The organism is Marinobacterium lacunae, from assembly GCF_000705555.1.
Lineage (GTDB): Bacteria > Pseudomonadota > Gammaproteobacteria > Pseudomonadales > Balneatricaceae > Marinobacterium_D > Marinobacterium_D lacunae.
Genome location: NZ_JMQN01000018.1, coordinates 1 through 57,671, shown reverse-complemented (window position 1 = coordinate 57,671; position 57,671 = coordinate 1). Strand labels below are relative to the sequence as shown.

Annotated in this window: 49 protein-coding genes (1 of these 49 running past the window's edge); 31 read left to right on the top strand and 18 right to left on the bottom strand. The window is 59.3% G+C overall.

The window, feature by feature from the left end; all coding sequences use genetic code 11:
• Positions 1-978: the 5' portion of an ATP-binding protein gene (locus ADIMK_RS21280; RefSeq protein WP_197027497.1), read on the bottom strand. Its footprint begins 195 nt before the window's first position; the window shows 978 of its 1,173 coding nt (coding positions 1-978); the start codon lies at positions 976-978; its stop codon lies beyond the left edge, outside the window.
• 287 nt (positions 979-1,265) lie between these two features.
• Between ADIMK_RS21280 and ADIMK_RS07080 the strand changes: the two genes are divergently transcribed.
• Positions 1,266-3,614: a DUF1989 domain-containing protein gene (locus ADIMK_RS07080; RefSeq protein ID WP_036185617.1), complete on the top strand. Its 2,349-nt coding sequence runs from the start codon at positions 1,266-1,268 to the stop codon at positions 3,612-3,614.
• Here the strand turns inward: ADIMK_RS07080 and ADIMK_RS07075 are convergent.
• The gene (locus ADIMK_RS07075) at positions 3,611-4,639 is read right to left on the bottom strand and encodes a helix-turn-helix domain-containing protein (RefSeq protein WP_081849697.1); all 1,029 of its coding nucleotides are present in this window, start codon (positions 4,637-4,639) and stop codon (positions 3,611-3,613) included. The genes ADIMK_RS07080 and ADIMK_RS07075 overlap by 4 nt on opposite strands.
• Positions 4,640-4,755: 116 nt before the next feature.
• Here ADIMK_RS07075 and ADIMK_RS07070 point away from each other — a divergent pair, with 116 nt between their 5' ends.
• The 6 genes from ADIMK_RS07070 to ADIMK_RS07050 all read left to right on the top strand — a co-directional run bounded on the left by ADIMK_RS07070 (position 4,756) and on the right by ADIMK_RS07050 (position 10,786).
• Complete coding sequence (locus tag ADIMK_RS07070; RefSeq protein WP_036185616.1) at positions 4,756-5,757, top strand: phosphotransferase enzyme family protein; 1,002 nt, start codon at positions 4,756-4,758, stop codon at positions 5,755-5,757.
• Positions 5,750-7,093: an aspartate aminotransferase family protein gene (locus tag ADIMK_RS07065; RefSeq protein WP_036185613.1), complete on the top strand. Its 1,344-nt coding sequence runs from the start codon at positions 5,750-5,752 to the stop codon at positions 7,091-7,093. The genes ADIMK_RS07070 and ADIMK_RS07065 overlap by 8 nt, the downstream gene beginning before the upstream one ends.
• 4 nt (positions 7,094-7,097) lie before the next feature.
• Positions 7,098-7,868, top strand: coding sequence for a 3-oxoacyl-ACP reductase FabG (gene fabG, locus ADIMK_RS07060; protein ID WP_036185611.1), 771 nt, complete (start codon positions 7,098-7,100; stop codon positions 7,866-7,868).
• A gap of 412 nt (positions 7,869-8,280) precedes the next feature.
• Positions 8,281-9,609, top strand: coding sequence for an ammonium transporter (locus ADIMK_RS07055; RefSeq protein ID WP_036185610.1), 1,329 nt, complete (start codon positions 8,281-8,283; stop codon positions 9,607-9,609).
• Positions 9,610-9,705: 96 nt separating this feature from the next.
• Positions 9,706-9,870, top strand: a complete 165-nt coding sequence (locus ADIMK_RS22080) for a hypothetical protein (RefSeq protein WP_197027496.1) — start codon at positions 9,706-9,708, stop codon at positions 9,868-9,870.
• 229 nt (positions 9,871-10,099) lie between these two features.
• A complete protein-coding gene (locus ADIMK_RS07050) occupies positions 10,100-10,786 on the top strand; it encodes a TorF family putative porin (RefSeq protein ID WP_051692636.1) in 687 nt (228 codons plus the stop codon).
• Positions 10,787-10,919: 133 nt separating this feature from the next.
• Here the strand turns inward: ADIMK_RS07050 and ADIMK_RS07045 are convergent, their stop codons facing one another.
• Positions 10,920-12,059 carry an aminomethyl transferase family protein gene (locus ADIMK_RS07045; protein ID WP_036185606.1) on the bottom strand — a complete coding sequence of 380 codons (1,140 nt, stop codon included), beginning with the start codon at positions 12,057-12,059 and terminating at the stop codon, positions 10,920-10,922.
• A gap of 448 nt (positions 12,060-12,507) precedes the next feature.
• Here ADIMK_RS07045 and purU point away from each other — a divergent pair, with 448 nt between their 5' ends.
• The 18 genes from purU to ADIMK_RS06955 all read left to right on the top strand — a co-directional run bounded on the left by purU (position 12,508) and on the right by ADIMK_RS06955 (position 31,690).
• Positions 12,508-13,380: a formyltetrahydrofolate deformylase gene (gene purU / locus ADIMK_RS07040; RefSeq protein ID WP_036185603.1), complete on the top strand. Its 873-nt coding sequence runs from the start codon at positions 12,508-12,510 to the stop codon at positions 13,378-13,380.
• A gap of 17 nt (positions 13,381-13,397) precedes the next feature.
• Entirely contained in the window at positions 13,398-14,639 is a 1,242-nt protein-coding gene (locus ADIMK_RS07035) for an FAD-dependent oxidoreductase (protein WP_036185600.1), read from the top strand.
• Positions 14,640-14,650: 11 nt separating this feature from the next.
• A complete protein-coding gene (locus ADIMK_RS07030) occupies positions 14,651-14,932 on the top strand; it encodes a sarcosine oxidase subunit delta (protein ID WP_036185596.1) in 282 nt (93 codons plus the stop codon).
• Positions 14,916-17,825 (top strand): glycine cleavage T C-terminal barrel domain-containing protein, encoded by a 2,910-nt coding sequence (locus ADIMK_RS07025; protein ID WP_036185594.1) that lies wholly within the window; start codon positions 14,916-14,918, stop codon positions 17,823-17,825. The genes ADIMK_RS07030 and ADIMK_RS07025 overlap by 17 nt, the downstream gene beginning before the upstream one ends.
• Positions 17,825-18,310, top strand: coding sequence for a hypothetical protein (locus ADIMK_RS07020; RefSeq protein WP_036185591.1), 486 nt, complete (start codon positions 17,825-17,827; stop codon positions 18,308-18,310). Before ADIMK_RS07025 ends, ADIMK_RS07020 begins: the two co-directional genes overlap by 1 nt.
• Positions 18,307-19,641, top strand: coding sequence for a type III glutamate--ammonia ligase (gene glnT, locus ADIMK_RS07015; protein ID WP_036185588.1), 1,335 nt, complete (start codon positions 18,307-18,309; stop codon positions 19,639-19,641). The genes ADIMK_RS07020 and glnT (ADIMK_RS07015) overlap by 4 nt, the downstream gene beginning before the upstream one ends.
• Positions 19,642-19,682: 41 nt before the next feature.
• Positions 19,683-20,582 (top strand): class II glutamine amidotransferase, encoded by a 900-nt coding sequence (locus ADIMK_RS07010; protein ID WP_036185586.1) that lies wholly within the window; start codon positions 19,683-19,685, stop codon positions 20,580-20,582.
• 12 nt (positions 20,583-20,594) lie between these two features.
• Positions 20,595-21,278 (top strand): GltB/FmdC/FwdC-like GXGXG domain-containing protein, encoded by a 684-nt coding sequence (locus ADIMK_RS07005; protein ID WP_036185584.1) that lies wholly within the window; start codon positions 20,595-20,597, stop codon positions 21,276-21,278.
• A 14-nt stretch (positions 21,279-21,292) separates the two neighbouring features.
• Entirely contained in the window at positions 21,293-22,624 is a 1,332-nt protein-coding gene (locus tag ADIMK_RS07000; RefSeq protein WP_036185582.1) for an FMN-binding glutamate synthase family protein, read from the top strand.
• Between the two features lie 96 nt (positions 22,625-22,720).
• Positions 22,721-23,587, top strand: a complete 867-nt coding sequence (gene folD, locus ADIMK_RS06995; RefSeq protein ID WP_036185580.1) for a bifunctional methylenetetrahydrofolate dehydrogenase/methenyltetrahydrofolate cyclohydrolase FolD — start codon at positions 22,721-22,723, stop codon at positions 23,585-23,587.
• Between the two features lie 165 nt (positions 23,588-23,752).
• Positions 23,753-23,989, top strand: coding sequence for a helix-hairpin-helix domain-containing protein (locus ADIMK_RS06990; RefSeq protein WP_036185578.1), 237 nt, complete (start codon positions 23,753-23,755; stop codon positions 23,987-23,989).
• 87 nt (positions 23,990-24,076) lie between these two features.
• Positions 24,077-24,694 (top strand): LysE family translocator, encoded by a 618-nt coding sequence (locus ADIMK_RS06985; RefSeq protein WP_036185576.1) that lies wholly within the window; start codon positions 24,077-24,079, stop codon positions 24,692-24,694.
• A gap of 165 nt (positions 24,695-24,859) precedes the next feature.
• Entirely contained in the window at positions 24,860-25,894 is a 1,035-nt protein-coding gene (gene qhpR, locus ADIMK_RS06980; protein ID WP_036185572.1) for an AraC-like transcriptional regulator QhpR, read from the top strand.
• 128 nt (positions 25,895-26,022) lie between these two features.
• Entirely contained in the window at positions 26,023-27,405 is a 1,383-nt protein-coding gene (gene glnT / locus ADIMK_RS06975; protein ID WP_231517013.1) for a type III glutamate--ammonia ligase, read from the top strand.
• Between the two features lie 15 nt (positions 27,406-27,420).
• Positions 27,421-28,284: a phytanoyl-CoA dioxygenase family protein gene (locus ADIMK_RS06970; RefSeq protein WP_051692633.1), complete on the top strand. Its 864-nt coding sequence runs from the start codon at positions 27,421-27,423 to the stop codon at positions 28,282-28,284.
• The gene (locus ADIMK_RS06965; RefSeq protein ID WP_051692632.1) at positions 28,284-29,003 is read left to right on the top strand and encodes a type 1 glutamine amidotransferase; all 720 of its coding nucleotides are present in this window, start codon (positions 28,284-28,286) and stop codon (positions 29,001-29,003) included. Before ADIMK_RS06970 ends, ADIMK_RS06965 begins: the two co-directional genes overlap by 1 nt.
• 316 nt (positions 29,004-29,319) lie before the next feature.
• Positions 29,320-30,582 carry an ammonium transporter gene (locus ADIMK_RS06960; protein ID WP_036185567.1) on the top strand — a complete coding sequence of 421 codons (1,263 nt, stop codon included), beginning with the start codon at positions 29,320-29,322 and terminating at the stop codon, positions 30,580-30,582.
• Positions 30,583-31,036: 454 nt separating this feature from the next.
• Positions 31,037-31,690 (top strand): hypothetical protein, encoded by a 654-nt coding sequence (locus tag ADIMK_RS06955; protein WP_036185565.1) that lies wholly within the window; start codon positions 31,037-31,039, stop codon positions 31,688-31,690.
• Positions 31,691-31,817: 127 nt separating this feature from the next.
• Here the strand turns inward: ADIMK_RS06955 and ADIMK_RS06950 are convergent, their stop codons facing one another.
• The 4 genes from ADIMK_RS06950 to ADIMK_RS06935 all read right to left on the bottom strand — a co-directional run bounded on the left by ADIMK_RS06950 (position 31,818) and on the right by ADIMK_RS06935 (position 35,708).
• On the bottom strand, positions 31,818-32,717 hold the full coding sequence (locus ADIMK_RS06950) for a DMT family transporter (RefSeq protein WP_036185564.1): 900 nt from the start codon (positions 32,715-32,717) through the stop codon (positions 31,818-31,820).
• Between the two features lie 97 nt (positions 32,718-32,814).
• On the bottom strand, positions 32,815-34,119 hold the full coding sequence (locus ADIMK_RS06945) for a TRAP transporter large permease (protein ID WP_036185562.1): 1,305 nt from the start codon (positions 34,117-34,119) through the stop codon (positions 32,815-32,817).
• Positions 34,109-34,606: a TRAP transporter small permease gene (locus ADIMK_RS06940; protein WP_036185560.1), complete on the bottom strand. Its 498-nt coding sequence runs from the start codon at positions 34,604-34,606 to the stop codon at positions 34,109-34,111. The genes ADIMK_RS06945 and ADIMK_RS06940 overlap by 11 nt, the downstream gene beginning before the upstream one ends.
• A 91-nt stretch (positions 34,607-34,697) precedes the next feature.
• Positions 34,698-35,708, bottom strand: coding sequence for a DctP family TRAP transporter solute-binding subunit (locus tag ADIMK_RS06935; protein ID WP_036185556.1), 1,011 nt, complete (start codon positions 35,706-35,708; stop codon positions 34,698-34,700).
• A gap of 352 nt (positions 35,709-36,060) precedes the next feature.
• On the opposite strand from ADIMK_RS06935, the gene ADIMK_RS21275 reads away from it, so the two are divergent.
• Positions 36,061-38,217, top strand: coding sequence for a methyl-accepting chemotaxis protein (locus ADIMK_RS21275; RefSeq protein ID WP_051692630.1), 2,157 nt, complete (start codon positions 36,061-36,063; stop codon positions 38,215-38,217).
• Between the two features lie 166 nt (positions 38,218-38,383).
• Positions 38,384-39,406 (top strand): TRAP transporter substrate-binding protein, encoded by a 1,023-nt coding sequence (locus ADIMK_RS06925; RefSeq protein ID WP_036185554.1) that lies wholly within the window; start codon positions 38,384-38,386, stop codon positions 39,404-39,406.
• Positions 39,407-39,466: 60 nt separating this feature from the next.
• Here ADIMK_RS06925 and ADIMK_RS06920 read toward each other — a convergent pair whose 3' ends face one another.
• Both ADIMK_RS06920 and ADIMK_RS06915 read right to left on the bottom strand, forming a co-directional pair.
• Positions 39,467-40,363 (bottom strand): LysR family transcriptional regulator, encoded by an 897-nt coding sequence (locus ADIMK_RS06920; RefSeq protein ID WP_036185552.1) that lies wholly within the window; start codon positions 40,361-40,363, stop codon positions 39,467-39,469.
• Between the two features lie 171 nt (positions 40,364-40,534).
• Positions 40,535-41,308 (bottom strand): ABC transporter ATP-binding protein, encoded by a 774-nt coding sequence (locus ADIMK_RS06915; RefSeq protein WP_036185549.1) that lies wholly within the window; start codon positions 41,306-41,308, stop codon positions 40,535-40,537.
• A gap of 206 nt (positions 41,309-41,514) precedes the next feature.
• Between ADIMK_RS06915 and ADIMK_RS06910 the strand changes: the two genes are divergently transcribed.
• Positions 41,515-43,662 (top strand): PepSY domain-containing protein, encoded by a 2,148-nt coding sequence (locus ADIMK_RS06910; protein WP_197027495.1) that lies wholly within the window; start codon positions 41,515-41,517, stop codon positions 43,660-43,662.
• Positions 43,663-43,672: 10 nt separating this feature from the next.
• On the opposite strand, the gene folM is transcribed toward ADIMK_RS06910, so the two are convergent.
• From folM to ADIMK_RS06865, 9 genes are all read right to left on the bottom strand, one after another.
• Positions 43,673-44,368 carry a dihydromonapterin reductase gene (folM, locus tag ADIMK_RS06905; protein WP_036185546.1) on the bottom strand — a complete coding sequence of 232 codons (696 nt, stop codon included), beginning with the start codon at positions 44,366-44,368 and terminating at the stop codon, positions 43,673-43,675.
• The gene (locus ADIMK_RS21270) at positions 44,361-45,452 is read right to left on the bottom strand and encodes a CYTH domain-containing protein (RefSeq protein ID WP_051692626.1); all 1,092 of its coding nucleotides are present in this window, start codon (positions 45,450-45,452) and stop codon (positions 44,361-44,363) included. Before ADIMK_RS21270 ends, folM begins: the two co-directional genes overlap by 8 nt.
• A 12-nt stretch (positions 45,453-45,464) precedes the next feature.
• Positions 45,465-45,839, bottom strand: coding sequence for a dihydroneopterin triphosphate 2'-epimerase (folX, locus tag ADIMK_RS06895; protein WP_036185543.1), 375 nt, complete (start codon positions 45,837-45,839; stop codon positions 45,465-45,467).
• Between the two features lie 305 nt (positions 45,840-46,144).
• Positions 46,145-47,071 (bottom strand): 3,4-dihydroxyphenylacetate 2,3-dioxygenase, encoded by a 927-nt coding sequence (gene hpaD / locus ADIMK_RS06890; RefSeq protein ID WP_036185540.1) that lies wholly within the window; start codon positions 47,069-47,071, stop codon positions 46,145-46,147.
• A 36-nt stretch (positions 47,072-47,107) separates the two neighbouring features.
• Entirely contained in the window at positions 47,108-48,046 is a 939-nt protein-coding gene (locus tag ADIMK_RS06885; RefSeq protein WP_036185538.1) for a p-hydroxyphenylacetate 3-hydroxylase reductase component, read from the bottom strand.
• Between the two features lie 83 nt (positions 48,047-48,129).
• Positions 48,130-49,296: a p-hydroxyphenylacetate 3-hydroxylase oxygenase component gene (locus tag ADIMK_RS06880; RefSeq protein WP_036185536.1), complete on the bottom strand. Its 1,167-nt coding sequence runs from the start codon at positions 49,294-49,296 to the stop codon at positions 48,130-48,132.
• A gap of 174 nt (positions 49,297-49,470) precedes the next feature.
• A complete protein-coding gene (locus ADIMK_RS06875) occupies positions 49,471-50,652 on the bottom strand; it encodes a Bcr/CflA family multidrug efflux MFS transporter (RefSeq protein ID WP_036185535.1) in 1,182 nt (393 codons plus the stop codon).
• A 12-nt stretch (positions 50,653-50,664) separates the two neighbouring features.
• Entirely contained in the window at positions 50,665-51,885 is a 1,221-nt protein-coding gene (locus ADIMK_RS06870) for a multidrug effflux MFS transporter (protein WP_036185532.1), read from the bottom strand.
• 13 nt (positions 51,886-51,898) lie between these two features.
• Positions 51,899-53,329, bottom strand: a complete 1,431-nt coding sequence (locus tag ADIMK_RS06865) for an aldehyde dehydrogenase family protein (RefSeq protein ID WP_036185529.1) — start codon at positions 53,327-53,329, stop codon at positions 51,899-51,901.
• A 166-nt stretch (positions 53,330-53,495) separates the two neighbouring features.
• On the opposite strand from ADIMK_RS06865, the gene ADIMK_RS06860 reads away from it, so the two are divergent.
• The 3 genes from ADIMK_RS06860 to ADIMK_RS06850 form a co-directional block, all read left to right on the top strand.
• A complete protein-coding gene (locus ADIMK_RS06860) occupies positions 53,496-55,253 on the top strand; it encodes a transporter substrate-binding domain-containing protein (protein WP_051692624.1) in 1,758 nt (585 codons plus the stop codon).
• A gap of 45 nt (positions 55,254-55,298) precedes the next feature.
• The gene (locus ADIMK_RS06855; protein WP_036185526.1) at positions 55,299-56,717 is read left to right on the top strand and encodes a sigma-54-dependent transcriptional regulator; all 1,419 of its coding nucleotides are present in this window, start codon (positions 55,299-55,301) and stop codon (positions 56,715-56,717) included.
• Positions 56,718-57,004: 287 nt separating this feature from the next.
• Positions 57,005-57,671, top strand: a 667-nt coding sequence (locus ADIMK_RS06850; RefSeq protein WP_051692621.1) for an amino acid ABC transporter substrate-binding protein, incomplete at its 3' end; no start/stop codon positions are given.

The following is a 57,671-nucleotide window of genomic DNA, read 5'->3' as shown; positions in this document are numbered from 1 at the left end:
CGGCAGCAGCTGCACGCGCAGATGGCTGGCGTGGGCGTGACGCACTGCGTTGCAGATCGCTTCACGGGCGATCATCACCATCTGGATCGCGGTATTTTCGTCCGGCTCCAGAGCGTGACAGCGGTTATCCAGTTCGAATACCAGTGCGCTTCGCTGCTCGAATTCGTTGACGGCACAGGAAAGGGCGCTGTGCAGCGATCCGCCCTCAAGCGTTAGCCGGGCGCTGCTGATCAGATCGCGCATCAGGCGGTAGGCATGCTTGGTCTGCTGCGACAGGTCGGCCGCCAGTGCCTGTAGCTCCGGCTGGTTGCACTTGCTGCAACGGGCGTCCAGCCGCGAGGTGGTCAGACGCAGATAGCCGAGAATCTGGGCCAGTGAGTCGTGCAGCTCGGCAGCATGGGCGCGACGCTCGTGACTGATCGCCTCTTCCAGCGCCAATTGCTGGGCGTGCCAGATCGAAAGCCCCCGGGCGAGCGCGGCGGCGATCGCCTCGACGCGTTGTGCCGTTGCTGCGCTCGGCGCGCGCTCGCTGAGCAGTATCAGGGCTGTATCCAGTCCACTGACCGGCAGCGCGTGCAGGTGCATCTTAAGGGGGCTGCCCGGCAGCGAAATGAGCAGCGGATGATTGCGCTCGAGTTCCCCGAACGCGTGGCTTAGCTGGTAGCGCAGAAAGGCCGGCAGCCCCACCGGCAGCTGAGCCCTTGGGGTTTGAATCAGGCTGGCCTCGGCGCGCCCAGGCAGGGTCAATGCCAGCAGCAGGCGGCTTTCCCCCTCCAGATTGAGCGCGTTTTCCAAGGGTTGCAGCAGCACCGGCAGCTCTGTGAGCAGGTCGGTGGATTCAGCCAGCGCAAGCGACAGCTCCTGTAGTGGAATATCGCCGCTGCCGATGGGCGTGCGCGCCATCGCCGTCTTCGGCAAGAACAGCCTGCGCATCCGGTCAAAGAGTCTCGATGGTGTTTGCGCCTGTGCTCTTTCCATCACTCTCTCCGCGTTAATTCGTTGATCTGCTTGGATTAGGTTCAATCCGGGCCTTAGCAAACAAGTGCAGTAACCATGCCAGAGACAGGGCATTAACCCCTTAGAGGTAACCCCTCTTGCGCATTGAGACATTAGCCATTGTAAGTAAAGATTTTTTCCTAACAGTTATTGATCTGGCCGGTTATCGCATGCCTGCCAACCGTGCACCAGGCTGGATCCAAAGCGCCGCGTGTGCACTTGCATGAGGCTTTAACCCGCTGATACCTAGATCACAGGAGAGCGTCGGAATGAACATGACCGAGGTTGTCGCTGCAAAAGGAGGCGCCGAATGGGGCCTGCTCAGACAACAAAGAGTGCACCGCATCGCCGGGCAGGGCACGTTGCGCCTGACCCTGAACCCCGGTGAGTGGATCGAGATCCGCTCGGCGGACGGCGTGCAGGGTTGTGAAGTGCTGCCCCTTAATGAGCACGCGCAGCAACAGCTGGAGCGCCTGCTACCGGTTTCCTGTGGCAGCGCCGACCTGTTCAAGGCACAGCTGGCGCAGAGCAGTGCCAGTGCCGCGCGGCTCAGACAGAGGCTATCGCAGTGTGGCGTGAGCGCCCCCGAGCGCGTCGAGGGCTGGCAACTGAGCGCGGAGCAGCTGCCGTTCGAGCTGGCCGTTAGCGAAGAGGATGCGCCGCTTGAACTTGTGCTGCTGGCCGCCGGTGTCGATATGCCGGTAGATCACCAGACTCCGGCCGGAGAGCTGTATATCGATCACCACTATGTCTCGGCGCCGCTGGAGCAGTTGCCGCTACCCACCGCAGAAGGCGCTGTGGCACCGATGCCCGTGCGCGAGATACATGTACCTCACTCGTCCGCACGCGCCTATGAGGTGAAAGCGGGGGAGTGGATTCAGGTCAGCGATGTGGCGGGTAAACAGTGCTCGGACTTTATCGCCTTCGATCTGGCCGCGCTCAAGCAGGGTGAAGAGGTTACGCTGGACGCCACCGCCACCCGCACGCTGGCCGGTGTGGCATTGCCGCAACCCGGGCTCTATTCGCGTTTTTCCGATCAGCATATGCAGACCATGCTGGAGCTGGTGCAGGACACCGTCGGGCGTCATGACAGCTTCCTGTTTGCCTGTACGCCGAAGTATTACGACGATGCTGGCTATTTCGGCCATATCAGCTGCACCACCAACTTCAACAACGCGCTCAAGCCCCATGGCATCAAGCCGCGTTCGGGGTGGCCGGCGATCAACTTCTTTTTCAATACGCAGGCCGAGCCCTGTGGCGCAATCGGCATGGATGAGCCCTGGTCGCGTCCCGGCGATTATGTGTTGATGCGTGCCAGTCGTGACCTGCTGTGCGTATCGTCCGCCTGCCCTGACGATATCGACCCGGCCAACGGTTGGTGCCCCACCGATATCCATGTCCGTATCTTTGCCGCCGATGCCCGATTCCCGCGTGCTATCGCAACCCGAGTCACCCCGCTGGAGCCTGCCCGTATGACACAGCAAACCGCTTTTCACAGCCGTACCTCGGCACTGACCCGACACTTTACCGAGTACCGTGGCTACTGGATGCCCACCGAGTTTGACGGCTGGGGCGCACGGGCCGAGTATCTGGCCTGCCGCGAAAAGGTTGCAATGATGGACCTCTCACCACTGCGCAAATTCGAGATCACCGGCCCCGATGCAGAAGCGCTGATGCAGAAAGCGCTGACCCGCAACGTGCGTCGCCTCGCGGTGGGTGCTGTGGTCTATTCGGCGATCTGTCAGGAGACCGGCGGCATGATCGATGACGGCACTCTGTTCCGTATGGGCGAGCAGGCGTTCCGTTGGATCTGCGGCGACCCCTACACCGGTACCTGGCTGCGCGAACTGGCCGCGCGGGAGGGCTATCGGGTAAGGGTGCAGGAATCCACCGATCAGCTGCACAATCTGGCTGTTCAGGGGCCGCGCAGCCGTGAGTTGCTGAGCAGCATTGTCTGGACGCCGGAGGCCCATACCCCGGTGGATACGCTGGCCTGGTTCCATTTCACCGTCGGTCGCCTCGGTGGCCCGCAGGGCATACCGCTGATGGTATCGCGCACGGGCTATACCGGTGAGCTGGGGTTTGAGGTTTGGTGCCACCCGGATCAGGGACCTGAGCTCTGGGATGCGATCTGGCAGGCTGGCGAGCCTCTGGGCCTTGCGCCCTTGGGGTTCGATGCGCTGGATATGCTGCGTATCGAGGCGGGGCTGATCTTCGCCGGATACGAATTCTGCCCGGAAACCGACCCCTACGCCGCCGGTATCGGCTTTACCGTGCCGTTGAAAACCAAGGAGGAGGACTTCGTCGGCCGGGCGGCGCTGGCACGCATACCGGCAAGCGATCGGCAGCGGCTGATGGGGTTTGTGCTGGAGAGCGAAGATATGATCGGTCACGGCGATCAGCTGTTCAACGGCCGCTTCCCCGTGGGTGTGGTCACCAGTGCCACCCGCTCACCGCTGATCGGCAAGACCATCGCACTGGTGCGCCTGACTCCGGAGTTTGCCGAGCCCGGCACTCAGCTTGAGGTCGGGCAGCTCGATGGCCATCAGAAACGGCTGCCCGGTCAGGTTGTTGCGTTGCCGTTCCATGATCCTGAGCGCATACGGGTGCGCAGCTAACCGGCGTGCCGCTTGAGCGTCTGTGAGGGTAGCTCCCCGAACAGACGCTTGTAATCGGTGGCGAACTGGCTCAGATGGTAGAAACCATAGTGAGCCGCCGCATCGGATACCGAGCCTGCTTCCTGTGAGCTGAGCAGCCGCCTGACACGGTTGAGCCGACCGGTGCGCAGGAAATGTTTCGGGCTGATGCCGAGGATGCTGTCGAAACTGTACTGCAGCGTGCGCCGGCTGACACAGGCCACCTGACACAGCTCATCGAGTGTCACCGGCAGCGCGCCCACCTCCAGTACATAGTCGCGCACTCTATCCACCACCGCCCGCCGATGGGCATAACTGGGCGGCAGCTGGTTGTTGAGGCGTACATCCCCAAGCTGATCCAGCAGCATCATGATCACCAGATCCTCGTGAATACCGCGGTCGATACTGCCGGGTTTGGCTGATACCACCTTGTTGATCAGCAGACCCATCTCGCGAATCGTCTCCGGGTCTGCCTGAATGCGGGGGCAACAACCGGCCTCGGGCAGGGTGATGGCGATGCCCTGAGTCTGCGCATGGTGCTCAAGCACCGCTTCATGCACCGCGACACTGAGAATGTTGGAACCTTCGGGTGTAACCAGCTCGAACGGATCACGCCCCCGGCGCCACATTAGATCGCAGGCCTCCACAGCCTGACCATTGATGCGGAAATCCTCGCGTATCACCGGAATGCCAACCCAGACCGCACCGGCCCACACCTCGCACTGCTGATACAGCGCCTGACTGGTGTGTTCGCGGAAAACCTGCAGCGCGCCGATGCGGCACTCCTCGATGGAACCGTGAAAGCGACCGGCGCTGATCTGGTCATACTCCTGCTCCCAGTCGGTAATCCCTACCGCCTGCTCATTGATGTCATCCGACACCTGAGTGCACCGAATTGGTTCGTGCCGGTCTGTGCTCTCTCCCTGAATACCTGCGCATGCAGGCGCGCTGTCCGGCTGCGGGAGGCGTGCTGTGCTCTGCCGTGCGGCGATGTTCGAACTGCTCATCAACCTTTGCCTGTTTTCGATAACGGGGGCGAATTCGCCCGGAGTAGGCTGATTTCAGCAATATCCATTCCAGAAGGGCAGCGGTGCCCGTCAGCGATTGAGCGTCAGGAGATGTCATGCTCTATACCGAATCACTTGTCGAAACGATCCGGCAGCAACTGCAAGAGCGCCTTGCCTGCTGGTCGCTGCCCGAAGGGTCGCAGGTTGAACTGCTGACCGTCTCTGAAAACATCACCTATCGCGCGGTATCTCCGGGCGGGGAGCCTCTGCTGGTGCTGCGCCTGCACCGGCCGGACTACCACACCCGGGCCGAGATCGAATCGGAGCTTTGCTGGATCGAGGGGTTGAGAGCCTCGCAGGCGGTGCACACGCCTGCGGTGGTGCCGGGCGAGTCGGGTACACTGCTCGAGATAGCCGTACAGGGGCAACCCTTTTGGGTTGTGGCGTTCGAGTATGCCCCGGGGCAGGAGCCGGATGTGGGCGAGAGTCTGCCCGGTTGGTTTGAAAAACTCGGCCGGGTGACCGCTACGCTTCACCAGCACAGCCGTGAGTGGATTCGGCCTGAGGGCTTTGTGCGCAAGGAGTGGAACCTGCACACCATGCTATCGAGTGAGGCGCACTGGGGTGACTGGCGCGAAGCCGAGGGTCTGGATCGGCAGGGGGAACACCTGATCGCCCGGGCCATCGACAGCATTCACCTGCGCATCGCCGGTTACGGACAGGGTGCAGAGCGGTTCGGGCTGGTGCATGCCGACCTGCGACTGGCCAACCTGCTGGTATCGGGCGAGCGACTGACCGTGATCGACTTCGATGACTGCGGCATCAGCTGGTTCGGTTATGACTTCGCCACTGCGATCAGTTTCGTCGAACTGGACCGGTCGATACCGGCGCTGCAACAGGCGTGGATGAAGGGGTATCGAAGCTGCGCCCCCTTTAGCGACGAGGATGAGGCGATGCTCGATACCTTCGTCATGATCCGTCGCATCATGCTCACCGCCTGGTTGGCCAAACATTCCGAGAGCGATACCTATCGGCTTTATGGCGATGGATACACCGCCGGCACGGTAGAGCTGGCGCAGCGGTATCTCAATGCTGAACAGGAGAGAGGCGATGTCTGATTGGCGCGCGATACTTGATCAGAACGCGTTCGATTTCAGCCGTTCGGGCTCGACCGACGCGCGGCTCAACCGTCTGATCGAACAGCGGCGGCACCTGGTCGGCCCCACGGCCATGCTGTTCTACGACGAGCCCCTGCAACTGGTGAAAGGGGAGGGCGTCTGGCTCTATGACAGCGCAGGAAAGCGGTATCTGGATGCCTATAACAACGTGCCCGTGCTCGGTCATTGTCACCCCCGGGTAATGGATGCGGTAACCGCCCAGATGAGCCAGCTCAACATCCATACACGCTATCTGGACGATGCGCTGCACCGGTATGCGCAGCAGCTGCTCTCGACGCTGCCGCTTAAGCAGGGGCGTTTGGTGATGACGTGTACCGGCAGCGAGGCGAATGATCTGGCGCTGCGCCTTGCGCGACTGCATACGGGACAGCAGGGCGTTATCGTCTCGGCGGCGGCTTACCATGGCAACACTCAGGCGGTGACCGATGTATCCCCCTCCTCGCTTAAACGGGGGCAGGTGCCGGCCTATGTCGCCTGCATCGATCTGGAGCCGCTGAACACTGAAGGCATCGATGCCTCGGCCTATCTCGATCAACAGGTCGAGGCCGCCATCGCGCAGCTGCAACGCGACGGATACGGCTGCGCGGCGTTTCTGGTGGATTCGATCTTCTCCAGCGATGGGGTTTATGCCGACCCACCGGGCATGCTGAAGGCTGCGGCGGCACGCGTACAGCGTGCCGGTGGCCTGTTGATTGCCGACGAGGTGCAGCCCGGCTTTGGCCGTACCGGTAGCAACCTCTGGGGCTTTGACAGACACCAGCTGTCGCCCGATATCGTGACGTTCGGCAAGCCCATGGGTAACGGCTATCCGGTGGCGGCATTGGCAGCGGACGAGACGTTGCTGGCCGAGCTTGCCGAAGTCTCGGGATACTTCAACACCTTTGGTGGCTCGTCGGTGGCGGTGGCGGCCGCTCAGGCCGTGCTCGATACACTCGACGAGGAGGCGTTGCAGGCCAATGCCCTGAGTACCGGAAACCGGCTCAAGCAGGGCTTGCAGGGGCTGGCTGAGCACTACGAGCCGCTTTCGCATGTGCGTGGCGCGGGGCTGTTTATCGGTGTGGATATCGTATCAAGCGAGGATCCCACACGGCCCGACAGTGTGCTGTGCAGCCGCATTGTCAATGGGCTCAGGCAGCGCGGCGTGCTGATCGGTGCAGCCGGGCGTTACGGCAATGTACTCAAGATTCGTCCCCCTCTTTGTTTTAACCATGACCATGCGCAGCACTTGCTCGATGCTCTCGAGCAGGTGATGGCGCAGGATCTGATCAGGAGATAAACCAATGACAGACACAACTCAACGTATCGCCATGGTAACCGGTGCCAGTAAGGGGATCGGTCTGGGCATCGCACGCGTGCTGGCCGCCAAGGGCTACAAGGTTGCCGTGGTGGCACGCCATATTCAGGCCGCGGAGCAGGCGGTGGCCGCCATCGTGGCGGAGGGCGGCGAGGCGATGGCGATAAACGCCGATGTCACAGACCGCGCTTCGCTGAAGGCCGCCGTCGAGCGAGTGAAAGCCGCCTATGGCGGGCTCGATGTGCTCTGCGCCAACGCCGGTATCTTCCCCTCGGCGGATCTGGAAACTATGACCGAGGCGGATTGGGATCTGGTACTCAATACCAACCTCAAGGGGATGTTCAACACCGTTCAGGCGGCGATTCCCGCGCTTAAGGAGAGCGCTGCCGGTCGGATTGTGGTGACCTCGTCGATCACCGGCCCCGTCACCGGCTTTCCCGGCTGGTCCCATTACGGTGCCAGTAAGGCGGGGCAGTTGGGGTTTGTGCGCACCGCCGCTATCGAGATGGCCAAGTACGGCGTTACCGTGAATGCGGTGATGCCGGGCAATATCATCACCGAAGGGCTTGAGGGGATGGGGGATGGCTACCTCAGCCAGATGGCCGCATCGATTCCGCTCAAGCGTCTTGGACGTGTGGAGGATATCGGCGAAGCGGCGGCGTTTTTTGCATCGATCGAGGCTGCGTACATCACCGGTCAAACGTTGGTGGTGGACGGTGGTCAGATCCTGCCCGAATCGCTGGAAGCGGTGGGCTGAAACCTGCCGCGATCGAGGGCGTGGCAACGCCCCCGATCGCCCCTCTAGAACGCACTTTTTATGCGAGTTTTAAGCGCGCTGTGATCAATAAGTGTGCAATCTTCGATCAAAAAAACGCCCGTATTCGGGCACCTGCCTCACGACCGATACCCCTGTCTGCCCAATGGTTTTACACAGCCCTATTTGCGCTTGATTAAAAGTGTTTAAAAAACAGCTGGATAGTGCACATGGCAGAACAAATTGTGCACAGGAATGCACGTTTTGGCATAGCGGTTGCTTTCTCAAAAAGAAAATAAATTTCTTAAAGGTTATAAGAAAAGGGCTTTATCCATTGCACTTCCAACGAGGTTCAAGGGGCGGCCCAAGCGTTACATAAAACTTTAGAAATGCGTGCACTAATGAGGATAAGCCGATGAGTGTTGAAACATTGCAAAGCACCTTCGAGATGCATCAGTCGATGAATGTCGAAGTGTTCTACTGGTGGTGTACCGCCATCATGTTCATGATCCACGCGGGCTTCCTGGCCTATGAAATTGGCGCTTCGCGCGTCAAGAACGCACTGACCTCAGGTATGAAAAACATCCTGACCCTGTCGGTGATCATCCCCACCTTCTATTTCTTCGGATGGTGGATCTACAACGCCTTCCCGAACGGTCTGATCCCGATCGATGCCTCGGCGGCACTGCCGTGGAGCCAGAGCATGGGCCCTGATATTCAGGATATGGGGACCGGTATATTCTTCGCCGCCTTTGCCCTGTTTGGCGCTACCACCGGCTCGATTCTCTCCGGTGCAGTGATCGAGCGTATCCGCCTCAGCGCTTTCCTTATTCTGGCCGCGATTCTTGGCTCCGCCGTGTGGATTCTGGCCGGCGCCTGGGGCTGGCATCCGTCTGGCTGGCTGCTGACCAAGCTGGGCTACCACGATGTGGGCGCCTCCGGCGTGGTGCATGCGGTGGCCGGTTTCTTCGCCCTTGGCGTGCTGATGAACCTCGGCGCCCGTGTCGGCAAGTTCAAGGATGGCGTGGCGATGTACATTCCACCGCACAACCTGCCGATGTCGCTGATCGGTCTGATGATGATCATCGTCGGATTCTTTGGCTTCCTCGGTGGTTGCATCATCTTTAACGGCGGCGATACCGGCTGGACCACGATCTACGGTAACCCAACAAACCTGTCCGCCTTTGCCTTCAACACACTGATGGGCTTCGCCGGCGGCGTGCTCGGTGCCTACATGACCTCTCGCGAGCCGTTCTGGACCATGTCTGGAGGCCTCGGCGGCATCATCTCCGTTGCCGCAGGTCTTGATCTCTACTACCCGGGTCTGGCCTTCGTACTGGCCGCCAGCGGTGGCGCACTGATGCCGTTCATCGGCCGTCTGGTCGACAAGCTCGGCGTTGACGATGCCGTGGGTGCGGTTGCTGTGCACGCCTTCTGCGGTTTCTACGGTGTGGTGCTGGTCGGCGTGTTCTGCTCCGGCTATCCGAACGTTGGCGATCTGCCTGAGATCTCCTTCAGCGGCCAGTTGCTCGGTGCCGTCATCATGGCGCTGACCGGCTTCATACCGGGCTGGGGTATCTCCTTTGTACTGAAGAAGATGAACATGCTGCGTGTGCCGCCGCATGTCGAAGCGCTGGGCCTTGATCTGGTCGAAATTCCGGCCAAGCCCTATCCGGAGACTGTGCCGGCCCATGTCGTGGTCGAGAACACACTGGAACCGGGTCAGGAAAAGCAGTTGGTCTGAGACACCAGGAAACCCCTCTGTCGCACAGTGCAGCGCATAGGGCAGGGGGGATATCAGAACATGAACGATTCTTTTGAAGAGAAACAGGAGTGACCTATGAGTAGTCCGATCACCACGTGGGAAGGCGCAGCAGCGGTATTCACCTTTGCTGACAGCCCTCTGGGTATTGCGATCAGCCTGGCAGCTGCCGTAGGGGTGTACCTCTACCTGAACCTGTCGATCATGAAACACGAGCGTGATGCTTTCGATAAGCACAAATAAGCGCTGAGGCGGGGACGCGTCCAGCGCTTCCCCGCCGGACTCCCCTCGCCAGGGGAGTCCGACTCCTGACCCAGCATTCAAGGAACAACACCCGGTTTAGCTGAATGTAGTCTTCAGCGGGTGATGCCTGCGCGCCAAAACTGCATGTGGCCGCGATGTAGGCGTTCAAAAACCGGGCAATGTGTATACCCAACAATCGATTTTACAACTGAGAAAGAAGGTCTATCTGATGAATAAAACCATACTGGGACTTTGCAGTGCACTGTTGGTAGCGCCGGCATTTGCGGCGGAAACCTCCGGCACCATCGGCTTTACCAACGACTACCGTTACAACGGCATCTCTCAGACCGCTGGCGACCCGGCGATTCAGGGCAGTCTGGATGTCGCCTTCGATAACGGACTCTACGCCGGTATTTGGGGTAGCAACGTGGATTTCGGCGACGACGCCAACCTCGAAATCGATTACTACGTCGGTTACGGTGGCGAACTCACCGATGACCTGAGCTATGACGTCAACTACGCCTGGTTCAGTTATCCCGGTTATGACGCCTACGACGGCGACTACGGCCAGCTCAACCTGAGTCTTTACTACGGCAACGCCTCGATCACCTACGGCTATGCCAACGACTACTTCAATACCGGTGAAGCCGGTCAGTATCTCGCTGTGGACTACAGCCACCCGCTGCCCTATGACATGAGTCTGGACCTGCACGCCGGTCACAGCTTCGGCGATTACTGGGGCAAGGTGGATATCGATGACTACGAGGACTACTCCATCGGCCTCTCCGGCAGTTTTGCAGGGCTTGATCTGTCTGCTGCGTACCTGATCACCAGCATCGACAGCGAAGACGAGACCGATTCAGGCCTGTTCCGCAACGACAACGCACTGGTCGTGAGCGTTTCACGCACCTTCTGATAGCGCCCTTCAACAGTCAGTTTGACCGCGACCTAGCTCGCGGTCTTTTTCGTTTTGGGGTATGGCTGATGCGATTTTACGGCTACAAAAAAGCCAGCCGTTCGGCTGGCTTTTTTGTGAGTGGAGCGCCCGTTTAGCCCTTGGCGGTGCGCTTGAGCTTCTCCGGATCGTCGAACGGCAGCGTATGGGCGATAGCCGATACCTCCAGGCTGCCTTTAACCTTGAGCGGAGTACCCTGTTCGGCATAGGGCACCTCAAGTCGGGCGATCGCCATCGATTTTCCGGTCAGGCGTGAGTACATCGCGCAGGTGATGACGCCGACCTTCTTGCCATCGGCCCAGAGCTCGTCACCGGCATCGGCGGCCTGATCGCCCTCAAGCAGTACTCCAAAGATCTTGAACCGCTCCTTACCCTGCAGACGGAAGTGCTCGTAGGCACCGCAGAATTCGGTCTTGTCCTTGGATACGGTGAAATCCAGCCCCAACTCCCAGAGGGTGTCGCCGGCCGGTTCGTTATCGAAGGGGTAAAACTCGGAGTTGTCGAACGGGTAGAACAGCAGGTAGCTCTCGACGCGTACCCAGTCCAGCGCGGTGAACGAGCAGGGGATGATGCCGTGCGCCTTGCCGTGCTCCAGAATGCCATCCCAAATGGTTGCCGCGTGTGCGGCCTTGCAGAAAATCTCGTAACCGCGCTCACCGGTATAGCCGGTGCGCGAGATCGTGATCGGGCAGCCGAACAGGCGGGCATGGGTGTGGTGAAAGTAGGGCAGATCGCGGATGCCCGGAATATGCTCGGCGAGGAAATCCACGGCGGTAGGGCCCTGCAGTGACAGATCGTGCAGATCGTCATCGAACAGTACCGCCACCTGCTTACCAAGGGCTGCCTGTGTCAGCTGCTCGTAACCGCGGCCGGTGCCGTGTACCACCATGAAGGCGTTAGGCCCCATCCGGTAGATCACGCAGTCATCGATAAACTTGCCCGCATCATTAAGCATGGTGGCGTAGACCGCCTTGCCGGGATACAGCTTGGAGATATCGCGCGTGGTCGCCCATTCCAGCAGGCTCTCTGCGTGCGGGCCCACGTAGTGCACCTTTTTCAGGCCAGTGACATCCATCAGACCGGCTTTGGTACGGATCGCCTCGTGCTCGTCGGCCAGGGTGTAGCCGCTTTTGGTGTAGGTCCAGGCAGTGGGTGTGCCGTTCCAGTCTTCCAGATTGGATCCCATCGCACGGTGTTTCTCCGCCAGGGCCGCGATGCGCCAAGAGTTTGCCATTGTTCTCTCCTTATATAGAGGGTCGTAAATTCCTGCTGAGGAAATTTTATTCCTTAAAAGAAAGGCAATTGTCAGGCCACAATGGCTAAGGTGATGATTCCTATCGGTAAATAAATATTCCTATATCGGGTGGCTGCCCATAAAGGAACCAGCGTGATGCACGCGAAGCACCGATCCGGCGCATCGAACGGCAAAAACCGAGTGGTGCCTTGAGATGGTGCGGGTTTGCGACCTCATGGTGCGCCTTGATGCCACATTTCCGCTCTTCCCCACACGACTGCCTGTTATGGGGTATTTTCCTGAAAAGAATATAAGTTTCACAAATCTAGATAATTCAGGCCTTTAGCATCGATCAATAAAAAGTTTTTGTGTCGGGTTCCAGAGTTGGCAAAGAGTTTGCTTTATCAATGTGAAAATAATTTTCCCTTTGAGAAAGTAGGTGGAGAACATGGCACTCGATCCTCAAAACACCCGGCGTTACCGCATCAGCATCTCCTGCCCCGATACATTCGGTATCGTGGCCGCCGTTACCCAGTTCATTGCGCAGTACAAAGGCTGGATTAGCGAAGCACACCAGTTCGCGGATCCTGAGGCGTGTACCTTCTTTATGCGTTACGAAGTGGTCGCCGACTCCCTGCCGTTCGATCTTGATACCTTCAAAGAGAAGTTCGCGCCGCTGGCCGAACAATTCAACATGACGTGGAACATCACCGATTCGGCCGAGCGCAAACGCGCCGTACTGATGGTGTCCAAGGAAGCGCACTGCCTGTCCGACCTGCTGTATCGCTGGCGCTCGGGCGAGCTCAACATCGATATTCCCTGCGTGATCTCAAACCACGACGACCTGCGCTCTTACGTTGAATGGCACGGCATCCCCTATGTGCATGTGCCGGTGGATATGAGCAACAAGGAGCCGCACTTCCAGGCGGTGCGTGAGCAGATCGCCGCGGCCGAAGCCGACGTGATCGTGCTGGCGAAGTACATGCAGATCATTCCGGAAGAGCTCTGCGAGATCTATCCGAACCGCATCATCAACATCCACCACAGCTTCTTGCCCTCGTTCATCGGTGCGCGCCCCTACCATCAGGCGGCCGAGCGCGGCGTCAAGCAGATCGGGGCGACCTGCCACTACGTTACCTCCGAGCTGGATGCTGGGCCGATCATCGAGCAGGACGTGCAGCGCGTGACTCACCACAACACCACCAAGGACATGGTGCGCCTTGGCAAGGATGTGGAGAAGGCGGTGCTGGCCCGAGGTCTGCGCTTCCATATCGAAGATCGCGTACTGGTGTACGGCAACAAGACCGTCGTTTTCGCTTGATCTCCCGGAGATAGACAATGCCCTGGCGCTTACTGAAATTCGGGTTGAAGAGCACGCATGACGAGCCGCGTTTCTTCCCCGAATCAAAACCGCTCAAGCCTCACTACGATGTCGTCATCATCGGTGGTGGCGGCCACGGTATGGCCTGTGCCTACTACCTGGCCAAGGAACACGGTATCACCGATGTGGCCGTGCTGGAGCAAGGGTATATCGGCGGCGGCAACACTGGCCGCAATACCACCATCGTGCGCTCGAACTATCTGACGCCTGAGGGGGTGAAGTTCTACGACACCAGCGTCAAATTGTTTGAAGATCTGGCGGACGATTTCGACCTCAACATCTTCTACTCAACCCGTGGTCATTTCACTCTGGCCCACACCGACAGCGCCCTGCGCACCATGCGCTGGCGCGCCGAGGTGAACAAACATCAGGGCATCGAGAGTGAGGTGGTCGGTCGCGAAGAGATCGCCAAAGAGGTCCCCTATATGGACCTCGATTGCAACGGCCACGCACCGGTGATGGGTGCGCTCTACCACGCACCGGGTTCAGTGGCGCGTCACGATGCGGTGGCCTGGGGCTATGCCCGCGGTGCCTACAACCGCGGTGTGGAGATCCATCAGAAAACCCGCGTTACTGCCATCCGCACTCAGGGCGACAGAGTAGTGGGGGTGGAGACCGACCGCGGCGCGATCAGCTGCAACAAGGTGATCTCCATGGTGGCCGGTTCCACGCCGCGTATCACCAGCATGCTGGGGCTGCGTACTCCGATCGAGATCTTCCCGCTGCAGGCCTGCGTCTCCGAGCCGGTTAAACCGTTCATGGACACCATCGTGGTCTCCGGCAGCCTGCACGTCTATGTCAGCCAGTCGTCACGCGGCGAGCTGGTGATGGGCGCCTCGGTAGACCCGTCGGTACTGCACTCCACCCGTTCGAGCTTCGACTTCGTCGAGGGGCTTGCAGACCAGATGCTGGACCTCTTCCCGTTCATGAGCCGCATGAAAGTGATGCGCCAGTGGGCCGGCATGTCCGATATCACCCCGGACTTCGCGCCGATCATGGGTAAGACGCCGATCGACGGCTTCTATCTGGATGCGGGCTGGGGCACCTGGGGCTTCAAGGCGACGCCGGTCAGTGGCAAGACCATGGCCTGGACCGTCGCCAACGACAAAACCCATGAACTGATTGAACCCTTCCGCCTGTCCCGCTTTGCCGACTTCGATCTGGTCGGCGAGAAGGGCGCAGCGTCGGTGGGGCATTGAGGAGAGGGACTATGAAACTGCTCGATTGTCCCGTGATCGGTAAACGCCCGATCAGTGAGTTCGACTACCTGGGCGAGGTGCGTGTACCGCCCTCACAGGCCGATGAGCTCGTCTGGGCCGACTACGTGTTCAACCGCAAGGGTGCGCCGGGTGTGCTGCGTGAGCGCTGGTACCACCGCCCCACCGGACGTTGGTTTGTGTTCGACCGCGACACCCTGACCGACGAGATCGTCGCTGTAGTGGATGCCGCTGATGTTCGTTATGAGGAGCCGCGCTATGAAATACCGGCTTGATCCCCAGCCGCTGGAGTGGATCGACCGCTCCGAATCGATGAGCTTCGACTTTGAGGGCCAGCGTTTCAGCGGCTTCAAGGGCGACAGCCTGACCTCGGCTTTGCTGGCCGGCGGCCAGAAACTGCTGGGTCGCAGCTTCAAATATCATCGTCCGCGCAGTGCGCTGTCGCTGGCCAACCACGACGTGAATGCGTTGTTCCAGAGCGCCGAGGCCACCAATATCCGCGGTGACGTGACGCCGGTCAGCGAAGGGTTGAAGCTGCGTGCCTGTAACGTCAACGGCACGCTGGCCAATGACAAGGACACCTATATCGGTCTGCTCTCGCGCTTTCTGCCGGTGGGCTTCTACTACAAGGCGTTTCACAAGCCGAAGAAGTTCTTCCCGTTCTGGGAGCGGCTGATCCGTGAGAAGGCCGGTCTCGGTGAGATCAGTACCCAGTGGAGCGCCATCCGTCAGCCGAAGCAGTACGGCTTTTGCGATCTGCTGGTGATCGGCGCCGGTGCCAGCGGCATGCAGGCGGCCCTCACCGCTGCAGATGCTGGGGCCGATGTGGTGCTGGTGGACGAGAATCCGCAGATTGGCGGTAGCCTGGATTACCAGCTGGTTAATGAGTCGGATGCCGCCTCGGCACGACGCCAGCTTAAGCAGCGTATCGCCGAGCATCCGGGCATCCGCGTGTTCACCGGCCACTACGCCTGCGGCTGGTACACCGATCACTACGTACCGCTGGTGGGTCCCGAGGGGATCATCAAGATGCGTGCTGGCGGTGTGATCATGGCCACCGGTGTGATGGAGCAGCCGGCGGTGTTTCGTAACAACGATCTGCCCGGCGTCATGCTGGCCTCGGGTGCGCAGCGCCTGATCGCCCGCTATGCGGTGAAGCCGGGGCAGCGTGCTGTGGTCCTGTGCGGCAACGACGAGGGTTATCGCGCCGCGCTGGATATGATCGAGGCGGGCATCGAGGTGGCGGCCGTGGTTGATCTGGAGTGGCTCGACAAGCGCGGACATTGGGCCGAGCAGGTCAAGGCCAAAGGCATACCGGTGCTGGAGCAGAGCGCCATCTATGAAGCCAAGGGCAAGGATGCACTGAAAGCCGTGGTGGTGGCGCCCTTTGATGGCCGCAGCTGCGACAGCGGGCAGGGTAAGACCATCCGCTGCGACCTGCTGCTGATGAGCGTGGGTTGGGCCCCGGCGGCGCAACTGCTGTATCAATCCGGCAGCAAGCTGGGCTATGACAAGAAACTGCAGCAGATTCTGCCGCGCGAACTCTCGCCGGGCATCCATGCCTGTGGTCGCCTGAACGGTGCGTTCACGCTGGAACAGCGTCTGGCCGACGGTGAGCGGGCGGCGAAAGAGGCGGTGGCGCAACTGCGCGGCAAGACCGTTGAAACCGAACTGACGCGCTTTCGCGATGACCGTGCCCACAGCCACGACTGGCCGATCATCGGTCATCCCAAGGGCAAGAACTTTGTCGATTACGACGAGGATCTGCAGCTCAAGGATCTGATCAATGCCGCGAAAGAGGGCTTCGACAACATCGAGTTGATGAAGCGCTTCTCCACCAACGGCATGGGCCCAAGTCAGGGCAAGCACGCCAACATGAACGGGATCCGTGTGCTGGCGGAGATCACCCGCAAAACCATCGACGAGACCGGCTCGACCACGGCGCGCCCGATGTTCCATCCGGTGCCGGTGAGTGCGCTGGCAGGACGCCGCTTCCGCCCCGAGCGCCTGACCCCCATGCAGGCCTGGCACACCGCCAACGGCGCCAAGATGATGGAAGCCGGGCGCTGGCTGCGCCCTGAGTTCTACGGCGCACCGGCACAGCGTGAGCAGGCGATACTGCAAGAGGTACAGGCGGTGCGCAGCGGTCTTGGCATTATCGATGTGTCCACACTGGGCAAGATCGAAGTGATGGGGCCAGATGCCGGACGCCTGCTGGATGTGGTGTACACCATGAAGATGTCCACCATCAAACAGGGGATGACCCGCTACGCACTGATGGTGGATGACAGCGGCGTCATCGTTGATGACGGCATCGTCGGCCGCGTGACGGATGATCGCTTCTACGTCTCGGCCACCACCAGCCACGCCGATGCGGCGTTTCGCACCCTGTCGCTGAAGATTCAGGAGCTGGGGCTGAACGTGCGTCTGGTGAATCGCACCGGTTCTCTGGCGGCGCTCAATCTGGCGGGGCCTGCTTCGCGCAAGCTGCTATCCACACTGACGGATGTGGATCTGAGCGAAGAGAGCTTCCCCTATCTCGGCATGCGCGAAGGCACCCTGTGTGGTTATCCGGTACGGCTGATCCGCGTCGGCTTCGTCGGTGAACTCGGCTACGAGATCCACATGCCGGCCACGGCGGCGCTTGAGATCTGGGAAACCCTTATCAAGGCTGGCAAGCCCTATGGTATCCGACCTTTCGGTGTCGAGGCCCAGCGTGTGCTGCGTCTGGAGAAGGGGCACATCATCGTCGGTCAGGACACCGACGGCCTGACCAACCCCTTCGAGGCCAACATGGCCTGGGCCGTGCCGCTCAAGAGCAAGCCCTGGTTCACCGGCAAGCCCTCATTGGCGCTGCTTCAGGCGCGCTGCCAGCGTCGACTGATCGGTTTCCGCCTGCCGAAGGGCTACAACGGCGAGCTGCCCAAAGAGTGCCACCTGATTATCGAGAATGGCGAGATGGCCGGTCGCATCACCAGTATCGCCTACAGCCCCGCGCTGGGCCGGGTGATTGGACTTGCGATGGTCGACCTGCCGTTGGCCGAGAGCGCCAGTGCCCTTGAGGTACGCGTCGACAGCGGCGCGATGGTCACGCTGGAACCCTGCCCGACACCCTTCTATGACGCCGACGGTGCGCGTCAAACAGCCGATCTGACGGAGGTGGCCTGATGACTGCACTGCACCTATCAAACCGCGATGACCTGCGCGGCTATCTGCTCACCGGCCCCGGCAGTGCCGATGCCCTGAGCGCCGCGGGTTTGCCGCTGCCACAGGCGCAGCTCAGTGCTGCTGCATCGGCGGAGGCACTGGTCGCCCGCACCGGCAGCGACGAGTACATGGCCTTTATCGGTGCCGGCGCGCAACAGCCTGCCCACGAGTGGTGCTTTCCCCGTGCCGACTCCGTGTTGGCGCTGAAAGGGGAGGGCTGGATCGCACTGATGGCACAGGTGTGCCAGTACGACTTCCGCCGCATGCAGCCGGGCGACTGGCTGATGACATCGGTGGCCGGGGTTAACTGCTGGCTCTACCACGAGATCAACGGCGCACTGCTGATCGGCTTCGACAGCGGCTACGACCACTACATGAACGAGCTTTTCCACACCCTCGTCAACGAACTGGGTGGGCACACATTAAACGAAGGAGATGCACGATGAACTCAACAGAGATCGAACGTTTTATCAGCGACAACGACATCAAGTACATCCTGGCCCAGTTCGTCGATATTCACGGCGTGGCCAAGACCAAGTCGGTGCCGGCCAACTGCCTGAACTCCGTGGTGGAAGCCGGTGCCGGTTTCGCCGGGTTCGCGGTCTGGGGGCTCGGTATGGAGCCTCACGGCCCCGATTTCATGGCCCGTGGCGATCTGAACACCTTCAGCGCCGTGCCCTGGCAGCCCGGCTATGCCCGCATCGCCTGCGATGGCTATGTGGATAAAAAGCCGCACCCGTACTGCTCGCGCGTGGTGCTGAAAAAGCAGCTCGCCACACTGGCCGAGCGCGGCTGGACGCTGAACACCGGCCTTGAGCCCGAGTTCTCGCTGTTCAACCGCGCCGACGATGGCTCATTGACACCGGTGGATGAGAGCGATGTGCTCGACAAGCCCTGCTACGACTACAAGGGGCTTTCCCGTTCACGCGAGTTTCTTGAGCAGCTGGTGGAGTCGCTGCAGGCGGTGGACTTTGACGTCTACCAGATCGACCACGAGGACGCCAACGGTCAGTTCGAGATCAACTACACCTACAGTGACGCACTGACCTCGGCCGACCGCTTCACCTTCGTGCGCATGGCTGCCGGCGAGATCGCCAACAAGCTGGGCATGGTCTGCTCGTTCATGCCCAAGCCCGCATCGGATCGCACCGGTAACGGCATGCACTTCCACCTGTCAATCTGCGACGAGAACGGCAAAAACCTGTTCCACGACGCGACCGACAAGTACGGCATGGGCCTCTCAAAAATGGCCTACCACTTCACCGCCGGCATTCTGGCCCACGCCAAGGCGATCTGCGCTTTTGCAGCGCCCACCGTCAACTCCTACAAGCGCCTTGTCGTGGGCGGCAACGCCTCGGGTGCGACCTGGGCCCCGGCCTATGTCTGCTACGGCGACAACAACCGCTCCGCCATGGTGCGTGTGCCTTACGGACGCCTTGAGTTCCGCCTGCCGGATTCCGGCTGCAACCCCTATCTCGTACATGCCGCGCTGATCGCCGCCGGTATGGATGGCGTCGAGCGCGAGCTCGATCCCGGTGAGCCGCTGAACATCAACCTCTACAGCCTGAGTCTTGACCAGATCAAGGCCAAGGGCGTTGAGATTCTGCCGCAGAACCTGAACGAGGCGCTCGATGCGCTGGAGGCTGACACCCTGTTCACCGAAAAGATGGGCAAGGAGATCGTCTCTGAATTCCTCAAGGTGAAGCGGGCCGAGTGGGTGGAGTACAGCCGCCACGTCTCCGACTGGGAAGTGAAGCATTACGCCGAGTTTTTCTAATTCGTTAAGCGCCGGACCTGCTCCGGCAAGAGGTAAAGAGTATGTGTGGAATAGTAGGACTCTATCTGAAGAACCCGGCACTTGAGAGCAAGCTGGGTGAACTGTTCGAGCCGATGCTGATCGCGATGACCGACCGCGGTCCCGACAGTGCAGGCTTTGCCATCTATGGTGATGAAGTGCCCAACGGCTGGGTCAAGCTGACCCTGCGCCACCCCGATAGCCGCTACAACTGGGAGCAGCTGGCGGACGATATCCGTCGCAGCATGAGTGTCGAGCTCTCCTGGATGCAGAACGCCAACGTCGCCGTATTCAAGGTGGCCGCCGAAGAGGCGCAGGTGCGTGCCTATCTGGCCGAGATGGCGCCCGAGGTGCTGATCCTGAGCGTCGGACGCTCTATCGAGATCCTCAAAGAGGTGGGCCTGCCGGAGCAGATCGCCGAGAAGTTCACCCTCAGCGGCATGAAGGGCAGCCACATTATCGGCCATACCCGTATGGCCACCGAGTCAGCCGTGACCATGGAGGGTTCTCACCCCTTCTCCACAGGGCAGGACCTGTGCCTCGTGCATAACGGCTCGCTCTCGAACCACAACCGCCTGCGCGAGAACCTCAAGCGCGAGGGGATCAAATTCGAGACCGAGAACGACTCCGAAGTGGCGGCCGGTTACCTGACATGGCGTCTGCGTCAGGGCGACAGCCTCAAGGCTGCGCTGGAGCACGCGCTGGAGGATCTGGACGGCTTCTTCACCTTCACCATCGGTACCCGCAACGGCTTTGCCGTCATGCGTGACCCGATCGCCTGCAAGCCGGCGGTACTGGCAGAAACCGACGACTACGTAGCCATGGCCTCGGAGTATCAGGCACTGACCACCCTGCCGGGCATCGAAAACGCCAAAGTCTGGGAGCCGGAACCGGCCACCTTCTACGTCTGGGAACGCAGCTAAGGAGCACTGAACATGAAAACCATCAACATGGCTGAATCCAGCGTACGCGAACTGAATCAGGCCCTGCACGATCAGGCGGGCGAGTGTCTGGAGCGCGAATGGCAGGTGCTCAACCCCAAGGGCCAGCACAATCTGGCGGTGGGGCTTGATCAGAGCCTGTCCGTCGATATCCAGGGCCACGCCGGTTACTTCTGCGCTGGCATGAACAAGAAAGCCACCGTCACCATCCACGGTAACGCCGGTCAAGGCGTGGCCGAGAACATGATGTCCGGCACTGTGCGCGTCAAGGGTGATGCCTCGCAGGCAGCTGGGGCCACGGCACAGGGCGGCCTGCTGGTGATCGAAGGCAACGCCGGAGCGCGCTGCGGCATCTCCATGAAGGGTGTGGATATCGTGGTCAAGGGCAGCGTCGGCCACATGAGCTGCTTCATGGGCCAGTCCGGCTCGCTGGTCGTGTGCGGCGATGCAGGCGATGCACTCGGTGACTCCCTGTACGAAGTGCACATCTACGTGAAGGGAACCGTGAAATCCCTCGGTGCCGACTGCATCGAGAAGGAGATGCGCCCCGAGCATATCGAGGAACTGACCGGGCTTTTGAACCGTGCCGGTGTCGATGAAGACCCGACCAGCTTCAAGCGCTACGGCTCGGCCCGTCAGCTGTACACCTTCAAAGTCGATAACGCCGGTGCGTACTGATTGAGGAATTCATTATGAGCAACGATATCAATGTAAAAGACGGTCTGCGCGAATCGGCCACCTTCGACCGTAACACCATGCACGAGATCCGCCGTGCCGCCGAAACCGGTATCTACGATATCCGTGGCTTCGGCGCCAAGCGCAAGCTGCCGCACTTTGACGACCTGCTGTTCCTCGGTGCGTCCATGTCGCGCTACCCGTTGGAGGGCTACCGCGAGAAGTGCAACACCTCGGTCACCCTCGGCACCCGCTTCGCCAAGAAGCCGATTGTGCTGGATATTCCGGTGACCATCGCGGGCATGAGCTTCGGCGCGCTCTCGGCGAATGCCAAGGAAGCGCTTGGTCGCGGTGCTTCTATCGCCGGTACCTCCACCACCACCGGTGATGGCGGTATGACCCCGGAAGAGCGTGGCCAGTCCAAGAAACTGGTGTATCAGTACCTGCCGTCCCGTTACGGCATGAACCCGGACGACCTGCGCAAGGCCGATGCCATTGAAGTGGTGCTCGGTCAGGGCGCCAAGCCGGGCGGCGGCGGTATGCTGCTGGGCCAGAAGATCACCGACCGTGTGGCGCAGATGCGTAACCTGCCCAAGGGCATCGACCAGCGCTCTGCCTGCCGTCACCCGGACTGGACCGGCCCTGACGATCTGGCGATCAAGATTCAGGAGCTGCGCGAGATCACCGACTGGCAGGTGCCGATCTACATCAAGGTGGGTGCGACCCGTACATACTACGACGTGAAACTGGCGGTTAAGGCTGGTGCCGACGTGATTGTGGTCGACGGTATGCAGGGCGGTACCGCCGCGACGCAGGATGTGTTTATCGAGCATGTGGGTATCCCGACGCTGGCCGCGATTCCGCAGGCGGTTCAGGCGCTGCAAGAGATGGGCATGCACCGCAAGGTACAGCTGATCGTCTCTGGCGGTATCCGCAACGGTGCCGATGTGGCCAAGTGCATGGCACTGGGGGCTGATGCTGTGGCCATCGGCACCGCGGCACTGATTGCACTGGGCTGTAATCACCCGATGTACGACGAAGAGTTCAAGAAGATCGGCTCCGCTGCTGGCTTCTACGACGACTATCAGGAGGGCAAAGACCCGGCCGGTATCTCCACTCAAGATCCGGAACTGATGAAGCGTCTGGACCCAGTTGAGGGCGGTCGCAAGCTGGCCAACTACCTGCGCGTACTGACGCTGGAAGCGCAGACTCTGGCCCGCGCCTGTGGCAAGAACGACCTGCGCAATCTGGAGCCGGAAGACCTGGTGGCACTGACCGTGGAATCCGCGGCGATGGCGCGCGTCCCGCTGGCCGGTACCACCTGGATTCCGGGGCAGGGCGGATACTGAGCCTCACCCTCAATCCTAGGGCTGCGCCGCTGTGCGGGCAGCCCCTGAACACCCTCTTAAGAGTACCCCAACAGATTCGATAATCAGGAGAGAACCGTGGAAACCCCTCAGCTGATCGACGGCAAGGCGGTGGCGGCCGAGCTGCGCAAAGAGATAGCCGAAAAGGTAAAACTGCGAGTTGAACGGGGCCTGCCCGCTCCGGGTCTGGCCGTTGTGCTGGTGGGTGAAGACCCCGCCTCTCAGGTATACGTGGGCAGTAAGGTCAAGGCCTGCGAAGAGGTGGGCTTTCTCTCGCGCAGCTACCGTATGGAGAAGGAAACCACCCAATCCGACCTGCTGACGCTGATCGATACCCTGAACGCCGACCCCGAGATTCACGGCATACTGGTACAACTACCGTTGCCGAAACAGATCGATGTGCAGTCGGTAATCGAACGCATCGACCCGCAGAAAGACGTGGACGGCTTCCACCCCTATAACCTGGGCCGTCTGGCCGGAAAGGCACCGACGCTGCGCCCCTGCACGCCCTACGGCTGCATGCGCCTGCTCGACGCCTACGGCATCGACCCCATGGGCAAAAACGCGGTGGTGATAGGCGCTTCCAACATCGTGGGCCGCCCGGTGGCGCTGGAGTTGCTGATGGCGCGGGCCACCGTCACCGTCTGCCACTCCAAAACCCGGGACCTGCCGGGTGAACTGGCTCGCGCCGATATCGTGATTGCCGCGGTGGGTATACCCAACTTCGTCAAGGGTGAGTGGCTTAAACCCGGTGCCGTGGTGATCGATGTCGGTATCAACCGCCTCGACACCGGCAAGCTGGTGGGCGATGTGGATTTCGAGGCGGCAAAAGCGAAGGCATCGGCCATTACACCGGTGCCCGGTGGTGTGGGCCCCATGACCATCGCCTGCCTGCTGCAAAACACACTGGAAGCCTGCGAAGCGGTAGAAGCCGCACAGGGCTGAGCGCGTCGCACAACACGCTTTTCATCAAGGGAGCCGACTGTGTCGGGAAGCTCCTGCCCTCCATCAAAGGCCCCTCGGGGCCTTTTTTTCGTGAAATGCCAATCTTGTGCCGGTGGCTACAAAACAGCACACTGACGAAAGCGCTATCTGTTTAAAGGAGGCTTTGTGGCATTTTCGAATCAGGAAAGGGAAGCGCTTCTATCGGTTAAGGGCGTCGGGCCCACCGTTGTGAAACGATTTGAAGAGATCGGAATCGATACGCTTGCAGAATTGGCGACTTATCGGGCGGATTACATCGCGGACATGGTGGCCTCTATGCTGCGCACAACGTGCTGGAAGAATAGCCCACAAGCCAGAGCCGCTATTGAGGCTGCGCTTGCTCGGGCAAAAGAGGGGCTGTAATGGAGTAGGGCGCAGCTGCACAGCCGTGGCCCTTTAACGGCGTCATGCATTAGAGCGTTAACGCCTTCAAGGTAAAGGAAATATCAGATGATTTCGTTAGAGTTTTTAGTGACGTCGTTAGTGGTCGTTTTGATTCCGGGAACCGGTGTTTTGTACACGGTGGCGACGGGTTTGTTTGCTGGCAAGCGTGCTAGCCTGTTCGCAGCGTTCGGTTGTACGTTGGGCATTATTCCAGCCTTATTGGCCAGTGCACTTGGACTTGCCGCCATTTTTCATACCAGTGCCGTCGCGTTTCAGGTTGTTAAGTATGTGGGTGCGGCGTATTTGCTGTATTTGGCGTGGCAAATGTGGCGCTCATCCTCGCCGCTCTCTATTGCGGATCAGCAGTCGGATACCCGCTATTGGGGCCTTGTCGTTAAAGGGTTTCTACTGAATATCTTAAATCCAAAACTGTCGATTTTCTTTTTGGCTTTTCTGCCTCAGTTTATTCCGGAAACGACAGACAGTGTATTGGGTAATATGCTTGTGCTCGGTCTTGTTTTTATGCTGATGACGTTCGCAGTCTTCATCGTATACGGGTTCTTATCCGGCACCTTTAGTGCATTTATTATGAGGTCGGAGAAGGCGAGCGTTGCGATTCAGAAGTTTTTTGCAACAAGCTTTGCGGCGCTTGGGCTTAAGCTGGCATTGAGTGAGCGGGTATAAAGATCTCTTTGGTCGCTGGAACGTTGTAGTGCAAGCTGAATAGCGGTTGCATATTTTTGGGGCAAGAGAGAGTCATGCACGCCTATATCAGGTGGATTTACGCCTGATGGAGTCGGCGTGATACTTGCAAAATAATATTTCGTATACCTAAGAGTGACGAATATTATGACCCTCTCTCATCCGCGTTTTCGCTCCCCTCGGTCAGAATCCAGTGTACTGGCGTCGGTCACGCTGGGGCTTGAGGAGTTTATCGATCGGCAGGGGGGCGACAGCCGTCAGGTGCTGTCGCGGGCCGGTCTTCGCTCGGGGTTGTATCGCGAACCCAATCGTCATATCTCGCTAAAGAACTACTGCCACTCCATGCACGAGGCAGCTCGCTCGACCGGCAACGAGCATTTCGGTCTCTGGTTTGGTGAACAGTTCGACCCACAAGGGCTGGGGTTGTTCGGATACTTTGCTACCACCTCGCCCGATCTGCGCAGTGCCATCGCCGGAATGCAGGGCTATTTCGATGTGTTCCAGCGCAACAGCTTGCTCGGTTTCAGTATCGAAAAGGGGATCTGCCAACTGGAGTACCGGCTGCTTGATGGCGACATCGTCGATCGGCGTCAGGATGCGGAGCTGACAGTGGGCATGCTCAACAACGTACTCAGACGTGCGCTCGGCGAGCGCTGGTCACCGCTGGAGGTGCACTTTCAGCATCCGGCGCTGGTTAATTCCGAACCGCACCGTGATGCGTTTCAGTGCGATGTGCGTTTCCAGCAGGCGCGTAACCTGATTCTCTTTCCTGAAGCCTGCCTCGATAAGCCGATGCCGGATGCCAACGAGATGCTCAACAACGTGGTGCGTGGCACCATCAGCGAGCTGGTGGGTGAGCAGCCGCGCCTGCTGAGCACGGCGCAGCAGGTCAAGAGCGAACTGCTGGAGCTCTTGCCCGAGGGGGATGCCGGTATCGATCAGGTGGCCCGGCGGCTTAATCTCTCAAAGCGCACGCTGCAGCGGCAGCTGTCGGCGGAGTCCTATTCGTTCAAAGAGCTGGTGGATGAACTGCGCGAGGAGCTGGCGATCTACTATCTGGAGTATCAGCGTCTGAGTATTTCTGAGGTTGCCTTTCGTCTTGGCTACTCGGAAATTTCGGCGTTTACCCGCGCCTTCATTCGCTGGAAAAGCATGAGCCCGAGCGACTGGCGTACCCGCTAATTCTTCCCTCTATCGGGTGCCGCTAACGATTGGCACCGAATGTCAAAAGAGCGCGCTCTGCGGTCAAGGCCCTTAACCCCTGCCACTGAGACACTACCTCCATCCGAAACTCAAAAGGAGGGAAGTGGATGTCTCATCAACCCAACATGTTGTCCTCCGTCTGGAGAGCACCCCAGGAGAATGTCCTGGAGGAAGCACACATCTTTCTGGAGCGGCACGGCGTTAACTATATACTCGCCCAGTTTGTCGACCTGCATGGCGGTATCAAGAGCAAGGCGGTGCCGGTGCACTGCCTTAAGGATCTGACCGAATCCGGCGCAGGCTTTGCCGGTGGCGCCATCCTCGGCTTCGATATGCGCCCGCAAGACCCGGAGTTCATGATGGTGGCTGATCTCTCCACCCTGGCGCTGATGCCCTGGTTGCCCGGCTACGCCTGCATTCGCGGCCACGGCTTCGTCGGCGACAGTCATTATCCGTTGGACCCGCGCAATGTGCTGGCCACGCAGACCGAGCGCCTTAGCCAGCGCGGCCTGCGCCTGATGACCGGTCTGGAGCCTGAGTTCTACCTGCTCAAGCGCGATGAAAACGGCGCCGTGGTGCCGTTTGACGCTACCGACACCCTCGATAAGCCCACCTACGACTATCAGGGGCTGACCCGCAACGCGCCGTTCCTCGAAGGTTTGTACGACGCCCTTACCGCCATCGGTCTTGAGGTGTACCAGATCGATCATGAGGACGCCAACGGCCAGTTCGAGTTGAACTTCAAGTACGACGAGGCGATGAAGTCCGCCGACAACATGCAGTTCTTCAAGATGGCGGCGAAGGAGGTGGCGAACAATCTGGGCGGCATCTGCAGTTTCCTGCCCAAGCTCAGCGCCACCACCACCGGCAATGGCATGCATGTGCACTGCTCATTGGTGGATGAAAAGGGCGACAACCTGTTCCACGACGCAACCGATGCCAGCGGTATGGGGCTGTCTAAGACCGCCTACCAGTTCATCGCCGGCATCATCGAGCATGCTCCGGCGCTCTGTGCGCTGCTGTGCCCCTCTGTGAACTCCTATAAGCGTCTGATCACCGGCGCACCGGGCAGCCCCAGCTGGGCACCGGTATTCATCGCCTATGGTGACAACAACCGCTCGGCGATGGTGCGCATACCTTACGGTCGCATCGAAGTCCGTATCGGCGATAGCAGTATGAACCCCTACCTGGCGCTGGCCGCGATCATCGCGGCCGGTCTTGACGGGATCGACCGCGAACTGGAAGCGCCCCAAGCCCATTCGGTGAACTTCTATGACCTCAGTGCCAGCGAGATTGCCGAGCTTGGTGTGTCGCGCCTGCCGGAGAACCTAAGCGATGCGCTTAATGCGTTGGAACGGGACAGCCTGCTGCGCGAGGTCTTGGGCGAGCGCCTGATTGCCAGTTTCCTGAAGCTCAAGCGTCAGGAGTGGCAGGCCTACCACAGCGCCGTATCCGAATGGGAAATCAACCGTTATCTCACCTTCTACTGATTAGGCGGCATCATCATGATCAACATCACTGAAAAACAGGTCGAACAGTTCCGCAAGGATGGCTTTCTGATTGTCGATAAATTGATCGAGCCGGAAGCGGCACAGGCGATTCTCGACCGCTACGAGGGGATCTTCCAGCGTGGCGAATACGAAACCGGGATCAAGCCGGATGAGGTCAACCTGCCCAGCGGCAGCCCGCCCTACACCCACCAGATCTGCAACGCCTGGAAATCGGATCTGGCGGTGGCACGTCACATATTGTCCGAGGATTTGGGCAAGGCCTGTGCACAGCTCGGTGGCTGGAATGGTGCCCGGCTGATGATCGATAACCTGCTGTGGAAACCGGTGAACGGCCGTCCTATCGGCTTTCATCAGGACAGTATGTACTCACTCTGGATAGACAAGCCCGCATTGGTCAGCTGTTGGCTGGCGCTGGATCACACCACCGCCGAAGGGGGTACGCTGGTCTACATTCGCGGCTCTCACAAGTGGGGCGAAGCGAAGCCGATCATGCAGTTTCACGGTCCGGAGGACGATCTTAAAGAGGTGCGTGAATGGGCGGAAACCCACGGCTTCGAGCTGGAGCTGGTCCCGATCGAGGTGCCGCCGGGCGGTGGGGCGTTTCACGACGGATGGCTCTGGCATGGCTCCCGCGTTAACCGTGCCGATGTACCGCGCCGGGCACTGGCCGCGCACTTTTTCCAGTCCGATATCCAGTTCAACCCGGCACTTATGACCGTCGGCAACGGGCCGATCTACGGCCGCTATAAGAAGTTTGGCTCCAACGAGGTGGATGAAGCCTACTTCCCCATCACCTGGAGCGAGGATGGCTACCGGACACCGGGACTGGACGAGTATCTGGAAAAAGGGATCGTCTGATGGATATCGTCGCAATCATGGCCGGCGGCATGGAGGGCGATCTGGAGTCCGGCCGCATCGGCGAGGCGGTGCGGGCCAGGGGCGGAAAACTGCACTGGTTCTACCGCCGTCACGGCGATGAGCTGCCGGAATCGATCGTCGATTACGACGCCCTGATCGTGTTTGGCGGCGAGGTCAGCGTGCACGATCCGGCGCTCAAATTCTACTTTGACCAGTTGGGTGCACTGATCCGCAGCTTTCACGCGGCAGGCAAACCGATCCTCGGCTCCTGCCTTGGCTGCCAGTCGATAGCCTACGCCTTCGATGCACAGGTGCGCCCGCAAGGGTTCCTGGAGTATGGCTTTACACCGCTGAGACTGAACGAAGTCGCCGACGGCGATCCGCTCTTGGGTGGGTTGGATTCAGAACAGATGCTGTTCGAGATGCACTCCGACACCTTCGACCTGCCGGAGCAGGCCACCCTGCTGATGGAGGGCGAGGCGGTTGCCCATCAGGCGTTCAGGATCGGCGAGCGTACCTACGCCTTTCAGTGCCACTTCGAGGTAACGCCCGAGATTGTGGATATCTGGACCCGCCGTGAGCTGATCGGCAACCCGCGTCAGGATCAACAGCAGGTGGCGAGCCTCGTGGAGCAGGTCAATCGGGACTTCGAGCGCTATCAGGACAAACAGACTCAATTCGCCCGCACGCTGATGGAGCGCTGGCTCAACCTGATCTGATGCGCCGATGCGCCGATGCGACACCGGCATCCCCTGCAAGTGCCGGTGTCGGAGGTCCTGTGCGTATCCCGGTGATCTGCCCGGATTTTTTTGCGCAACATTGGGGCGGTCCGATTCTACGGCTGCACCTTTTTGGTTTAGCTCAGTGGGGTTTCGCGTAGATCCAAGCGGTGAGCGCACGAAATCAGAAGCCTTACAACGGATTGGCCCACGGATTGCTTATTCGTATCAGGAAATAAATATTCCCCTAAATAGTTGGCGTTTGAACGTCACCTGGGGGCCATCCTGAGATGAGACAGTTTTGGAGATCCTGCTTATGGAAACAATGGTGCTGGAGTTAGGGTACGCACTTGATACCTTCTACTTCCTGATGTGCACAGCGCTGGTGATGTGGATGGCGGCCGGGTTCGCCATGCTCGAATCGGGGCTGGTACGGGCTAAAAATACGGTCGAGATCCTGAACAAGAACGCGCTGCTGTACGGCATCGCCTGTATTGTCTACCTCGTCGTGGGTTACAACATCATGTATCCGGGCAACCCGATCAACTCGGTGGTGCCGGGAATCGACTTCCTGCTCGGTGGCGACAATAGCGTTGCCGACGTGACCTCCGGTGCGGATGATGCACCTTACTACTCCAGCATGGCCGACTTCATCTTTCAGGCGGTATTTGCCGCGGCGACCATGTCGATTGTCTCCGGTGCGGTGGCCGAGCGGATGAAACTCTGGCCCTTCCTGGTGTTCGCCGTGGTGATGGTCGCCGTGATCTACCCGGTTGAAGGCTACTGGAAGTGGGGCGGCGGTTTCCTCGACCAGCTCGGTTTCCAGGACTTCGCCGGTTCCGTGGTTGTGCACATGGCCGGTGCTGCTGCCGCGCTCGCAGCCGTCATTCTGGTCGGCCCGCGTAAAGGGCGCTACGGGGCCAACGGAGAGGTCCGCGCCATCCCCGGTGCCAACCTGCCACTGGCGACACTGGGTATGTTTATCCTGTGGATGGGTTGGTTCGGCTTCAACGGCGGCTCGGAGTTGAAAATCTCCAACGTAGAGGAAGCCAACGCGGTGGCCAAGATCTTCGTCAACACCAACGCGGCCGCAGCTGCGGGTATGGTGGTGGCGGCGCTGATCGCTCGCGTACTGTTCGGCAAGACCGACCTGACCATGACCATAAACGGTGCGCTGGCCGGTCTCGTGGCGATCACCGCCGAGCCGCTACAGCCCTCTGCCGGCGTGGCCAGCCTCATCGGCGCTGTCGGTGGCGCCGTGGTGGTGCTCTCTGTACTGCTGATGGACAAACTCAAACTCGACGATCCGGTCGGTGCGGTCTCGGTACACGGCGCTGCCGGTATCTGGGGTATCTTCGCGGTGCTGATCTCCAACCCTGACGCCACTTTCACCGGCCAGCTGATCGGCACGGTTGCAACCTTCGCGTGGATGTTCATCACCAGCTTTATCGTACTACTGGTTATCAAGGCGGTGATGGGGCTGCGTGTCAGCGATGAAGAGGAGGCCGAAGGTATGGACCTCCACGAATGCGGTATGCACGCCTATCCGGAGTTTGGACCGGACCACGTCAACCGCTGATCAACCTGTTTGTTTCACCCTCCATCAAAGGCCCTTCGGGGCCTTTTCTTCGTGATACATACACGCTTGTGCCCAAGGTAAAAACGCAGCAAACTGTCTCTAGCGTCATACAGGCAGTAGACGCATAGCTACGCACACAAGATCCAGAGGGACGGTAGATGGATACTTGCTTGTCTAACCCGCCATTGGCGGTTGCTCACAACCTTTCTGGCAGTGCCTCCACCCGTGAGCCTTCATCTCTGTGTTCAGTATTCGCTATACCTTTCTCAGGTCAGGTAACGAGAAGGTATACCTTTTTAGATTGCTCAAAGAGTTTTGTGATCCAAAAACGCTTTAAATATCAATCGATTATAATGCTTGAGAATGCCACAAAGATAATTAAAAGGTATTCTCGTTAATGATTATTATGAGGTAGAAGACCTCGTAAATGGGCTGTTAGCTGAAGGGAGTTCACGTGAGAGAGTTAAGAGGAACTGAGGTAGTTGCCGAAGACTTGAGACGGCTATATCACGATTTAAATGGGTCAAGGCGGTATCCGGTCAAGTTTCGCTACGCTTTCGAACAGTACATTTACAAAAGCCAACAGCTTACAGAGACTATGAGAAAGGAATTTAAGTTTTTAACTGGAGATAGCTGGGCTGCTAATAAATATCCCGGTTGGAATGCGTACACAGAAATATTAAAAGCTTTACGGAATGCTACTTATCATGGCTACCCTTTAGCTCTGCACGGATGCGCTTTAGCTATATACGAAGGGGAAGAATTTGCTACAGATTTGAAGCCATTAGATGAGTTGGATTTGGTCAGAGGTTATAGGGTGATGGCATCTACCTTTCTTATTGAGATGCCTTTTGATGAGGAAGTGGTCCCGATGAGTGCGGGTTATCCACTTAAGTATCCTCTAGGTGCGAAAACTCATTCATATCCTATAAAGGAATTCGTAAGTTACGAGCTTACATGGTGCCTTCTGGAGGCCGGAGTGCGAAGCGCAACTAAAAAAGCAGGAACTGTAGATTCAGTCAAAATTGTGTTGCATAGCTACCCAGCTTTAAAAGGTTATATTGAGTATTATGAAAGAACGTTGGATGAATTTGGTATACAGAGCTAACAAGTGACTGTGGTGTCCAGTCATAATATTTAGGCTGTTTTTTCACACCAGCACTCCCCTTTTTCAGAGGTGTATAGATCATCAGCAGACTGACGGAGATGCCAGGATATTCAGCTTGATGGGGTGCTCAGCGGCTTTTAAGCGACTTCTTCCAGCTGTTTATAAAAGCGCCTGCAATGATGAAAACGCCTCCAGCCAGCGTCCAGCCGGTGGGGATTTCATCAAAAAACATCATGCCCAGTAACGCGGCAAACACCACCTGAATATACCCATAAGCGCTGACTTTACCGGCGTTTTCAACCGACATCGCTTTTGTCAGGGCGATCTGCGCAATTTGCACAAGTACGCCGATGGCCACTAACAGCGTGAGCTGGTAAAGGGTGGGGACAACAAAACTCTGCTGCGCGATCAGCAACACCGCTGAGATAGGCGCGGCGACCATCGGGAAATAGATCACGATGACCGATGGATCCTCTGTCTGGGCCAGTTTCCTGACCACCACATAGGCGCAGGCGCTGGTAAAGGCGCCTGTTAATGCCGCCGCAATCGCTAACCAGCTGATATCGGTGGTGCTGTGCGCCGACCACTGTGGGGCGGTTACCAGAGAAAGTCCGATAAAGCTCAGCACAATGCACAGAACGGTGCCCAGATTGATGCGCTCTTTCAGGAAAAACAGCGCAAGCACGGCGGTGAATGTGGGGTGGATGTACTGCAGCAGAATAGCCTGGGCAATCGGCAGTGTGGTGACCGAATAGAACACTGCAATAAGGGCGATGGTGCCGAATACGCCTCTTAGCATCAGGAGGGGGCGGTTCTGCCCCAACATCGGTATGCGCTTGCGGCGAATATCGATAAACGAGAGCACCAGCGAAATCAGGGCGCGAACCGCGACAATCTCCAGTACCGGCAGCCCACTCGCGCCTGCTGCCTTGACGCAAGCCCCCATCAACGCGAAACCCAGTGAGGATACCAGCATGTAGCGCGCGCTTAAGGGAAGGTCAAACAGGCGAAGTAGAGAGGGCTGCATCAAGTGGCTTCCATGTCATGTGACGGGCGTCGAGGCGCGCGGTGGTGAAGGGCCCGATGCTATCGAGCATCGGGCAACCCTGTTGCAGTTGGCAGGCCTACCAGGGCCCCACCACATACCCGAGTTTTTCTGGCAGCCATAGGGCAAAGCCGGGGACAAGCATCACCAGCAGCAGGCTAACAGCCATGCTGAGCACGAAGATCATCGTCCAGCCCAGCGTCTGCTCCAGCCGTATATTGGCGATGCGGGTGGTCACCATCAGGTTCACCGCGACAGGCGGGGTGAACTGGCCGATGGCGATGTTCATCGCCAGCAGGATGCCAAACCAGATCGGGTTCCAGCCGAAGTGTTGCATCAGCGGCAGCACGATGGGGATCAGGATCAGGTAGATTGAGATCGCATCCAGCAGCATGCCTGCCAGCAAAACCAGCAGCATCACCAGCCCCAGCAGCACCCAGCCATTTTCCGAGAGCGAGAGCATCGCTTCGGCCAGATGGCGGAAGGTGCCAAGCGTAGTGCCTGCCCAGGCGAAGATTCCTGCCAGCGCGATAATAAACATCACGATGCCTGAGGTAATCGCCGCTTCGCCCATCAGGTTCCACAGGTCTTTAAGGCTCAGCTTGCGGTAGATCACCGTGCCGACAATTACGCCGTAGGCTACGGCCACTACCGCCGCTTCGGTGGGCGTAAACAGGCCCGAGCGCAAGCCGCCAAGTATCAAGACAGGGGCAAACAGTGCAGGCAGTGCCTGACGGAAGCTCTCGCCCAGTGCCGGGCGCTCGGTGGTTTCGGGGTTCTCCCAGCCGTAGCGACGGGCCAGTAGCCATGCCGGCAGCAGCAGCGACAGGCCCGCCAGAATGCCGGGGAAGATACCGGCGGCAAACAGCGCGCGCAGGTCGACACCGGGCACCACAATCGAGTACAGAATCAACGCAATCGACGGCGGTATGAGTATTGCCGTGGAGGAGGACGCCGCAATCAGCGCAGTCGAGAACGGCTGTGGATAACCGGCGCGCTTCATGCTCGGCAGCATCACCATGGCAACGGCGGCGGCATCGGCAGGGCCCGAGCCGCTCATGCCGCCCATAATCAGGCAGACCAGCACCACTACCACGGCCAGTCCGCCGTGGCGCGGCCCGATCAGAGCCTGGGCAAAGCGCACAAGGCTTGCGGCTACGCCTGCGTACTCAAAGATGAGGCCGGTAAGGATAAACAGCGGTATGGCGATCAGCGGATACTTGGCCACGCTGTTGTAGGTGTTGGTGCCAAGCGTTGCCAGCATATCCGGCGAGAGCCCGGCGAGTATGCCGATCATGCCGCCGACACCGAGCGATATCGCCACGGGGATACCGAGGAACAGGGCCAGCAGGAAGCCGCCGACCATCAGAATATCAGGCGTCATGCTGCTCTCCCTCTGCGCGGTCGCGCCCCGTGAGGCGGTCGATCAGGTTTTGCGTCATGCGCACAAGAATCGCCGCCGATAGCAGAGGCAACCAGGCCACGTAGATCCAGTTGGGCAGTCCAAGCCCGGGTGAGAGTGACTCCCACTCGTACTCCTCCATGGCAAAGGTGTAGCCATACCAGCAGGCGGCACCGAGTACCGCCACACCGGCGGCCCATTGCAGGATGTACAGCACCGGCAAGAAACGCGCCGGTAGCATGTGTTCGATCAGTTCAATGCGGATGTGCTGGTTATCGCGGGCGGCAGCGGCGGCGCCTGCGAAGGTGACGATCACCAGCAGAAATACGGAAAACTCCTCGGTAAAGGCGAAAGATGCATCGGTGGCATAGCGCACCACCACGTTGCCGAGGCTGATAAGGCAGATAACGGTTAACGCCAGCGCGGCCAGTGTGCGTTCCGGCCGTGCCTTGGGCGGTCTGGATGACATGAAAACTCCAGAAAGGAAAAGGCCCGCCACGCATGGCGGGCGGGCTGGGCTTGGGTTCGGGTGTTGCTTTCGTTGTTGCTTTCGTTGTTGCTTAGTTGTTGCGGTTAGCCACGGCGTCCTGCGCCTGTTTGACCAGATCGGCACCGATCTTCGGTGTCCAGGTGTCGTAGACAGACTGGGTCGCTTCAACGAAGGCCGCGTGCTGCTCCGGTGTCAGGTCGGTCACTTCAACACCGCGCTCGCGGATGGTGGCCAAGGTGGCGTCCAGCTCAGAGCGGGATTTCTCGATCTCCCATTTGCCGGCGTCGATGGCGGCCTGCTTCAGCAGGGCCTGATCTTCCGGTGAGAAGGTGCGCCATACACGGGTACTCACGGCGAAGACCAGAGGGTCAGCCATGTAGTGCCAGCGGGTCAGGTATTTCTGGCCAACCTGATCGATGCGCGCCACGTCGAACACGGACAGCGGGTTTTCCTGGCCATCAACGGCACCAGTGGTCAGGGCAGGCTTGGCATCGGTCCAGCTCATCTGGGTGGGGTTGGCGCCCAGAGTCGAGAAGGTGTCCTGGAACAGCGGAGAGCCGACAACGCGGATCTTCAGGCCCTGCAGGTCAGAGGGCTGGCTGATCGCCAGCTTGGAGTTGGACAGTTCACGGAAACCGTTCTCGCCCCAGGCCAGCGGCGTGACGCCCTTTTTCTCGATGGCATCGAATACCGCCTTGCCTGCATCACCCTGAGTGATCGCATCGATCGCCTTGTGGTCCGGCATCAGGAAGGGCAGGGAGAACAGGTTTAGTTCTACCACCTGCGGTGACCAGTTGATGGTGGAGCCCACAGCCATGTCGATCAGGCCAGAGCGCATGGCGGAAAACTCTTTGGTCTGGTCACCGGAGACCAGCTGAGCGCTGCTGTAAATCTTCATGTTGATGCGCCCTTCGGAGCGCTCTTTCACCAGCTCGACCCATTTGTCGGCAGCCTGTCCCCAGGGAAACGCAGAGGGCAGAACGGTGGATACGGTGTATTCGGCCTTGTAGTCGGCCTGTGCGAGGGGACTGAGCATCATGCAGGTGGCCGCAGCGGCCAGCAGGGAGCGTCGTGTGATCATCGGAACGTCCTTAATTCGATCTTGTCGTCGTGTGACCCAAAATGGAACAGAGGGTCTTGCTTTGTAGCAGGGGACAACAATATGCCGTACAGGCGGTGGCGGGTAAAGCGCAGGGCGTGGTTTTAGTGCCTCTCAGGCGCGTTGTGCGCCATTTTCGAGCTCGCTTCGTGAAAAAAGGCCGGAGAGGGAAAAGACGAGATCCGATGATTTCTTGATATACCTCCAGAGTTGTATGGAAATAGATTGCCTTTCTATGCTTTTTTGAAAAATATTCTCATGTCAGTGCGCTGGCCCAAAAAATGCTTTTGTTTACTACTATTATTCCAATGCACTAGCCGGAACAGAAGTTGTGATGAAATTGAATATTACGATCAGGCAGTCACTCATCGCGGGTTTGGTTATCAATTTACTCTCGCTGGTGTTGTTCGGGGCGATCGCGTTTCAGGCGATCGGCACGTTGGGCGAGAATCAGCGGCAACTCAGCCTGAGCGCTCTGTTTGAAACCCAGGGGCGCAACATAAGCCAGGCGGTGGCCGACATGCTGGCGCGCAACAGCCGTGTGCTCTCTGCCGTGTCTGCACAGGAGCTTGAAAGTATCAGTGAGCAATCCGACACGTCGTTGTTTGAGCAGTCGCTGGAGCAGGATCGGGCAATCATTGCCCAGCTGGATCTGTCGGACGATCAGCAGCAGGCACTCAGTAGCGATCTCGATCATCTTGAGCAGCGTTTCGATCGTTATAAGTCGCTGGGCGCCACGCTCCACCAGCAGTCGATGACCATCCTGAAACTGGAGGAGGAGATGCCCCGGTTGATTCGTGAGATCGACGCACAGACCGACGCCAGCGTCGAGCAGATCGAGGCACTCTCGACAGATCTTGGGCATCTGGTAACGCGCCAGAGCCGCCAGTTCGAGCGCGAGGTAAGGGGGCTTAAAGACAGCAGTCGAGAAGCACTTGATAACCTGCGTACCGGTTTTCGTGAAATCGTATTCGGTAACGAGCCCAAGGCACTGACGCTCAGCGAGCGGATTCGCCTCGATATGGTGAAGCTGACGGCACTGTCGCGCCGCATCATGATGGCCAACACGGTTGAAGAGCTCGAAGCGCTGCAAACCGAGCACCTCGGTCCGCTTTCGGAGTACCTGGCGGATAACCTCGCGCGTCTTGAAGGCTTGCTGTACGCCAACGAGTCGATGCAGAAGAAAGCCACGGCGCTGTTTGCGCAGTACGAAACCACGATCGGCACCCTGTTTGGTCAGGACAATGCACTGTTCGAAACCAAGCGGCGTCAGTTAAACGGCGAGGCGGCGCTTGTGGATATCGAGTCCGACCTGACCTCGGCAATGGGCGCGGTGCTTGAACAGCTTGATCTGCTTTCCGGTAAAGCGCAGGCGATCCGGGTACAGGTGGATGACTCATCGGAAGCGGTCGCCTCCGGTGCGCGCAGCATGCTGCTGATCAGTGGTGTGGTCATTGCGGTGCTGATGCTGGCAGTGGGTATGCTGCTGTTGGCACGGATTATTGCGCCGCTTAACTTTATCTCCCACCGCATGGATGAGATCGCCAACGGCGACGGCGACCTGACCGCGCGGATTCAGATGAACCGCCGTGACGAGATCGGCATGCTGGCCACGAATTTCAACGCCTTTGTCGAGCTGATCCAGCAACTGGTGCACCGCACCTCCAACGCGAGCGAGCATGTCGCCAGCGCCACCCGGCAGAGCGTGATGATGACCGAGCGCATGACCGAGGGCGTGTATCAGCAGAAGAGCGAGATCGACACCGTGGTGGCCGCTGTGCACCAGATGGCCCAGAGCCTTGAAGAGGTGGCGCGCAACGTGGCCTCCACCTCGGACTCCGCCACTGTGGTGGACGGTCTGGCGCAGCAGGGGCGGCATGAAGTGGACGCGGTAATCGCCAGTATTCATGCGGTGGCCCGTTATGTGGAACATGGCACTGAAGTGGTTGGGCGTCTGAATGAGGATAGCCAGTCAATCGGCAAGGTGCTTGAGGTGATCCGCCAGATATCCGAGCAGACCAACCTGCTGGCGCTGAATGCAGCAATCGAGGCAGCACGGGCCGGTGAGGCCGGGCGCGGATTTGCGGTGGTGGCCGATGAGGTGCGAAGTCTGGCGCAACAAACCCACGAGTCCACCGCCAGCATCCAGAGCATTATCGAGAAGCTGCAAAGTAACGCAGCAGCGGCCAATGGCGCGATCGAGCAGGGTTATGAAGAGACGCAGCTGGCGGTGCAGCAGGCTGATACTGCCGGCAAGGCTCTGTTACAGGTGGTGGACTCCGTCGCCAATATCCGCCTGATGGCCGAGCAGGTCTCCGCCGCCACCGAGGAGCAGTCGGCGGTGGCCAATAACATCAACGAGCACATGGCATCGATCAGCAGCCTTTCGGATAACGCCTCCCGTCAGGTGGGCGAGATGCGTCAGGAGTCGGCTCAGTTGCAGACGCAGGCCGATGAATTGGGCTCGGTGGTCAGCGCCTTCAAGATATGATCGGACGGCGCTGATCGTTTCCTTTTTAGAACGATTCGTTTATCCATGTTCGATTGTTGAATGTTGGGTGTCTCAACATAATCCGGTGTGTTCGCGCCGTGCGGGTGACAGCCCCTGTCTTTGCCCGCCTGCGCCAAAGATTAATAAGAGCACTGGAGATCGCTACATGTCTAATGCCTTCAAAAAGGCCGCGCTTGGCGCAGCACTCGCGCTGTCGGTGGCCGCTCAGGCCCAGGCGGCCGATGTCACCCTGCGTATGTCGCACTTCTTCCCGTCGGTATCGGCACAGCATAAGGAGATCTTTCAGGCCTGGGCCGATCAGGTGAAAGAGGCCTCTCAGGGGCGCATCGACGTGCAGATCTACCCCGGTGCTACGTTGTCGAAGCCGCCGGCCCAGTACGATGCCGTGGTGAACGGCATCGCCGATATGACCGCGACCATTCAGGCCTACACCGCCAACCGCTTTCCGCTGACCCAGCTGGTCGAGCTGCCGGGCGTGGTCAAGAGCGCCGAGCAGGGCTCCTGTGTTGTGCAGAGCCTCTATGAAGAGGGCCTGCTCGATAGCGAGTACAAGGATACCCATCCGCTGTTTATGTTTACGCACGGTCAGGGCCACTTCCACATGAAAGAGAAGACGATCAACGAACCGTCTGATCTGGCTAACCTGCGTATCCGTCGCCCCAGCGCCGTGGTGGCAAAGCTGCTGGAGGGGCTGAATGCCGCGCCGGTGGGTATGCCGGCACCGGATTCCTACCAGTCGCTGCAGCGTGGCGTGATCGACGGCGTGACTCTGCCTTGGGAGGGCGCAAAGGTGTTCCGCCTCAACGAGCTGACCACCACCCACACCGAGGTGGGCGGTCTGTACAGTCTGGCGTTCACCATGACCATGAACAAACGTGTCTATGACGGCCTGCCGGATGACCTGAAAAAGGTGATCGACGATGCTTCGGGCATGACATGGTCGAAGAAGGCCGGTGAGGTGTTCGATGCGTTGGATAAAGCTGGGCGCGAAGATGCACTGGCGGCCGGGCAGACCATCGTGACCATCGAGGGCGGTGCTCAGAACCCGGCGTGGAAGCCGGTGCTGGATGAAGCCACCGAAAGTTATATTCAGGAGCTGGAAGACAAGGGCCTGCCTGCACGCAAGGTGTATGCCCGCACGCTGGAACTTTCCGATCAGTGCCAGTAAGCCATTACTGACATACCTCCACAGCCGCCCATCCGTGAGGATGAGGCGGCTGTGTCGTTTCTAGAGCTGCTCACAGATATCGCTCAGGAAATCCAGAAACGCCCGGGTCTTGCTCGGTAGCAGGCGTCTGCCCGGGTAGATCGCCGAGAGCTTGGCGGTAATGGTTTCGATGCTGATGTGCTGGAATACCTCGACCAGGGAACCGTCGGCCAGATTACGCTTGCAGTACTGTCCCGGCAGCATCGTTACACCACAGCCGTTGATAACCGCCTCGCGTACCGAGAGCGGGTCGTTTACATGCATCACGCCCTTGCTCAGATCCAGCGATGCCTTGCTGCCCTCTAGCTTTATCTGGAAGTGGGGGATGCCATAGCGCTGCTCGCAGATATGCACATGACTGAGCAGCGCCTCGGCACTGTGGCCCAGATCATGGCGGGCGGCGTACTCGGGACTGGTCACCCAGAGCAGACGGCTCTCGTAGAGTGTCTTGGCCACCAGCTCCGAGTCGTTCAGGGCGCCGACCACCACCGCCAGATCGATCTGGTTACGGATGATATCCACCGGACGGCTGGTGATGATGATCTCCACATCCACCTCGGGATAGAGCGTATGAAAGTGCCCCAGATGTGGGGCGACGATCTCGCGCGCAAACGCCATCGGCAGCGCCACCACCAGCTTGCCGCGCGGCTCGCTGGTCATGCCGGCCATGACAGCATCGGTTTCCCTGACCTGCTCCATGATCAGAGAGGCGTGACGGTAAAACACTTCGCCCTCGCTGGTGATACGCAGGTTGCGCGAGTTGCGCTCGATAAGGCGCACGCCCAGCGCCTCTTCAAGACGGCTAAGCGCCTTGCTGACGGTGGACTTGGAGGTGCCCAGCACCTGCGCGGCGGCGGAGACGCCCTTGTGGTCGATGATCGCAAGATAGATCGGCACATCATCTATGTTCCAGCGCATCGGCACCTCTTTGTTTGTTCTGAAATCGAAACGATAAGTCTGTTGAGAATTTATTGTTCGTTTTTTATGGCATCAAAACAATGCTTCTTCTCATCACTTTCGATCGATGACTTCGCCTGACCCCGAGGATCTGAACGTGGCGATCGGGCCAACGCGCTCGACAAGAGCTGATCAGCGGTGCCAGCAGCGATACCAGCCGTCCTGCGTGCTGATGCTTAGGTCGGTCTGGTACAGGTTGGAAAGGTTTTGAGTGGTCAGAATCTCTGCCTTGGGGCCGTCGGCCACCACCTGACCTGACTTGATCAGCACCACCCGTTCGATCTCGGGGATGATCTCGTCCACATGGTGAGTGGCGATCATCATCGAGCGCCCCTTGCCGCAGAAACTGCGCAGCAGTGTCAGCATCTTAAGGCTTGCACCCATGTCCAGTCCGTTGGAGGGTTCATCGAGAATCAGCGCCTCGGGTTCGTGTACCAGTGCACGGGCCAGCAGCAGGCGGCGCTTCTGGCCGGTGGAGAGACGCTGGAACATGGTGGTGCTGTATTCGGTCATGCCCAGGCGCTCCATCAATGCCTGTGCCTTTGCCGTTTGCTCTGTGCTGGCCTGCAGATGGTCGTGGCGACCGACAGCGCCGAAAAAGCCCGACAGGATCACATCCAGCGCCGTGGTGTAGGGGGTGTAGTCTTCCTGCAGATCGTGGGAGACAAATCCAATGCGGCTGCGCAGATCCCAGAGGTTGACCCGCTCGTTTCCGTAAAGACGCACATAGCTGCCCTCGCGTTCCACCGGGTACAGCTCACGGCTGATCAGTTTCAGCAGGGTGCTCTTGCCCGCGCCGTTTGGGCCGAGAATGGCCACATGCTCGCCCTGTTCGACCTTGAGGGAGAAGCGCTCGAAAACCTTGGTCTGCTGTTGGAAAACACTGACCTCATGAATATCGATCATCGAAAAGTACCTGTCCGTGTAACGACTGCAAATGGCCGTTCAGCATCACATAGATCGAAGGATTCGACCAGAGCGTAACGGCTTATCGGGCGCTTAACATTTCTTAATTATTCCTTGCGATTATTGGCACGACTCTGCGCAGGGCGGTTGCTAGCATGGTGGCAAAGGAAGCCGAAACCATTCTGCCCGATGGCAGGGAGTACACTATGCGCCGCTCACTCTTAACCCTTCACCGCTGGATTGCGCTCATCGCAACGCCGCTGTTTCTGTTGATTACCCTTACCGGCGTGATTCTGGCGTTTAGGCCTATTCTGGCTGACCTTGGCAGCTCAGCCAGCGTTTATTCTGTGCCTACCGAACAGGTGGCTGCACTGGTCGAGCGTCTGCCCGGCAACGCAATCCGCGACATCCAGACACTGGACGAAAACAGCGTGCGTGTCAGTGGTGTCGGTGACTACGCGCTTGATAGCGGCGCCCTAATCGGCGATGGCAGCGATCCACTGCAAAGCTTTTTCGGCACTGTGCAGAACCTGCACAAGAGCCTGTTGCTAAGGGCCGACTGGCTCACCCAGACACTGACCTACCTGATGCTTGGCGTAATTCTGGCCGGTGTATTTCTTGGCCTGCCGCGTATCCGCAACACTCTGATCGGCTGGCACCAGATGCTGGCGTGGGGGTTGTTGCCGCTGCTGATTCTGATCCCCTTTACCGCGGTGTTGATGACCCTGCATATCGGCGCGCCCGAGCTGCCGATAAAGCCCGGTGGTGGACGCGTGGATATGCAGCAGGCGTTAGCACGCGTGAGCGAGTATCCGGGTGGGGAGCATCTGGTGGCGATCCGCGGCTTCAAGGGCGGCAGCATGCTGGTGACACTGGCCGAGGGACGTCTGGTGGTTACCGCCGATGCAATCACGCCGCTAAGCGATGAGCCCTACTGGCCGAAAGAGCTGCACGAAGGCACCTGGGCAGGGGCCTGGTCCGGCAGTCTGAACGCTATTGGCGGTTTGGTGCTGGTTGGTTTGACGTTGACCGGTGCGCTTAGCTGGATTCGGCGCACACGCGGTAATCAGCTGCAACTGCGTGAGCGTGAGGCGACCACGTTGGTCGCCTTTGCCAGCCAGACCGGTCGAGCACTGGCGCTGGCGCAGGATACACGTCAGCTGTTGCAGCAGGCCGGTGAAAAGGTCGATCTGATGCCACTGGGTAATCTGGGGGCGGCAGATCTCGCTGCGTATCGACAGATTCTGCTGCTGGTATCGACAACCGGTGAGGGCGATACGCCCGACAGCCTGCGGGGCTGGGCCGATACCCTGCGCGGTGAGGATATGTCAGAGGTGCGCTTTAGCCTGCTGGCGCTGGGTGATCGTGGCTATAGCCACTTCTGCGGCGGTGGGCATCAGGTCAGGGATATTCTGCTTGAGTGCGGAGCCCTCGAACTCACCGAACCGGTGGAGGCAGATGGCGACCCGGCCGAGTATTGGCAGCAGTGGCTCAGTACGTTGAGCCCGGTAATAGGGCTGTCACTGGTGGTGATACCGGATGGCGGTGGCTGTGAGGCCTGTACCGCGACACTGATCGAGCGCAGCCGGCTGGAGCAGGGCAATGATGGCGGCGAGAGCTACGCGATACGGCTCTCGGTGCCCGAGCATCTAAGCTTCAGCCCCGGCGATCTGCTCAGCGTGAAGCTGGCCGAGGGCGGCGAGCGACTCTACTCCATCGGTTCCAGCTCGCAGGTTACGCCCGGCGAGATACAGCTGACGGTGGGCTTGCTGCGCTACGTCGATGATCAGGGGCAGGAGCAGCTTGGCCGTGGCAGCAGTGAGGTTTGTCTGAACTGGCAGCCAGGTAGTGAGCATGCCGTGAGCATTCGTCACCACCCGGGATTCAACCCGCCGGAGGATGAAAGCACGCCGGTGGTGCTGGTCGCGACCGGTTGCGGCATCGCGCCATTCCTTGGCTTTATCGAGCAGCGTGCAGCCGCCGGTCCCAACCGCGGGCCGATCTGGCTGGTGTTCGGCAACCGCTACCGCGAGCAGGACTATTTCTACCGCGATTACCTGCAGCGTCAGGTCGAGGCCGGGGTGATTCAGCAGATCGATACCCTGTTCTCCCGTGACGGCGAACGTCAGCGGTACGTCACCGAGCGTCTGGTTGAGCGCGGAGAACAGCTGCTGGAGTGGCTGTTTCAGGGCGGTAGACTCTATGCCTGCGGGCGCGCCTCTACACTGGGGTACAGTTTTGATCAGGCGCTCAGGCGCATCCTGAGCGATGCTGGTCTGTCGCCGGAGCAGGTGGCGTCAACGCTCGACGAGTGGAGCCGAAACGGCGTGGTCAAACGCGACTTCTTCGGCTGAGTGTCGCCACTCAGCGCAGATTGCGGCCACCGTTGAGCTCCATGCAGGTGCCGGTGACGTAGGGGTTATCCAGCAGGTAGCGCACCGCCTGATAAACCACATCCGGCCCGGGCTCGATACCCAATGCCGATTTGGCCAGCGCCTTGGCGCGGTATTCGGGGTCGTCCTCGTCGTTGAACATGATCAGCGAAGGGGCAATGCTGTTGACCTTAATCGCAGGGGCAAGCTGGCTGGCAAACGACAGCGTCAGGCTTTCCAGCCCCGCCTTGGTGGCGGCATACGCCATATGGCGGGCACCGCGCTGGGCCACGTAATCGGTCATGTGGATGATATCGGCCGGCTGCCCCGGTTCGAACCAGCGCCGCGCCGCCTGATTGAGCAGATAGGGTGTCTGCATATGCACGGCAAACATCTGCTGAAAGGCCTCACCGCTGTCGTCATCGCCCATCCAGACCGAGGCGTTGTGGATAAGTGCCCTAAGCCGAATCTCCCGGTCATTGAGTTGATCGATCAACGCCTGCACACCGGCGCAGGTGGAGAAGTCAGCCTCGATCACCTCGATTCCATCGAGCGGGTGCTCAGTCCATTCCGCTCGTTGGGTACGGCAGGTGATGATCACGGGGTAGCCATCATCCACAAGCCTGCGGGCGCAGTGCAGTCCGATACGCTGGGCACCGCCTGTAATCAGTATGCTGGGCTTAGTCACCGGCCCTCTCCTCGATAAGCGTTATCAGCGCCTGAACCGCGCCGGAATCTGTCGCAGCGGCCTGTTTCCAGTCAGTGAAAGCGGGGCCAGCCTGGGCTGCCAGTTTCGCTGAGGCGCTGGAGAGGCTCAGTATCAGCCAGCCCCAGTTGCCCCGGGTGCTGATCAGCGTGCGCACCGCATCCGGAGTATCAGCGATGTCGTCAATCAGTGATGCCAACCGGGGTATCAGGTGCATCGACAAGCCCGTCGGTTGTGGCTGCCCCTCCAGTACGCTGATCATCAGGCGCAGTGTGTCTTTAATTCCCTGGGGTGCGGCGGCATCGTTAAGGTAGAGCCGCTCGCTCCAGCATACAGCGCGGGCGATCAGGCACTGTGTAAGCCGCGCCAGTATGGCGTTTATTGAGGTGTCCAGCGTCCATCCGCCGATGGGCGGCAGCGCCGGTACACGTGTCGGGTCGATCAGCCGGAAACCGCGCTCGGCCTTGGCGCTGTCCCAGGGCAACAGCGGCAGCGTTTCGCTCAGCGATACCGCCAGTTCCATCAACGCTTCGGGCGGACCCGAGCGCAGTTCCAATTCCAGTTCGGACAGCGGTTCGCGTTTGTCGGCACTGACCACCTCACCGAAATCCAGCGCCAGTTCTACCTCAACGGTGTCTGTACCACGCTGCCAGCGCAGGCACGCCTTGCGGCGATGGAAGTCGGTGCGAAACAGTGGTTGCAGCCGTTGGGTATCCAGAGATGCCAGCGCAGTCGGCAGACCCGGCTGCTGGAGTAGTTCGGTGGCCAGATGTTCGGTATCGAGATACCAGTCCCACTCGTTGCGTACGGATAGGCCGGCAACGCTCTGGCCGCGCCCCTTGAGCGTCTGGATCACCTGATCGCCGTCGCGGCGAAGGCGCAGCGCTAAAGCCTTCGAATCGAGCGACAGCTCGGGCGTATCGTAATACTGGTTGAACAGCTCGCAGTGCTGCCAGTTGCCCTGTAGCCGCTGCAACACCTGCGGATGGCGGAGTACCTGTTCGCTCAGTTTAGGGTCAAGGCGCAGCTTGATCTCGGTTTCGGTCAGTCTGACGTGCGTATTCACGGTGTGATCCGCTCAATCGCGCTCGGCGCACAGGGTGATGGAAACCGAGTCGGCAAAGCGCAGGGCGTGGGGTTTGTCGATCTCGACCTGGGCATGGCACACCTTGGGATCGCGCATGACAATCTCCAGCACCTCGCTGACCAGCTTTTCCAGCAGCAGGAAATGGCCGTCTTCCACATGGCTGATGATCGCCTTGTTGATGGTGCGGTAGTTCAGCGCATGATCGATGTCGTTGTGCTCGATGGCCGGATCCACGCGGTAGCGCATCAACACGTTGATGATCACATCCTGCTGTTTCTGCTTCTCTTCGTCGTTGATGCCGATGAAGGTACGCAAGCGCAGATTCTTGATCCTGATCGTCGCCTGTCCTGGCTCAGCTAGATTCATTTCACCTGTCCTATCAACTGCCTGTTCCCGGCCGGGGATTGCTGGTGTTCGCCTGCTTCAGCCGGGCGTGATTGAGGGTTTCAGGCCTTATCGGGCCATTGGATTGCACCGGAGTATACCCAAAACCGCGCGCAGGGGCGTTGTTGACACACCGTCGGCTCCGGCTCTGATTGAGCCTGAACCGACGATGGGGGGAGGGCAAGCCGAGTGGAGGGCTTAGTTGAAAGCCGCACTCGATGTGAAACTGATTGACGGCACCACCGGTGCCGTCAGCCGTACTAATACCAGCAAAACAAGGGCTAACGTCAGACGCGGCTGGCGCCCGGTGCGAAGCCTGCTTCCACCGATGCCTGCGGGCCGGGTACGGCGTTGCCGGTTTGCGGTGTGACCGGGAACACGCAGTTGATCTGGCCGGTGCCGGAACTGCCGAAGTAGGGGGTCAGGATCTCAGCTTGCCCTTCGTACTCGGACCAGCCCAGCGCGCCGAGCATCATCGCGGTATCGTGCATGAAGCCCTCGCCGTGGCCCTTGACCGCGTACTCAGGCAGCATCTCGCAGAAGGTTTTCCAATCGCCGCGCTTCCACATCTCGACCACCTCTTTATCCAGTGTCTCGAGGAAGGGACTCCAGACCTTGGTGGCGTACTCCGGTGCCAGTCCGTTCTGGGCGAAGCGGTGGGAGAGCGAGCCGCTGGCGAAGAAAGCGACGGTGCCGTCGTAGTGTTTCTCGATCGCCTCGCGCATGGCCCAGCCGAGGCGAGCAGAATCGTTGAGGTAGTGCACGGTGCACATGGCTGAAACCGAGATCACCTTGAAGTGGCGGTCTTCGTTCATATAACGCATGGGTACCAGCGTGCCGTACTCAGGGTCCAGCGTGGTGGCATCGTGAGCAAGGGTATCCACACCCTGAGCGTTGCACTCGGCGGCCAGTATGCGGCCAAGTTCCGGGTTGCCGTCATACTCGAACGCCATGTTGGAGATAAAGTGGGGCAGTTCGTTGCTGGTGTAGTTACCGGCCCAGTGCTGTGCGCAGTTGATGTGGTAACCGGCGTTAACCAGCCAATGGGTATCGAACACAACGATGGTATCGACGCCGAGTTCGCGGCAGCGCTTGCCGATCTCGATATGGCCGTCGATGGCCGCCTGACGGAACCCTTTCTGTGGCCCGTCCAGCTCGGACAGGTACATGGAGGGGACGTGGGTGATCTTTGCTACGAGGGCCAGTTTACCCATTAGTTATACCTCTTGTTATCGTTTGGCCCGCCGCGATCAGTTCGCGGCGAGGTGTATAAGTACCTTGCGGAAAGCCGCGATTTCGTCGTCTGTGAATGCGCTGAACAACTTCTCCTGCTCTTCGGCGGCGATGTTCCACAGCGTATCGGCCTGCTCGATACCGCGTTCAGTGATGCAGTAGCGGTCGTCGGTAAAGGCGATCAGCTCTTTGCGCTTAAGAATGTCGGCAGCCGCTTCGATCTCGCTGCGTGGCATGTTGACCTCTTTGAGAAGCTCATCGATCGACAGTTTGCGATCCTGCTCAAGCACCATCAGCATGCGCGCTTCGCTGGTGCGCAGGCCGGTGGAGAGTTGCAGCGGCTGATAATCCTTCTGATAGGCACGAACCGCCTGGGTCATCAGGTAATACAGGTTGTTGCTCAGACGGCCTTCAAGTGCCTTGATGGCTGGCAGGTCGCCATCCGCCTTCTCCGGAAAACGGGCGTGCGGCAGGGCAACAGAGTAGGCACCCTGATGGTAGAGCAGCGGCGCACGGCCGATATCATCGAATGAGGCGACTTTGCCGATCAGGATCCAGTGATCACCACCCTCGACGGTTTCATATTTTTCGCACTGGAACACAGCTGAGCAGTCCGGCAGGATCGGCGCACCGCCGAGCCCTGTGGTGTAGTCGATACCGGCGAACTTGTCGTCGCTTGGTCGTGCGAAATGGTTGGACAGGTTGATCTGGTCAGCCGCCAGAATGTTGACCGCGAAGTGGGTTGCGTCCTCGAAAATCTTGCAGCTGCCGGAGCGCTTGTCGATGCTCCAGAGAATCAGGGGCGGATCCAGCGATACGGAGTTGAAGCTGTTGGCGGTGACGCCTGTCTTTTCGCCGCTGGGTGTGGTGGCGGTGATGACGGTAATGCCGGTGGCAAAGTTGCCTAGGGCGCGGCGAAACGCCTTGGCGTCGAATTCGGTGGCTTGAGTGCTCATGGTGGCTACTCCAGATGTTGGGTCGTGTCTCTTATTGGACGGGACGTCCGGGGCCGGTAAGCCCCGGGTGGAATGGGCTCAAATCAGAGCAGGGACGGATCCGGCTCGAGACCGAGCAGCTCGCGGCCGATAATCTGCGCGCAAACGTCATAGTCGGTGTAGGCGTGAGCCGCGGTCATGTTGGACTCGCGCCACAGACGCTGGCCTTCACGGTCCACATACCAGTTGGACGCGCCCATTACCGCCCACAGACGGTTGACCGCTTCGACACACATCTTGATCGCGTAGGCCTGGTTGGTACGCCAGTGAGCCAGCGTGTAGCGATCCGGGTACTCGTGACGCTCACCGTACTCCTTGTGTTCTTCCCAGGTCTTTTCGAGGTAGGCGCGGGCAGCGCACACCTGCTGGTAAGACTCAGCGATGCGCAGGATCGGCGGGATTGAACCGCCCACTTTGGCACCGGTGTAAGCACGCACGCGGTTCTGGGTAACCTCTTTGTAGACCTCGACCATACGCTCGGCAACGCCCAGGCTCATGGCCGCGAAACCGCAGGCAAAGTAGGGACGGTAGGGGGTGTGGTAGATCTTGCTTTCCGGATAGAGGCTGCGACCGACATGTCGGCCCTCCATCATATCCTTGGCCGCCTGAATGCGATGCTCGGGAACGAATACGCCTTCGATACGCGCCGTCTTGGTGCCAGAACCCTGCATGCCAGCCGAGAACCAGTCATCGATAATGGTGAAGTCGGACTTGGGAATGACGGCGAAGCTGTACACCTTCTCGTCGTTAACCATGCGGTTGAGACCGACGATGATCCAGTCGGCATGGTCCACACCGGAGCTCCACTTCATGTCGCCGGTGAAAATGATGCCGCCTTCGGCTTCTTCATATTTGCCAAAGGGGGCGATGGAGCTGGACGCGACGGCGTCGGGGTTCTCGCCCCAGAACTCGTCCTGTGCCTGTTTGCTGAACATGGCCATCTGGTGGTTGTGGGTGCAGAGCAGGCTGTAGGCCCAGGCGGTGCTGCAGCAGGCGCCGGCCAGAGCGGCGATGCAGTCGGTAAACTCGGGCAGGGATATCTCCAGGCCACCGTAGGCTTTCGGCAGGAAAGCACGGTTCAGGCCGATGCCGTGCAGCATCTCGATGTTCTCCTGCGGCACTTGACGCAGCTCTTCAGCCTTCGCGGCGTTTGCGCGGATGTCCGGGAGGATGGCCTGAAGTTTTTCCAGCATCGGGTTGGGTGCTTTCATTGCGATAATCTCTCTTGTCGTTATAGGACTGTGTTCCGAGGGGCGATGACTGCCACGCAGCGTGGAACAACATGAATCCCGAAGGATGTGTTAAGTATCGCGGCTGAACTCAAAACAAAAAATGTAAGTTTCTGGCTTAATATTGGACTTTTCTGTTGTCTTTTCACTTGGGGCCTACGCGCTTTTTCGGGTTAGCATTAGCGCTGACAGCGCGCCGATTCCACTCAGTCCCATAATCAGAGTCATCGGCAGCGGTGTGCCATCGTGCAGGCTCCCGGCCAGCGAGCTTGATAGTGCTCCGAGACCAAACTGCGCTGAAACCGCAAGGCCTGCCGCAGCCCCTGCCTGTTGTGGATAACGTGCCAGCAAACTGGCCATGCAGTTGGCGCCGATCAGGCCGGTGACGCCGACAAACGCCAGAACACCGATAACCACGGTGACTAAACCGCCGAATCCGGTTAGGCCGCAGAGTAAAAGCAGTGCGCCGGCACAGGCTGCCAGGCTGGAAGCGGCCATCAGTATGGGCTGAGTGCCCACCCGTTTGACGAAACGCGCATTGAGCGTGACAAACAGAATCACGCCGGCGATGTTGAGGCTGAACAGCCAGGCGTAATGAGTCGGTTCGATACCGAAATAGTTGATGTACACGAACGGCGAGGCGGTGATAAAGGCAAACATGCCGGCAAAGGTCAGCGACATACATAGGATATAGCCGATAGCGTGGCGGTGTTGCGCAATACGGAAGTAGGCCGAGAACACCTTGAGAATACTGGCATTACGCGACTCGCCGACGTGGGTTTCCGGAATCTTCCAGGCGGTGAATAGCAGGGTGATCGCGGCGAAGAGCATCAGCACGATAAACAGCGATCGCCAACCGGCCAGTAGCAGCATGTAGCCGCCAAACAGGGGCGCGACCAGAGTGGCGAGCATCGTCACGAGATGCATCAGCGACAGTACACGTGCGGATTCTTCAACTGGAAACAGATCACGCACAATGGCCCGCCCGAGTACTGAGGCTGCCGCCCCGCCGAGCGCCTGTGCAAAGCGCAGCGCCACCAGTTGCTCGATCTCGGCGGCAAAGGCGCAGCCGAGACTGGCGATGGCGTAGAGGGTGATACCGCCGAGCAGCAGTTTTCGACGGCCGAACTTGTCCGACAGCGGGCCGTAGAACAGCATGCCGATGAACAGTCCGATCAGAAAGGCACTGATCGTCATCTGAACGCCGGATTCTGAGCCTTCCAGATCCTGAGCAATCAGCGGCAGGCCGGGCAGATACATATCGATCGACAATGGGCCGAACGCCTGAAGCGCGGCGAGCAGTACAATCAGTCGATGCGGACGTTCAATGACCGTCATGGTGGTGATCCCTCAAAAGCTCGATGCCGATTGAGATGACAGAGTCTCGCTTCGGTTTTTCCTGATTGCGTAGTAGTGGGCGCAGAGCGCTGCGACCGGTGCCAGCACGATGCAGATCGCGATCGGCAGTGGGCCATCGTCAAGCAGAAACGGCATGATCTGCGCGATCAGGGCGCCGGTCAGCAGTTGTATAAAACCCATCAGGCCCGATGCGGTCGCTGCCGATGCAGGTGAGCAGCTGATAGCGGCCGATTGGGCATTAGGCTGGCTCAGTCCGCGGCCAAATGTGACCACTGCGATGGGCAGAAAGAGACTGGCAAACCCCAGTGCCCCGGCCAGCGTGAACCCAAGCAGGCACAGCGCGCCGATCAGTGACAGGCTGTTGCCGAGGATAACCGCCTGATCCACCGAAAGCCGCTTGGCCAGACGTGTAGACAGGAAGCTGCCTGCCATGAACGACAGCGATACGGCGAGGAACCAGGTCCCGAACTGGGCCGAGTTGCCTCCGAGGCTGTCCACAACATAGGGCGCGGTGCCGACGAACATGTAGAACGCTGCGGCGATAAAAGTGGTGGACAGGGCATAGCCGAGGTAGCCGGCGGAGTTGAAGACAGCGGCGTAGCGCTGAATGACCGGCTTTAGTCTCAGGCTGTCGCTCTTTTCACGGCAGGTTTCCGGTAACTGGATGAACGCCACCAGCCAGGCGATGCAGCCCATCGCCAGCGACACGTAAAAGATCGTGTTCCAACCTGCCCACAGGTTGATATAACCGCCGAGGGTCGGCGCGATGGACTGTGCGATGGCGATACACATGACGATGTATCCCATACGCGCGGCGGCACCTTCGCGACCATACATATCGATAATGATCGTGCGGGCCAGCACCATGGCAGTGCTACCGCCGAGTGCCTGCAATACACGACCGGCGATCAGCATGCTGACATCCGGGGCAAAGGCGGCCAGCAGACTGCCACAGGTGTGCAGTGCCAGACCGCCGAGCAGGATCGGCCGACGTCCGAGGTGGTCCGCCAGCGGGCCTGAGAGCAACTGCCCAAACGCCAGCGTGAACAGGTAAGCGGTAAAGCTCAGCTGAATCACGCTGATGTCGGTCTGCAACGCCCTTGCCGCATCCGGCATCGCTGGGACAAACAGGTTGAGCGCCAATGGGCTGGCCATGGCGATCAGTGCCATCAGGGCAACGGATGGACCGCGTTTGGGCGTCTGGGCCGTCATTACAGTGTGCTGCTCAGTTAGGATTGCGGATCACGAGCAGACGCAGCTCGGTCATATCCTCGATGGCATAACGCACGCCTTCGCGACCGAGACCGCTGTCCTTCACGCCGCCGTAGGGCATGTGATCCACACGCCAGGAGGGCACATCGCCGATCACGACACCGCCGACTTCCAGCTCGTCCCAGGCTTTCTGGATCTTGTAGATATCGCGGGTGAAGATGCCCGCCTGCAGGCCGAAGTCAGAGTTGTTTACCTCCTTGAGCGCGGCGTTGAAATCGCTGAAACGCGAGAGCACGGCCACCGGGCCGAACGCCTCCTGGCAGTTCACGTCGGTGTCGGCCGGCACGTTCTCCAGCAGTGTCGCCTGAAGCATGGCGCCGTCACGCTGGCCACCGCTGAGCAGGGTGGCACCCTTGGCCACGGCGTCTTCAACCCAGCCATGCAGTCGGGTAGCTTCCTTCTCGGAGATCATCGGGCCGATAAAGGTTTCTTCATCTTTCGGATCGCCGCTCTTGAGCGCCCTGACCGCGTCGGTCAGCTTGTCGCGTACGGCGTCGTACAGACTCTCATGCACCATGATGCGCTGCACGCTGATACAGCTCTGGCCCGACTGGTAGTATGCGCCAAAGACAATACGGGCCACGGCATCGTCGATGTCGGTGCCTTCGTCGACGATACAGGCGGCGTTGCCACCGAGTTCGAGCACCACCGGCTTCTTGCCGGCGCGGGCCTTGAGATCCCAGCCCACTTCGGGCGAGCCGGTAAAGCTGAGCAGCTTCAGGCGCTCATCGGTGGTGAACAGGTCGGCACCGTCGCGACGGCAGGGCAGGATCGAGAACGCGCCCTTGGGCAGGTCGGTTTCCGCCAGTACCTCGCCGATTATCAGCGCACCGATCGGCGTCAGGCTGGCGGGCTTGAGTACGAACGGGCAGCCAGCGGCAATCGCCGGGGCCACCTTGTGTGCTGCCAGGTTGAGCGGGAAGTTGAACGGCGAGATGAACGAGCAGGGGCCGATGGGCACACGCTTCCACATGCCGGTATAGCCCTCGGCGCGGGGGCTGATATCCATCGGGATCACTTCACCGCCAATGCGCACCGCCTCTTCGGCGGCAATGCGGAAGGTGTCGATCAGTCGGGTTACCTCGCCGCGGGCATCTTTGATCGGCTTGCCTGCTTCGATGCACAGCGCTTGCGCCAGCTCCTCGAAACGCTCCTCGAAGCGCTTGACGCAGTGGTTCAGAATCGCCTGACGCTTGTAGGCAGGCAATTTGCGCATCGGTTCGGCGGCGGCGTCAGCTGCCGCGATGGCGCGGTCGATGGCATCGGCGTCAGCCAGTGCGACGCGGGTGGCCACTTCCCCGGAATACTTGTCGTATACCGCCAGATCCTGGTTGGGCGTTTCAGCTTCGTTTGCCAGATAGTAGGGGTAGCTTGCTTTCAGCATTGCAGTCTCCGCAGCGTCCGATGGGCCGTTCAGAATTAATTTAATTAATATATTAACTAAAATATAAATAAGATGTTAATTAATGTCAATGTAGGTGAAGTCGGCAGATTTCGCATGTCAGGTAAAAAGGAGGATAATAACGATCCCCGGTTCCCGATACTGAGCGATGCGGTTTGTGCGACTCATAAAAAAGATATGTGGCTTCCTTCTGGCCCTGTCCTGTCTGGGGCTTGGCTCTGTAGCTGTGCATGCCGATCGAGGCGATCCAACCAACAGTGTACGGCAATACATTGTGGTCGGCGGCGATCACTATCATCCCCCCTACGAATTTCTGGACGACAGCGGTGCGCCGGCCGGTTACAACGTGGAGCTGACCCGGGCAATCGCCGAAGTGATGGGGGTGGATGTCCGCTTCGTGTTCGGCGAATGGGCGGATATGCGCCGCAAGCTGGAGTCCGGCGAGGTGGATATCCTGCAGGGCATGTCCTATTCGGAAGAGCGTGCCAAAACCTTCGATTTCGCGCCGCCTCACGCCATCGTTCATCAGTCGTTTTTTGCCCGCAAGGGAGCGCCTGCAGCCCGGCTTGATGAGCTGAAGGGTAAAGAGGTGATCGTGCAGCGGCTCGACATCATGCACGACTACCTGCTTGAGCATAACGTGGGCGCCGAGCTGATCACCGTGGATACCCATGCCGATGCGCTGCGCCTGCTGGCATCCGGCAAGGGCGATTATGCGCTGGTGGCCAACCTGCCTTCGCTTTATCTGAGTCGACAGTTAGGGCTTACCAACATCCTGCCCGTGGCCAAACCGTTCGCCAACCGATACGGCTACGCGGTTAAAAAAGGGGATACCAATACACTGGCTACCTTCAGCGAAGGGCTCGCGATTCTCAAGAACACCGGCCGTCATCAGGAGATCTATGATAAATGGCTGGGGCCTCTGGAGGATGTGGGCAGTTTCCCGTGGAAAAAGGTGGGGCAGATTGGCGCCGGGTTCTCCGGGGCGCTGTTGCTGGTACTCGGCGGGATCGTAATGTGGAACCGTATGCTCAGACGCGAGGTGGAGAGCCGCTCGGCAGATCTGCGCCGTCATCAGCAACAGCTGATACAGGCGGACAAGATGACCTCTCTGGGCGTACTCGTGTCCGGTGTGGCGCACGAGATCAACAACCCCAGTAGCCTGTTGCTGCTCAACCTGCCGGTGCTGCGTGATGCCTACGAGGACTCACGTGAAATACTGGAGAATCACTACCGGGCACACGGCGATTTCACCATTGGCGGGCTCGCGTACTCGCGGATGCGTGACGAGATCCCCTACATGATGGACGAGATGCTTGAAGGGGCCCGGCGCATCAAGCGCATCGTTGGAGACCTCAAGGACTTTGCCCGGCAGGGCACGGCTGACTTGAGTGAGGCGGTGGACCTGAATACGGTGGTCGATACCGCTATCCGGCTTGTGGACAACTCGATTCGCAAGGCCACCTTTCACTTTGAAGTCAGCCTTGGCATCGGTTTGCCGCTGGTGAGAGGCAACTCTCAGCGTATAGAACAGGTGGTGATCAACCTGATACTCAATGCCTGTCAGGCACTGCGATCGCCGACCGAGGGAATCTTCATGCGTACCTATTACGACGCGGACGAGTCCGGTGAGCAGCGGGTTATTCTAGAGGTGCGAGATCAGGGGCGCGGCATCGATGCCGATGCAATCAATCAGCTGACCGATCCGTTTTTTACCACCCGTCGCGAGAGCGGCGGTACCGGACTTGGGTTGTCGGTATCGGCCGGTATTGTTAGTGAGCATCGCGGGCGGCTGGTGTTCGACTCCAAGCCGGGCGAGGGGACGACCGTGCGCATGATCCTGCCGGTGCAGGGCGATCATCCTCTGGCCAGCGAAGCGAGTAAGCCTGTTAAGGACGATCTGTAATCCAACAGCTGATGTGGCAGTAAGAAGCGTGTACAGGAATCTGTAATGACAAACGGCGTATATCCCTCTTTCGGTGTTTTGCTGGTGGACGACGAAGCCTCGTTCCTGCGTAGCCTCAGCATATCGCTTGAGCGCAACGGCGGTATCAGCAACATCCAGCGCTGTCAGGACAGCCGCGAGGTGATGTCGATACTGGCCAGGGGTGAGATCGGTCTGGTGACACTTGATCTGACCATGCCGCATATCTCGGGCGAGAAATTGCTGACACAGATCGTCGAGGAGTACCCGGAGGTTGGGGTTATCGTGATCAGCGGTCTCAATCAGGTTGAGACGGCGGTCAACTGTATCAAGCTTGGCGCGTTCGACTACTTCGTCAAAACCGACGAGCCCGACCGACTGATCGCCGGTATACGACGCGCGATTCGGTTGATCGAGCTGCGTCAGGAGAACCAGGAGCTGCGCAAGCGTTTCCTCTATGACACCCTGGACAGCCCCGAAGCCTTCTCCCACATCGTCACCGGCGACAAGGGGATGCGCTCGGTCTTCCAGTACCTGGAGTCGGTGGCGGTGAGCCGCCAGCCGATTCTGATCTGCGGTGAGAGCGGAACGGGTAAGGAGCTGGTGGCCAGAGCGGCACACACACTCAGCGGGCGTAGCGGACCGCTGGTGTGCGTTAACATCGCAGGGCTTGATGACAGCATGTTTGCCGACACCCTGTTCGGGCATGAGCGGGGTGCGTTTACCGGCGCTAACCAGTCACGCGGCGGGATGATCGAGCAGGCCGCAGGCGGCACGCTGTTTCTCGACGAGATCGGGGACCTGAGCATGGCGTCACAAGTGAAGTTGCTGCGTCTGTTGCAGGAGGGGGAGTATTACCCGCTTGGCAGTGACCGACCCAAGCGGATGCAGGCCCGGGTGCTGGTGGCCACCCATCAGGATCTGGCGAAGAAGCAGGCCTCGGGTGAGTTCCGCAAGGATCTTTACTATCGACTGCGGACGCACCTTGTGCGTATTCCCGCCCTGCGTCAGCGCAAACAGGATATTCCCTTGCTGCTTGAGCATTTCCTCGCGGAGGCCGCCGAAGAGCTGGGCAAGAGCAAGCCTACCATTCCGCGTGAGTTACCGGTGCTGCTCTCCAACTACAGCTTTCCCGGCAATGTACGGGAGTTAAGGGCGATGGTATACGACGCCATGAGTGTGCACCGCTCACGCATGTTGTCGATGGATGTGTTCAAGCGGGCGATTGATGCAGAGGCTGCCGAGGACCTTGAGGAGGCGACCGCCGCACGTACCGTCTTCATGCCGGACGAGCCCTTGCCGACCCTGCATGAGGTGGCCGATCTGTTAGTGGAGGAGGCGATGCGCCGTGCCGAAGGCAACCAGTCGATTGCATCGCGCCTGCTTGGGGTCTCACAGCCGGCGTTGAGTAAGCGACTCAAGCGGCAGCAAAGTGCTGACGATTAAACCCCTATAACCTGGCGTCGGGTTATAACGTCCGGGTTTTTCATTTAATGCATTGTTTTAAAAGTATTATTTAGCTTTTTGACAGGTTTTTACGTTAAAAGGTTATACCCCTTCGTTACCATTGGAATTCCACGATTTTGTTTTGAAAATTCTTTTTTATCAATAACATGTAGTTATTCTTACTGGTTGGCACCGAGTTTGCTCTTTAAAACTGGATCGGCCTGCGCATCTGCAGGGCCGATAGCGCCTGAGCGTGCAAAGTCAGTACTAAGGAGAATAACAAGGTGATGAAAAAAGCTCTGATAACAGCAGCTGTATTATCTGTTGCACTGTCCGGTACGGTGTCAGCCGGAACGCTGGATACCATCAAATCGAAAGGTTTCGTGAAGTGTGGCGTGACCTCAGGTGTACCTGGGTTCTCCGTGCCCGATGAACAGGGCAACTGGAAAGGTCTGGACGTGGATGTCTGCCGTGCAGTGGCGGCGGCCGCGCTCGGCGATGCAAGCAAGGTCAAATTCATTCCGCTCAACGCCAAGGAGCGCTTTACTGCGCTGGCATCCGGTGAGATCGATGTACTCTCGCGTGTCACCACCTGGACGCTGACCCGCGACACCCAGCTCGGGATCAACTTCGCCGGCGTCAACTACTACGACGGTCAGGGCTTCCTGGTCAAAAAGGAGCTGGGCCTGAACAGCGTTAAAGAGCTGGACGGCGCTACCATCTGCGTACAGTCCGGTACCACCACCGAACTGAACATGGCCGACTACTTCCGCACCCATAGCCTGCAGCACACCCCGGTGGTGTTCGACACCAACGAAGAGGCGGCAACCGCTTTCGATACCGGTCGTTGCGATGCCTTCACCACCGACCTGTCACAGGCCTACGGTCTGCGTACCCGTATGCAGGATCCGGACTCCGTGGTGGCACTGCCCGAGGTGATCTCCAAAGAGCCGC

Coding starts and splice junctions, on each gene's coding strand:
- ADIMK_RS07080 (WP_036185617.1), top strand. CDS start 1,266: ATGAACATGACCGAGGTTGTCGCTGCAAAAGGAGGCGCCGAATGGGGC.
- ADIMK_RS07075 (WP_081849697.1), bottom strand. CDS start 4,639: ATGAGCAGTTCGAACATCGCCGCACGGCAGAGCACAGCACGCCTCCCG.
- ADIMK_RS07070 (WP_036185616.1), top strand. CDS start 4,756: ATGCTCTATACCGAATCACTTGTCGAAACGATCCGGCAGCAACTGCAA.
- ADIMK_RS07065 (WP_036185613.1), top strand. CDS start 5,750: ATGTCTGATTGGCGCGCGATACTTGATCAGAACGCGTTCGATTTCAGC.
- fabG (WP_036185611.1), top strand. CDS start 7,098: ATGACAGACACAACTCAACGTATCGCCATGGTAACCGGTGCCAGTAAG.
- ADIMK_RS07055 (WP_036185610.1), top strand. CDS start 8,281: ATGAGTGTTGAAACATTGCAAAGCACCTTCGAGATGCATCAGTCGATG.
- ADIMK_RS22080 (WP_197027496.1), top strand. CDS start 9,706: ATGAGTAGTCCGATCACCACGTGGGAAGGCGCAGCAGCGGTATTCACC.
- ADIMK_RS07050 (WP_051692636.1), top strand. CDS start 10,100: ATGAATAAAACCATACTGGGACTTTGCAGTGCACTGTTGGTAGCGCCG.
- ADIMK_RS07045 (WP_036185606.1), bottom strand. CDS start 12,059: ATGGCAAACTCTTGGCGCATCGCGGCCCTGGCGGAGAAACACCGTGCG.
- purU (WP_036185603.1), top strand. CDS start 12,508: ATGGCACTCGATCCTCAAAACACCCGGCGTTACCGCATCAGCATCTCC.
- ADIMK_RS07035 (WP_036185600.1), top strand. CDS start 13,398: ATGCCCTGGCGCTTACTGAAATTCGGGTTGAAGAGCACGCATGACGAG.
- ADIMK_RS07030 (WP_036185596.1), top strand. CDS start 14,651: ATGAAACTGCTCGATTGTCCCGTGATCGGTAAACGCCCGATCAGTGAG.
- ADIMK_RS07025 (WP_036185594.1), top strand. CDS start 14,916: ATGAAATACCGGCTTGATCCCCAGCCGCTGGAGTGGATCGACCGCTCC.
- ADIMK_RS07020 (WP_036185591.1), top strand. CDS start 17,825: ATGACTGCACTGCACCTATCAAACCGCGATGACCTGCGCGGCTATCTG.
- glnT (WP_036185588.1), top strand. CDS start 18,307: ATGAACTCAACAGAGATCGAACGTTTTATCAGCGACAACGACATCAAG.
- ADIMK_RS07010 (WP_036185586.1), top strand. CDS start 19,683: ATGTGTGGAATAGTAGGACTCTATCTGAAGAACCCGGCACTTGAGAGC.
- ADIMK_RS07005 (WP_036185584.1), top strand. CDS start 20,595: ATGAAAACCATCAACATGGCTGAATCCAGCGTACGCGAACTGAATCAG.
- ADIMK_RS07000 (WP_036185582.1), top strand. CDS start 21,293: ATGAGCAACGATATCAATGTAAAAGACGGTCTGCGCGAATCGGCCACC.
- ADIMK_RS06985 (WP_036185576.1), top strand. CDS start 24,077: ATGATTTCGTTAGAGTTTTTAGTGACGTCGTTAGTGGTCGTTTTGATT.
- qhpR (WP_036185572.1), top strand. CDS start 24,860: ATGACCCTCTCTCATCCGCGTTTTCGCTCCCCTCGGTCAGAATCCAGT.
- glnT (WP_231517013.1), top strand. CDS start 26,023: ATGTCTCATCAACCCAACATGTTGTCCTCCGTCTGGAGAGCACCCCAG.
- ADIMK_RS06970 (WP_051692633.1), top strand. CDS start 27,421: ATGATCAACATCACTGAAAAACAGGTCGAACAGTTCCGCAAGGATGGC.
- ADIMK_RS06965 (WP_051692632.1), top strand. CDS start 28,284: ATGGATATCGTCGCAATCATGGCCGGCGGCATGGAGGGCGATCTGGAG.
- ADIMK_RS06960 (WP_036185567.1), top strand. CDS start 29,320: ATGGAAACAATGGTGCTGGAGTTAGGGTACGCACTTGATACCTTCTAC.
- ADIMK_RS06950 (WP_036185564.1), bottom strand. CDS start 32,717: ATGCAGCCCTCTCTACTTCGCCTGTTTGACCTTCCCTTAAGCGCGCGC.
- ADIMK_RS06945 (WP_036185562.1), bottom strand. CDS start 34,119: ATGACGCCTGATATTCTGATGGTCGGCGGCTTCCTGCTGGCCCTGTTC.
- ADIMK_RS06940 (WP_036185560.1), bottom strand. CDS start 34,606: ATGTCATCCAGACCGCCCAAGGCACGGCCGGAACGCACACTGGCCGCG.
- ADIMK_RS06935 (WP_036185556.1), bottom strand. CDS start 35,708: ATGATCACACGACGCTCCCTGCTGGCCGCTGCGGCCACCTGCATGATG.
- ADIMK_RS21275 (WP_051692630.1), top strand. CDS start 36,061: ATGAAATTGAATATTACGATCAGGCAGTCACTCATCGCGGGTTTGGTT.
- ADIMK_RS06925 (WP_036185554.1), top strand. CDS start 38,384: ATGTCTAATGCCTTCAAAAAGGCCGCGCTTGGCGCAGCACTCGCGCTG.
- ADIMK_RS06920 (WP_036185552.1), bottom strand. CDS start 40,363: ATGCGCTGGAACATAGATGATGTGCCGATCTATCTTGCGATCATCGAC.
- ADIMK_RS06915 (WP_036185549.1), bottom strand. CDS start 41,308: ATGATCGATATTCATGAGGTCAGTGTTTTCCAACAGCAGACCAAGGTT.
- ADIMK_RS06910 (WP_197027495.1), top strand. CDS start 41,515: ATGCGCCGCTCACTCTTAACCCTTCACCGCTGGATTGCGCTCATCGCA.
- folX (WP_036185543.1), bottom strand. CDS start 45,839: ATGAATCTAGCTGAGCCAGGACAGGCGACGATCAGGATCAAGAATCTG.
- hpaD (WP_036185540.1), bottom strand. CDS start 47,071: ATGGGTAAACTGGCCCTCGTAGCAAAGATCACCCACGTCCCCTCCATG.
- ADIMK_RS06885 (WP_036185538.1), bottom strand. CDS start 48,046: ATGAGCACTCAAGCCACCGAATTCGACGCCAAGGCGTTTCGCCGCGCC.
- ADIMK_RS06880 (WP_036185536.1), bottom strand. CDS start 49,296: ATGAAAGCACCCAACCCGATGCTGGAAAAACTTCAGGCCATCCTCCCG.
- ADIMK_RS06875 (WP_036185535.1), bottom strand. CDS start 50,652: ATGACGGTCATTGAACGTCCGCATCGACTGATTGTACTGCTCGCCGCG.
- ADIMK_RS06870 (WP_036185532.1), bottom strand. CDS start 51,885: ATGACGGCCCAGACGCCCAAACGCGGTCCATCCGTTGCCCTGATGGCA.
- ADIMK_RS06865 (WP_036185529.1), bottom strand. CDS start 53,329: ATGCTGAAAGCAAGCTACCCCTACTATCTGGCAAACGAAGCTGAAACG.
- ADIMK_RS06860 (WP_051692624.1), top strand. CDS start 53,496: ATGCGGTTTGTGCGACTCATAAAAAAGATATGTGGCTTCCTTCTGGCC.
- ADIMK_RS06855 (WP_036185526.1), top strand. CDS start 55,299: ATGACAAACGGCGTATATCCCTCTTTCGGTGTTTTGCTGGTGGACGAC.